Genomic DNA, 57,671 nt, shown 5'->3' with positions numbered 1-57,671 from the left:
TTCGTAATTGATAATTTTAGGTATTGTATTGTTTTTATTTTGAATTATACTTTTAACAATTTATAAACTTTAAGAAAAAGAGCCATATAATTAAATAAACAGCGTTAATTTTGTTATAAAATATTAAAAAAAATGAAGTTAGACATACTTGCTATAGGAGCACATCCAGATGATGTCGAATTAGGTTGTGGCGCTACCATAGCAAAAGAAATAGCAAACGGTAAAAAAGTAGGTATCATAGATTTGACACAAGGCGAATTAGGAACGCGTGGCACTGCTGAAACAAGATTTGAAGAAGCCGAAAATGCCTCTAAAATATTAGGTGTATCGATGCGTCTTAATTTGAAGTTTGCCGACGGTTTTTTTGTGAATGATAAAACACATCAATTAGTTCTTATTAATAAAATACGTGAGTACCAACCAGAAATAGTTATTTGTAATGCTATTGATGATAGGCATATTGACCATAGTAAAGGTAGTAAATTGGTAAGTGATGCCTGTTTTTTAAGCGGACTTGTGAAAATTGAAACAAAAACAGAAGCTGGCGAATTGCAAAACGCATGGAGACCCAAGTATGTGTACCATTATATACAATGGAAAAATTTAGAACCCGATTTTGTTGTTGATGTTTCTGAATTTATGGAAACTAAGATGAAAGCTGTATTGGCATATAAAACACAATTTTATGATGCCAATAGTAAAGAACCAGAAACGCCTATTTCCAGTAAAAATTTTACCGATAGTATTTTGTACCGTGCAAGGGATTTAGGGCGTTTGGTAGGTGTAGAATATGCCGAAGGTTTTAATGTTGAACGTTTTGTTGCTGTAGATAGTTTATTCAATTTGAAATAGTTATTAATAAACTGTGTTTTATTTATAAAATTACTTTAAAATTTTTAAAAAAGTCTTTGTAGAAAAGCTTGAAATCAGTTACATTTGCACTCGCATTAATAATGCGTGCTACATGGTGGTTGTAGCTCAGTTGGTTAGAGCATTGGTTTGTGGTACCAAGGGTCGCCGGTTCGAGCCCGGTCTTCCACCCAAAAAGCAAAAGCCTTTCAAGAAATTGAAAGGCTTTTTTTGTACTCAAAAATTTAGTTTTTAGTCTACCTTAATTCGTTTATCCCTATTAGCCAATTCCCAAGCGGTATGGAAAATCAAGCGTGCGCGAGTTTCTAATAAATCGTACTGAATTTTATCTGGGGTATCGGTTGGTTTATGGTAATCGGCGTGGGTGCCATTAAAATAAAAAATAATGGGAATGTTCTTTTTTGCAAAGTTGTAATGGTCTGAGCGGTAATAAAAACGGTTTGGATCGTTATCATCATTATATGTATAATCAAATTCGATATTAAAGTATGCTTTATTAACAGCTTCAGAAACATCGTGTAACTCTTTGCTTAATTTATCAGAACCTATTAAATATAAATAGTTTCTTTGGTTTTCGTGTTTAGGGTCTACACGTCCAATCATATCTATGTTTAGGTTGGCTACCGTATTTTTTAAAGGAAAAATAGGGTCTATATCGGTATAATAACGTGAGCCATAAAGTCCTATTTCTTCACCTGTTACGTGCAAGAAGAGTACGCTACGTTTAGGGCCATGGCCTTTATCTGCAGCAGCTTTAAATGCTTTGGCTATTTCTAAAATGGCAACAGTACCGGAGCCATCATCATCGGCACCATTATTTATGCTTCCGTTTTTAGAAATACCAATATGGTCTAAATGTGCCGATATTATAACAACTTCATCTGGTTTTTCAGAGCCTTTTATATAAGCTAATACATTTTCAGAAGCTTTTGCATTATTAGAAAAGAATGTTTCTGGAATATCTTGAAAATAATCACCATCTGCAATAGGTGAAGGTATTCCTAAATCAACATAATGGTTTTTAATAAATTCAATAGCTTTTTTTTGACCTGGTTCACCTGTTTTTCTACCTTCAAATTTATCGGAAGCATATATGTAAAGCGCCTCTTTTAAATTGTTTGCAGTAATGGTTTTTGCATACTCGGTAGCTTTGGCAGCATTGTTTGCCGTGTTTTTATTTTGACAGGTACTGCATCCTGCTATTAATATAGCGATGCAAAAAAGCAAGATTGTTTTTTTCATTTGTTGAGGCGTTAATTTTGTACTATAATACAAAAATGAATTAAAGAAAGCAATTTTCAAGATTAATTTAGGAATTGATTATTGGCGTCTATTTGAAGGCGTTTTTTTTGATTGGCTATTTGCCATGCCGTTGCAAAAATGAGCTTGGTTCGTTTTTCCAACAAATCGTATGCTATTTTATCGGGTGTATCGGAGGGTTGATGATAATCGCTGTGTTCGCCATTAAAATAGAATATCACAGGGATGTCTTTGCATGCAAAATTGTAGTGGTCTGATCTGGTGTAATATTGATTTTTGTCTCTTTCGGCATTGTACCTATAATCTAAATCTATATTAAAAAAGGCGTTGTTAACTTTTTCTGAAATGTAATGCAACTCTTTGCTCAACCTATCTGAGCCTATGAGGTAGATGTAATTTTTATTATTTTTATGAATATCATCAACTCTACCAATCATATCAATATTAAGATCGGTAACAGTATTTTCTAAAGGAAACACGGGGTTAAGCACATAGTACTCTGAACCTCGTTTTCCAATTTCTTCGGCAGTTAGATGTAGAAAAAGAATGCTCCGCTTAGGTCCATGGCCTTCTTCTTTTGCAATGTTAAAAGCCTGTGCTATCTCCATAATAGCTACGGTACCCGATCCGTCATCATCTGCACCATAGTTTACCTGTCCGTCATTGTTAACCCCAAGATGGTCTAAGTGTGCAGAAATTATAATTACTTCGTCTGGTTTTTCAGAGCCTTTTATATAAGCAAGAACATTTTCGGTAACTTTAATACCATTTGAAAAAAAGTCTTCTGATATAGATTGGTAGTAATTGTTAACTCCTAATGGTGATTTAATGCCTTCTTTTTGATAATAAGTTTTAATGAATTCTGCCGCTTTTTTTTGTCCAATTTCACCTACACGCCTTCCTTCAAAATCTTTCGAAGAAAACGCATATAAATGAGTGCTTAATTCCTTGGATGTTATTGTATTAGCATAGTTAATAACTAAAGTGCTATCTTCTAGTTTTATACTGTCTTTAATGCTTTGTATTCTTGCAGTATATTTTGGTGTAGCACAAGTACCAACCAATGTAAATGCCGAGAGTATGAAAAAGGTTTTCATATATAAATTATGCTGTTTAGTTATCTTATAACTTACAGTAAAACCATTCTCTGGGGCAGGAAAACGTTTAGAATGTTAGTTTCATTTATTAAATAATTTACAAAGATACACAAAAAGAGGAAATTACTTACTGTTATATATCTAAATTTGTAGTTTAATTTTCAACATCTTCAAATTCAGATATTTCAATGTCTAAATTTTCTAATTCTTCAATGGCTTCTTCTTCAAATTGTGCTTCTTTTTCGTTTAGAATTTCGGTGTTTACCACTTCTGTTTTAATAAAAAATGCTTTATAGGTTGTTATTGCTAAAGCACATGTGGTTAGTAAAAAAGTGAATTGAATAATCTTTTTAACCTCACCTGTTTTTTTTGATAAATAAAAAGCAATACCACCAAAAACCAACGCTGAAGCAGCAGGAAAAACTGCTAAATTTGAAATTGGCAATACAGAAAAAATAATAGCAAAAATAGAAGCTATGATGGCTAGAATTGTAAATACTTTTTTCATTTTATAAGTTTAGTTTTTTAGACCTGAAGCCGATTTAATTTTTAATTCACCATTGCCTACAGGGATTTTAAATTTACCATAAACAATGATCTTGTTTTCATCGGCAGTTAGCCATAAAAAATTATTGTTTTTTCCTTGCAAAACATGGGTTTCGCTAGAACCAATAGCCAATTTGTAACATTCTTTTTTACCAATAGCTGTAGAGATGGTTTCTTTGCCTAAATAGGTTACGATACCTTTAATTTCTTCATTATCAAATAATATGGTGAAAGATTTTTTTGTACCTACAGACATGCTTTTATAATCAAAAGTTCTTATGTAATACAAAGTAGACACAATATCTTTTGTTCCAGAATTAATTTTGATGCTGTTGTTATTAATAGAATTATTTTTTCTTTTCATTACAGATTTCACTGTATGGGTACTATTCTTAAAAGTGTACTTCATGTTTTTGAAATAGTTACCTTCATTCACATCTCTATTATATAAGTAAGGTGTTAAGTTGTTGGGATTTACGTAGCTTTCATATAAGTCTCTAATTTTAAAAAAGTTATCCCATTTACTATAGGTTGCCGCTGTACATTTTAGTCTTAAGAGTGTAGATTTTGATATTTTAACATGACTAGTTTCCATTATTACTTGGGCAATATCTGTTAAAACGCCAGACATATTGTACGAAGCCGTATAGGTGAGTTTTTCGCCAGCTGCTATAGCTTTGTTTTGACCAAAAAGAGGAGCGGTTAAGCTTAAAAATAAAGCAAAGTGAATTAGTATTCGAGTCATATAATTAAATTAATTTATAATGTAGCAATTAGCATTTATTGTGCCGAAAATACAATGCTTTAAGATATTATACTAATTTTTTTTTGTATTAAATACTTGAGTCCTGCTAACTGACATTTGTCATAGTTTTTTTTGTGAACACCCTTTATATTTATTGTTTATCAATTTCATTATTAAGGTATTGTATAATGTTAACTTTATAAAGTTGGATAAACGAAACACTTTGACAAATTAGAAAATAATTGAAGTATGTCATCTTAAATACTAATAAAAATATACATGAAACACCCATGAGAATGGCATTCACATGCATGAGGATGATAATTCAGGGTGTTCCATCTGACTAATTAAAACAATAAATATCGACAGATGAAAGCTATATTGTTACCAACAGACTTTTCTAAAAATTCAATAAACGCTATAAATTACGCTATGGAATTGTATAAGGATGTACCATGTATTTTTTATATTCTTAATGTGCAAAAGACATCTTTTTTTATTTCAGATGATATTATGGTTGCCAATGCTTCGGCAACAATTTATAATACCATTGTAGATGCTGCAAAAAAATCAATCACCAATATTATAACAAAAATAAAAGCACGATATAATAATGAAAAGCATGAGTTTAAAACTATTGTAGATTATGATAATTTTGTAGATTCCATCAATCAGGTTTCAGAAAAATATAAAATAGATTTAGTAATTATGGGAACCAAAGGGGCATCGGGTATAAAAAAAGTGTTTTTTGGAAGCAATACGGTTCATGCAATTAAACGAAGTAATGTCCCTATTTTGGCAATACCAGATAATTGTAAATTTTCGGGTTTAGAAAAAATAGCGTTTACAACTAGTTTTGAAAAGCTATATAGAAAGGACGATTTTAATTTGTTATCAGATATTATATCTTTAAACTATAGTAAATTGTATGTTTTACATGTGATTTGTGATAACGCTTATTCTGATGAACTTAATAGCGGTATTGATTTTTTTAAATCGAATTTTAGATACCCCATTTTTAAATATTTAGAAGTAAACGATAATGATATATATAAGGCAGTACATGAATTTGCAATAACAAATGCTATTAAAATGATTGCCATGACCGTAAATAAATACACTTTTTTTGAGCGTTTATTTAACAAGCATGCTTTTGAAAATATGGCGTATGATATTGATATTCCTTTTTTGGTAATGAAAAATAGTCAAAATTAATTATTAGAAACAGATGAACCCTCATGAGAATGGTAGTCACATACACAAGGAGGATTATTTAGGGTGTTTCATCTGAGCAAATTAAAACAATAAATACTTACATATGAAATCGCCATGATTTGGAAACCCAAGCACCTATGAAAATAAAGCGATACCATATTCAGAATTCAGAATAAACAAATAAACAAATAATATTTACATATGAAATATTTATTAATTGGATTGCTTCTTTTCAGTATGATTGGTTGTAAGGATAATAGATATACAAACAACATGAATACTGCGAATTCTTATGGAAAAAAAGCAGACCCGCATCCAGGAAAAAAACTTATGGAAATGTATTGTTACGCTTGTCATGATGCAAAAACGCCGGAAGAAAAGCGACTTGGCCCACCTATGATAGCTATTAAAACACGCTATATTTTTAAAGACACTTCTAAGGATGAGTTTATAAACGATATTCAAAAATGGATTAAAAACCCTAGCGAAAAAGAAGCCAAAATGTTTGGAGCTGTAAAACGTTTTGGTGTGATGCAAAAATTGCCATACTCGGAAAATGATATTGAACAAATAGCTGATTATATTTTTGATAATGACATTGAAGAACCAGAATGGTTTCAAGAACATATGAATCAAAATATGGGTAAGGGAATGAAAGGGATGCAATAAATCATTTTCATTAATGAACTCGTTTAAACTTTTTATAATTGGTTAAAAAATTGTCCTTTAGCACTCGCTTTTTTGCCTTTTTTCCTTCCGTAGCTCAGCTATGCAACTCAAAAAAGCCTTCAACCGAGCACAAAATGACTAATTTTCACTTCAATCAAAAAAGTTTAAACGAGTTCAATAAATCCTACTCTAAATTATGTAACATTTTTTTTGTTTTTTCGTCATATAAACATCAATCAAAAAAATAACCATCATGAGAGAAGACAATCAACTTTTAGTAGTTACCCATTTAAGCCAGTTGGTTACGTTAGTAACAGGCTTTGGTAGTTTGTTAATACCGTTAATAATTTGGCTTACCCAAAAAGACAAAGTGTATCAAATGGATGCACACGGTAAAAACATTGTAAATTTTCAGTTAAGTTTAATAGTGTATTTTATAATATGCATCCCATTGATTTTACTACTTGGTTTAGGTATTTTAGGTTTTATTGTATTGGGTATTATTTCTATTGTATTCCCTATAATAAATGCCATAAAGACAAGTAATGGCGAAATACCAAAATACCCTTTATCTTTTACTTTTATTAGTTAGTAATTCCTGTAAGGGTAGGTTTAAAGCTAAATTTAAAAGGCCATCAAATAATTATTTGATAGCCTCTTTTTTGCTTTGAATATATAAGATTCCTCATTCGAGGGAATGACAAAATTAACTATTCAGCATTACAGGCATAACGAGCATAGTTACTTGCTCACCATCATCCAAACCATCAATAGGTGTTAAAATACCAGCTCTATTGGGCATACTCATCTCTAATTGTACATCGGTAGAACTCAGATTGTTCAACATCTCTGTTAAAAAACGAGAGTTAAAACCAATTTGCATGTCATCCCCTTGGTAATCGCAAGTTAAACGTTCTTCGGCTTTGTTGCTATAGTCGATGTCTTCTGCAGAAATGTTAAGTTCAGCTCCAGCAATTTTTAAGCGTATTTGGTGGGTTGTTTTGTTCGAGAAAATACTAACACGACGCACCGAATTTAAAAACTGTGTTCTGTCAATTACTAATTTATTAGGGTTTTCTTTAGGAATTACCGCTTCGTAATTAGGGTATTTACCATCAATTAAACGGCAAATCAGTTCTGAATTCTCAAAAGTGAATTTTGCATTCGAATCGTTATATTCAATAGTAACTTCATTTTCACTACCAGCTAAAATGCCTTTCAATAAATTCAAAGGTTTTTTAGGCATTATAAATTCCGCTACTTGATTTGCTTTTACATCTTCACGTGTGTATTTTACTAATTTGTGTGCATCGGTTGCAACAAAAGTTAAGCCTTGTGTTGAGAATTGAAAAAATACACCACTCATTACTGGGCGTAAATCGTCGTTTCCTGCAGCAAAAATAGTTTTACTAATAGCCGTTGCCAATATATCGCCAATAACTACTGTTTTACTTGGGTCTTCAAGTGAAACGGCTTTAGGGAATTCTTTTCCATCAGCATAGGCTAAGGCGTATTTACCATGATTAGAGCTAATTTCGACCGTATTGTTATCTTCAACAACAAAAGTTAATGGTTGCTCTGGAAATGTTTTTAAAGTATCTAATAGTAAACGCGCAGGAATAGCAACACTACCTTTACTATCGCTTTCTACTTCTAGTGAAGATGCCATAGTGGTTTCTAAGTCGCTTCCTGAAACCGTTAACGTTGAATTATCTAATTCAAATAAGAAATTATCTAAAATAGGTAAGGTGTTCGAACTATTAATAACACCTCCTAAAACCTGTAATTGTTTTAATAAATAGGTACTTGATACTATAAATTTCATGTGTTAATATTTATTTTTTTAAAGGACACATGCAGTTCGCTATTAATCATTTCCTTAGAAAATGAAATTTTGAACATGCTCGTTTCATGCGTTAGTTTTAATTTTTTTTAAGTTAGATGCTTTATGGTTTCTATTTGTCTACTTTAAAAAAGTGTTGTAAAACAGAGGTGTTTCATCTAAAAAAGAACTTAGATTAAGTTTTAGTTATACTACTTACAAATATATTCTTTACCTATTAATATTGGAAACAAACTTATTAACATTTATTGCTGGGTATGTGGGAAACTTTAGTGCAAAATCCATGAGCTAGTTGGCATATTTTTTTCTTCTGAAATAATTGAAAAGCATTCCAAAAGTCCCTAATAGCAGTAGCGGAAGTAAAATGTTTATAATTTGCCATTTGGTTTTTTCGTCAGCAATTTTTTCCTGATTTAAAAATTCAACGGTTATTTCTTTCGAACGAATGTTTATAAGTCCGTTGTCATCCAGTAAATAATTAACTGCATTCAGTAAAAATTCTTTGTTGCCATAGGTTTGTCCCGTCCATCTATCAAATCCTAATTCTTGAGGGACATTCTTAAAAACATCGTTTTTTATAACATCGCCATCGGCAATAACAATCATTTTTGTAGGAACGCTTTTGTTTATTTCTTTTTGAAGTTCAAAAGGCTTTATTCGATTGGCGTAAACCGACGTGAATTCACCTTCCAACAAAACGGCTAAGGTTTGGTTTCCTTTATTGAACGTTGCTGGATCTGGGTTTTGCGTCACAATTTCCAAACTAATTTCTCTAGGGGTGCCTTCAAGTTTTGTTAAAGGGGCACTTTCCAATAAAATGGTTTTTTTAATGTTATTTTTAAGCGTGTCTATTTGATTTGCAAAATCAAACTTCACTAAGTTTAGATTGTTAACTATGGGATGGTTATCATTAGTTGAAGCTAAAGGCGCATATGGCCAACGCAGGTGCTGAAACTGCGACTCACTGCCTTCTCCCATAGCCAATGTAATAGGAGCAGAGTAAAGCGTGCTTACGATAACAGGATTGATTCTCACGCCGTATTTAAAAAAGAAATCGGTGACATTTAAATCCCTGCTGGTAGCAAAGTTTTTGCCTCTATCATTGTAAAGACTGTCTTTTTCCATAGCAACTGCATCAATAAGCCATAAGCTTTTACCGCCATTCATGGTATATTGGTCTAATACTAGTTTTTCTTCTTCGGTAAAGGCTTCGGTAGGTTTTGCAGATATTATTAAATCGAAAGCGTCTAGTTGTTTTAGAGTTCTTTCTGGATTTTCTGCGACACTATCAAGAGTGAATGGAGCAATTTTGTAGTATTCAGATAAAATTCTCCTGAAACTTTCTGTATATCTTCCTTTTAATTCACCATTTCCTATTAGGAAAGCTATGCTTTTATGTTTTGGGTTTGTTAATTTGCTAAACCCATCGGCAAAGGCATATTCTAAATGTTGTACCGAGTTGGTTACCAGATCCTGTTGCGAAGCACCTATTTTGTTTTTTACAAGTGAAATAATAACCGTTTTACCATTATAACTAGCCAAAGCCCAGGGAAAAATAATGGCTTGTGATGCTTTTCCGTTTTCTTGAACACTTAATTGCATCGGTGTTAACCCCCTGTCTGTTAATTGCTGAATATGGCGTTCGCGGGTAGTGTCATCTTCCAATGGATTAATAAAATTGAAAATGATGTTATTATTTTCTGACGAAAACTCTTCAAGCAATTGCTTCGTTTCATTTTGAAGGCGTCTAAATTCCGAAGGAAAATCTTCACCACTTAAAAATACATCTATTTCGATAGGTGAACCTACGTTTTTAATAATGTTAATTGTTGCCTCGCTTAAGGTATAGCGTTTGTCTTCGGTTAAATCAAAACGCTTAAAAGCCAAACTACTTATGTAGTTAATGGCTATTAGAGCAATTAATAATATGGCTATATGTTTAAGGCGCTTCTTCAAACTTTGTTTCTAATTGGTATTGTTTAATACTTTCAACTTTATTGTTTTTGAATTCCAACTCCAAACACTCTTGAGTTAGGTTAAAAGCTCCAGGTTTATAGCCTAAATTGTAGTTCCATTTGTTAGGTGAATTGGCTTTAATACTATCATCCCAACCATACCATTCGCTGCTTCCCAGAATAGCTTTTACTTCGCTTTTGGTCTTTCCTTTAAACATTTGCAGCTTGGTCATTTCATTACTCATTTCGTAACGTAAAGCAGGTTTGTCTGTCCAAGCTTCGGCATCAAAATGCTTTTCATGATGGTAGCTACTAAAAATGTTTATAAGCGGATAAAACACATAAAAATAAACAATGGGAGTTAATACAATGCTTATTAAAAAACTTAACCATTTACGTTTGTCTATAGTATTGGTAAATGCCCAAACTAACAAGAAAACGACTATTAAAAAAATAATGAACAGCGGTGTTAAAATCATTTTTCTTCTTTATTAATATTCAGTTTCGTTAGCATTATAAAAAATACTGTAATGCTCGAAAAATAGATGATGTCTCGGGTGTCTATGACGCCTCGGCTGATGCTTTTGTAGTGGGCATTCATGCCTAATTGTTCTATAAAATTACTGGAAGTGAAGTCGGCAACACTTTCAAAACCAATATAAAACATAAAGCAAATAGCGACAGATGTTATAAAAGCCACTATTTGATTGTCTGATAAGGTAGAAGCGAATACACCAATAGCGGTATAAGCAGCAATTAAAAATAACAAGCCAAAATAAGAACCTAAAGTACTCCCAAAATCTAAATTGCCAATAGGGTTTCCTAATTGGTAAATTGTGTAAACATATAATAAAGTTGGTAAAAGGGCAATTAAAATTAAAACGAACGCGCCAAAATATTTACCTAGAACAATGTTTAAATGCGTAATGGGTTTGGTGAGTAAAAGTTCTAAAGTACCTTGTTTTTTTTCATCTGAAAAACTACGCATGGTTACCGCGGGAATGAGGAAAATTAATATCCAGGGTGCTAGTAGGAAGAACGATGATAAATCGGCAAACCCATAATCTAATATATTGTTTTCACCTTTAAAGAACCATAAGAATAAACCATTAAGCAATAAAAAGAAACCAATAACCAAATAGCCAATGGGTGATGTGAAAAATGTGTTTATTTCTTTTTTAAGTATGGCAAACATTTAATTTAGTTAAAAGTTAAAAGTTAAAAGTGTGAGTTTTGTCTATTGTCTATTGTCTATTGTCTATTGTCTATTGTCTATTGTCTAAAGCTATTCAACAAATTCGTTTCAAAATTACTAAGAAATCTCAGTTTAACAATTCTTATAAACATTTATTATTCAGTAATTATTCTAAACTTTTTGGAAGCATTGATTCGGTACTAAAACTAACGCTAATAGCATCCATCAAGCCCAGTCCCATTAAAGTGGAAGCACTGCCCACTGTGGCACTATTACTTTTATAAACGGCAATTTCTAAAAAGCCACCCGAATTAAAAACCACCAAACCTCTGCCTTCATCATGTCTTTTTTCTTCAGGAATTTCAAAATTCACAATATCACTATAGCGATTATGTATTTTTTTAAACTTATTATTTCTTGCAGAAACTTCAAAAGACCTTCCTTTTTGTATACTTTCAAAAAATGGACGCTTAATATTTGTTACCACGTTACCATAATTATCAACATAAATAACGCTGCCAATAATTTGGGTTTTATCATCATTCACAAATGGGGTAATATGTTTTGTAGGTTTAATTCCCGGTATGGTTTTGCCAATAACTTCTAGGGTACCACCACGTGCAATGTGGCAAGCCACTTTTACAAAAACGTCCAGTACCGGAAAACTGGTTTGTATTTTATCGTGGATATTGATTTCAACAATTTTTTCGGGTGCAATTTCAGAACAAATCATGCTCATGATCCCATTATTGGCACAAATAAAGTAGTGGTCGTCTAGTTTTAAGGCAATATGTTTGTTTTCTTCATTAATTTCAGAATCTATACCTATAATATGTATCGTGCCTTTCGGGAAACTGTTGTAAGCATTTTGAATGATATAACCAGCCTCTAAAATATTAAAAGGAGACACAGAATGTGAGATATCAACAATTTTAACATCGGGTAATTCACTGTAAATAGCACCTTTTGTTGCGCCTGCAAAGTGATCTTTTTCTCCGAAATCAGTAGTTAATGTTATTATCGCCATTGGCAAATTGTTGATATGTTTTTAATGTTAGTACACTCAAATTTGTGTATTTTTGAGCTTTAACAGATATGTAACAAACCTACATAAATTTTTTGTTTTCATTTTTATGTTTAACATTAAAAATATAGGTTCATGACACTTATTTATCAAAAAATAAAACTGAATAAAACTAATAAATCATTTCGTCTGAGTAAACAATATTATCAGTAATCTTAGAGGAAATTTTAAACAAATTCTACGCCTTTGAACGAAATTATCATCGAACTTGAAGAAATCACTCCAAAAGAATTTTTTGGAGCACAAAACATCAATATTGAACTTCTTAAAAAGTATTTTCCTAAGCTTAAAATTGTAGCAAGAGGTAATAAGATCAAAGCCTTTGGTGATGACGAATTATTAGAAGAATTCGACCGCCGTATGAAAATGCTTTTGAATCATTTTACTAAATACAATAAGCTTGATGAAAATGTTATAGAGCGTGTGCTAACAAGCCAAAGCAGTGACGATTATTCTACGTCCGATTCAAGCGGTGAAGTTTTGGTACACGGTGTTGGAGGTAAGCTTATTAAAGCACAAACGGCTAACCAACGTAAACTGGTAGAAAGCATGCGTGCCAATGATATGGTATTTGCCATAGGACCTGCAGGAACCGGCAAAACCTATACAGGCGTTGCTTTAGCGGTACAAGCGCTTAAGAATAAAGAGGTGAAACGTATTATTTTAACCCGTCCAGCAGTTGAAGCAGGGGAGAACCTTGGGTTTTTACCGGGCGATTTAAAAGAAAAATTAGACCCTTACATGCAGCCTTTATATGATGCGTTACGTGATATGATACCTGCCGAAAAACTGGCAATGTATATTGAGAACGGTACCATACAAATTGCGCCATTAGCGTTTATGCGCGGGCGTACACTCGATAATGCTTTTGTGATTTTAGATGAAGGACAAAATACCACACACAACCAAATGAAAATGTTTCTAACCCGTATGGGTAAAAATGCCAAATTTTTATTAACTGGTGACCCGGGGCAAATAGATTTGCCACGACGTACCATTTCTGGTCTTAAAGAAGCCCTGTTGATATTGAAAAATGTAGAAGGGGTGGGGATGATATTTTTAGACGATAAAGATGTGATTCGTCACCGTTTGGTTAAAAAGGTTATTGAAGCCTATAAAAGCATCGAGCACGTAGATTAATTAAATGTACTATTGTTTATTTGTTTATTCGTGGATTTGTTGATTTGCCTAATGCCTAATGCCTAATACCTAGTGCCTAATGACCAGTGGGTATTATTTGTTGAAAGCCTATAGTAAACCTTATCGGTTTCAATAACCAACCTGACAAATTAAATTTAAAGGATTTTTTAGCCTCTTTCTATTAGGACATCTTCATAGCCTATAATCAATTAGTTAGGTGTTATGGTTGCTGGCTTATCTTTTAATTCTATAATATTCTATAGAAATCTTGTAACTAGTTTTTTGCTTATGTTGTCGAGATTTGCGGTACAAACATTTAAAAAGAACATTATGAAAAAATTATTTTTAATTATCGGAATCGGATTAATAGGATCAACTTCAATTTTTGCACAAGAAACTGAAATAGATATCACACCAAATAATTCTTGGTTTAAAGCAGGCTTAACTGCTGGCGTTCCAGTAGGCGATGCAGGCGATGTATCGTCATTTAATTTAGGTTTAGATATTAGAGGACAATATTTATTCAATCCTAATTTTGCCATTGGTGTCGCATCTGGCTATAGCCATTATTTTGGAAAAGAAGGTGTTGAAGATTTTGGAGTCGTTCCTGTAGCTGGGTTTGCCCGTTATTATTTTACACCTAATGGCCTGTTTTTGGGAATGGATGTAGGATATGGTTTTTTAACCAATATTGATAATAATGAGGGGGGCTTATATGTAAACCCTCAAATTGGTTATCATAATCATGATTGGAATATATATGCTTTTTATCAAAACACATTTGCGGAAAATGATGTCGATTTACAAAACGTTGGTGTAGGTGTTACTTATAATATCCGATTTAAATAATTTTATATAATAAAGAATACAGAAAAAGGAGCATGTATATGTCTCCTTTTTTTATTTACTTATTGTTTGGCATCATTAAACAAATTACATTTGCAAAACAAACAACACACGACTGTTAATGAATACAATCACAAGTACCAATTTCAATTTTCCAGGACAAAAATCTGTTTACCACGGAAAAGTTAGAGAAGTTTATAACATCAACAACGAGCAATTGGTAATGATTGCAACCGACAGATTATCGGCATTCGATGTGGTGATGCCAAAAGGGATTCCGTATAAAGGACAAATATTAAACCAAATAGCCACCAAAATGATGGCGGCGACAGAGGATTTAGTTCCAAATTGGTTAACAGCAACACCAGACCCCAATGTTGCAGTAGGACATTTGTGTGAGCCTTTTAAAGTTGAAATGGTAATTCGTGGGTATATGAGTGGGCATGCAGCACGTGAGTATAAAGCAGGAAAACGCATGCTTTGTGGTGTAGCCATGCCAGAAGGGATGAAAGAAAACGATAAGTTTCCAGAACCTATTATAACACCTGCAACCAAAGCAGAAATGGGCGATCATGATGAAGATATTTCAAGAGAAGATATTTTAAAGCGTGGTATTGTAAGTGAGGCAGATTATGCGGTTTTAGAAGATTATACCCGTAAATTATTTCAAAGAGGGACAGAAATAGCGGCAAGCCGAGGCTTGATTTTGGTAGATACCAAATACGAATTCGGTAAAACCAAAGATGGTAAAATAGTATTGATTGATGAAATACATACCCCAGACTCCTCACGTTATTTTTATGCTGATGGCTATGAAGAAAGACAAGCCAATAACGAACCCCAAAAACAATTAAGTAAAGAGTTTGTACGCCAATGGCTTATAGCCAATAACTTTCAAGGTTTAAAAGGGCAAACCGTACCTGTTATGAGCGATGCGTATATTGAAACCGTTAGCGAACGCTATATCGAACTTTACGAAAACATTACAGGTGAAACCTTTGTAAAAGGTGATGTAAGCAATATACAAAAACGTATTGAGAATAATGTTTTGGCGTATTTGAAATAACATTTAAGAAGCTAAACTATTGAAAAGACCTTACGAAGTGGGGTCTTTTTTTTGTGCTTCTTTAGCCATTACTTGATGTTTTATCAAATAATATTCTGGATTATAAGTTAAGGTGAGTTCGACCTAAGCATATAATCTTTGATCTATAATCTCCAGGTATAATGAAGGTTTTTAGGGAAGAAGCCAATTTATTTTCAGGTACATCCAAAGACTTGGCTAATATTTTGAGTGTTTGTCCTTTTGGATCTGTTCCAGATTCATGTATTGGCTACTGCCTTTCTTTTTTTCTATTTGTTGTATTCCTATCATATGAGTCCTGCACCTAAAGCAAGTGAAATCATTATCAGCATGATTGCAACCGTCACTTGTAAAAAGTGTAATGTGACTTTTTTCAAAAGTTTATTACCTAAAAATGATCCAGCAATTCCCGCTAGTGTTGCACAAATTACCAAAGTCAAGTTGTCGGTCAGTCCTGTTTTTGTAAACCTTGTTGCATAAACGCTCAATCGGGTAAAGTCCACAAAAGTTGAAACCACAACCGCCGTTCCTATAAATGCTTCTTTTGAAAGGCCTGCTTTTATTAAAAACGCACTTCGTAAAGCGCCTTGATTACCTGAAAGTCCACCAAAAAAACCACTTAACGCGCCACCAATGGGTAATTTGTCCTTACCGAATTGTAAATTATTGAAGTATGGAATAAGATCTATGCTTGCGAATATAATAAGCAAAATGGAAATGATAAATTTTACAGGGTAAACTTCAAAGTGCTTTCCATATGCATCATAGGCGAACAATGGTTGCAGGTCGGTTATATTTAATAAAACCCAAGAACCAGCAATAGCGGCAACTACGGCAGGAATGCCAAAACGCAACAACACGTCTTTGTTTGCATTACGCCCCACCAAAAATAGTTTGAAAATATTATTGAAGAAATGAACGACTCCTGTTAGGGCGATTGCTAATTCAACAGGAAAGAAAATCATAAAAACAGGTGTCAGGATTGTTCCAAGTCCGAAACCCGAAAAGAATGTAAGAATGGCAACGAAAAATGCTACTAATGGTATAACTACTATTTCCATTTAATTTTTTTGGATTATTCAGTTCATTATCAACCGACCAGTAACCACCGCTTTTAATTAATAAAAAAATACAATCAAGTAACATGGTCCAATCCGTTCTACTTCCATGCATCATTTCACAAAAACCTTGATTGGCGAAAATATCTGCCTTTTTGGTTACAATGGCACAAGCAATGAAGTCATTCTAATGATCTATATCAAACGATAAGCGAAGTTAATTTTTTAATACTACAAAACCAATATGTTATATTTACATATAGAAGTTTTCAACAAAAAAACATTCTAAATATATTTCAGAACCACACTTTATTATTTATAAATAATAATCTGAATTTTTGTAAAAAGCAAAATTATAGAATCAAAATTGAGTCCTTTTAAATTATAACAAAAGTTTCATCATAATATCGGTTTGTATATCACTTCCCAATACAAAAACGTGCTTATCAAAAATAATGAACCCATTTTTAGTATAAAACTGAATAGCTTTAAAGTTCTTTTCCCAAACGCCCAACCACACATATTTTAAGTTTTTTTCTTTGGCTATTTTTAAAGTTTCTTCAAAAAAAGCTTGTCCAATTTTCTTTCCTTGAAAAGCATGTAGTACATATATGCGTTCTATTTCAAGGCTTTGGTTATCTTGTAGTTCTGTTTGAGCTTCACCAAAATTTAATTTTAAATACCCTACAATGTCGTTGTTTATTTTGGCAAAGTAGAATTGAGAATTTGGCGTATTAAACTCTTTGGTTAATTGTGCATCGCTAAAACTGTCGTTAAGAAATTTTTTAATATCCGACGCAGTGTTTTGTGCATTAAATGTATCATAGAATGTTTGTCTACTAATATTAAATAGATGGTTTAATTCCGAAACGTGGACTTTTTCTATTTTAACAGCACTAAAAGTCATTTTTGTAACCAGGTATTTTGAGAATCACTAAACCTTTAGCGTCGTTTCTTTTTAACACCAACTTGCTTCGATTTAATACGCACAAAAATGAGTTTATGGCGACTTTTAGGGTTTTCACGTTGCTCCAACTCAAAAATATCAATCGATTTTATTAAAGGTGTCAGCTTTTCAAAACCAAAATTTCTGGAATCGAAATTGGGCTGCTTTTTTTGTAGTAGACTACCAACATCGCCAAGAAAAGCCCAACCATCATCATCCGACACATCCAAAATAGTGGTTTTAATCAATTCAATATCTTTTTGGGTTATTTTATCAACGCTGTCTTTAACGGCATCAATATCTTTATCTTGTCTGTCGGCTTTATTCTTTAATATTTCAACATAAATAAATTTATCGCAAGCCACAATAAACGGATTTGGGGTTTTCTTTTCGCCAATACCAATGACTTGCATACCGGCTTCCCGTAATCTGACAGCCAATCGTGTAAAATCACTATCACTCGACACCAGACAAAAACCATTTACTTTCCCCGAATACAGTACATCCATGGCATCAATAATCATGGCAGAATCGGTGGCATTTTTTCCGGTGGTGTAACCGTATTGCTGTATAGGTGTTATGGCGTTTTCAAGTAAAAGGTTTTTCCATTTTGATAGGTTGGGCTTGGTCCAGTCTCCATAAATACGTTTAATGGTTGGATTGCCATATTTGGCGATTTCTTCCATCATTTCTTTTACGTGTGCCGATGGGATATTATCGCCATCAATAAGTACTGCTAAATTTATATTTGTGTCCATGGTATTTTTGTAGTATTCAATAGTGAGTATGCAAAAGTGTGTTACGAACTCGTTTAAACTTTTCTCAATTGGCTAAAAATTGTCCTTTTGCACTCGCTTTTAGTCTTTTCTTCCTTCCGTAGCCTTGCTATGCAACTCAAAAAAGCCTTCAACCGAGCTAAAATGACTAATTTTCGCTTCAATGAAAAAGCTTAAATGAGTTCTATGCAAGTAACCCACAGAATAGCGAAGTTAAGTTTTATAAACCAAAAAAGGAGTTTATTTTGTTTTCTTTTTAGGTTTGCTCGCCTTAGCCAATGGGTTAAAAGCTAAGCATACATCGAGCCAATACGATAAATCATCATCAGCATCAAAACCTTCGGGAGTTACAAAAATATAACCTTTCATGGGCCGCCCTGTAAAATCCATTGGTAGGCAGTTTGGTTTTTCAAGTTCGGCTTCATAAACAGCTTCTCCAATGCGTGCCATGAGTAAATTATCGCCAAATTTTTTATCGAAATGAATACCGCAAAGCATTTTATTATCCACTTTAAAACACAAACCACCCATCATGTTTAGTTCTTCAAAAAGAATGTGTTTTTCTTTAAGTTGCTGGCGAATTCTATCGGCTAAAAATGCATCGTAAGCCATCGTATTATCTTTTAAATAAACTCATAAACCTTCTGGCTAAATCATAAACAAAGTGATTGGTGCGTGCGTAGTAAAACGAGATAAGACAAACTACAATAACAAATAGGGCAGCACCAAAAATAGCTTCCCAAGGATTTAAAGATTGGTTGAAGAAACGTTTTAAACCATAGCCGGTAAAACTCCCGTAAAGAATAATGAAATGTATCACATACATAGATAAGGTTTTTTCACCTATTCTAGAAATTATAGATTGTTTTAAATAACGTTCCAACGTATAAAACAAGCCAAAAAGCACCAAAACATTACCCATTCTAATAAATAAATAGTTAAAACTGGCACTTCTATATAACAATTCATATTCTGTGACTTTATGCAGATAGAATAGAAAATCTGTAGAATAAAAAATCAATAAAAAACCAACTATAAAAAATGTTATAATGGTAAATTGTTTAAACCGATTACGATGCGCATGCCTAAAGAATACGGTAGATAAAAACGCCCCAAATGCCGAATAACCGAACCATGGCAAAATAGTAAATACCGAGCCATTAACTTTAGTCATGTAATTTGCAAAAAAAAGAGGAACGTCATCGATAACCAAATCTCTATACAGCGGCTCCGATAAAAAGCAAGCACAGCCAATGCCAAAAAGGACTATGGAAAATATATAGCTATGGTTTTTAAATATGGAATACAGGAAAACCAATAGTATAAGTGACAAACCAATACATTGCAGGACATCTATAACCAAAAAATACGGACTAAAATACCCCGTAAACCAGCTTATCAAATTAACACGTAAACTATAGCCAATAAGTAACAGTAAAAATCCTCTAAATATTCCTTTTTTTATTCGTTTTCTATCGTCACCTTTTGCGTTTGCCCGCAGCAATAAATAAGTAAAAACCAATCCCGAAATGGTAAAAAACACAGGAGCTGTAATACCCCTAAAGTAGGACCAAACATTATAGGCTGTATAAATAGGATTTCTGTAAAGAGGATCTAATAGCGTATCTATAAAATGCCCTTGGAGCATCATTAAAATAGCAAATGCTCGAACGGCATCAATAAAATATAAGCGGTTAGTATGCAATCCTAAATTTAGTTTTTAAGGGTAAATATACTTCTAAAAATTATAATTCAGTAAAGCTTAGATAATATATTTATGTAATTATATTAAGATATTCTTAATAAATAAAGTAATCTTTTGAAAATCTGATATAATACATAATGCAACTGTTGCTATTTATTAATCTTAATAAGCAACTAAGGATAAAAAAGGTAAAATTAATTAGATTTAAAAGGTAAATATTATATTAGCTGTTTTGTTTCCCATTTTGCCTATAGGTAAAAAGGTAGCTAAATGGTGTTTACTAACAGTGATGATTATTTGTTGAATCGTTTAATTGCTTAATCGTTTAATCATTCATCGTTAATCATTCATCATTATTGATTAATAAGTACAACATATTTATAGATGCTTTCATCGACATAAAAAATAGGCAGTAAAGCACAGGATGGAATAAAACATAAAAAGTTATTTATTTGACAAATACTTTTTAATATTGAAGCTTGGTAAAATAAATTAACTATATAAATTAACCTTAAAACTCAATAATATTAACTAACTAAATAAAAACAAAACATGACAAAAAACAATGCAAAAGCCTATTGGAAAGAAAACATTAAATACCTGTTCATACTTTTAACCATTTGGTTTTTGGTATCATATGGTGCAGGCATCTTATTTAAAGATACCTTAAATCAAATAAAAATGGGAGGCTTCAAATTAGGATTTTGGTTTGCACAACAAGGCTCTATATATGTGTTTGTTGTTCTCATATTTGTGTACGTTCGCCTAATGAATAAACTTGATAAAAAATATGGTTACGATGAATAGTTTATTTATAGAAGCGTCTATAGGGGTGCAAAATTGGACGTATATTATAGTAGGTATTACTTTTACACTTTATATTGGAATAGCCATTTGGACAAGAGCAGGCTCTACCAAAGAATTTTATGTAGCTGGTGGTGGTGTTTCTCCATTAGCGAATGGAATGGCAACTGCAGCCGATTGGATGAGTGCAGCATCATTTATATCCATGGCAGGGATTATTTCTTTTGCAGGATATGATGGCGCAGTATATTTAATGGGATGGACAGGCGGTTACGTACTTCTAGCTTTATTATTAGCACCTTATTTACGAAAATTCGGAAAGTTTACTGTACCCGATTTTATAGGGGATAGGTATTACTCCAATACAGCACGTACTGTAGGTGTCATTTGTGCGCTTTTAGTATCCTTTACTTATGTGGCAGGACAAATGCGAGGCGTAGGCTTGGTATTTTCCCGTTTTTTGGAAGTCGATATTAATACAGGCGTTATTATAGGGATGCTTATCGTATTATTTTATGCCGTACTTGGCGGTATGAAAGGTATTACCTACACACAAGTAGCACAATACTGTGTGCTTATTTTTGCTTTCATGATTCCCGCTATTTTTATATCTATTCAAATGACAGGAAACCCCATTCCACAGTTAGGATTTGGCGGTAAATTGACTGATGGTTCAGGAATGTATTTATTGGATAAATTAGATGGTTTAAGCACGGAGCTTGGTTTTGCCGAATATACGGAGGGTTCAAAATCTATGATAGACGTGTTTGCCATAACTTTAGCATTAATGGTAGGTACAGCAGGTTTGCCACATGTTATTGTACGCTTTTTTACAGTTAAACGCGTAAAAGATGCCCGTAAATCGGCAGGCTTGGCGTTATTATTAATTGCTATTTTATATACAACAGCACCGGCTGTTTCTGTTTTTGCAAGAGCAAATATGATCGAAACGGTGTCTAACAAACCCTATGCAAATGTACCCGAATGGTTTAAAAAATGGGAAACCACTGGTTTAATTGTATTTGATGACAAGAACAACGACGGACACATTCAGTATTTAGCTGATGTTTCAAAAAACGAATTGGTTGTAGATAATGATATTATGGTGCTTGCAAACCCCGAAATTGCCAATCTACCCGATTGGGTGATTGCTTTAGTAGCAGCAGGTGCTTTGGCAGCAGCCTTATCAACAGCAGCAGGCTTGTTATTGGTTATTTCATCTTCGGTTTCACACGATTTAATCAAGAAAATGATCAATCCAAACATTTCAGAAAAAGGCGAATTAATTGCTGCACGTTTTTCGGCAGTAGTTGCTGTTTGTGTAGCAGGATATTTTGGAATTAATCCACCAGGATTTGTAGCAGCTACGGTTGCCTTAGCGTTTGGTTTGGCAGCAGCGTCCTTTTTTCCAGCCATTATTTTAGGAATTTTTTATAAAAAAATGAATAAAGAAGGCGCCATTGCTGGTATGGTAGTCGGTATTTTATCTATGCTGTTTTACATGGTTAAATTTAAGTTCGATTGGTTTGGCGGTGGCGGAAAAGCCGATTGGTGGTTCGGAATTTCACCTGAAGGTTTTGGAACTGTAGCCATGATTCTTAATTTTATTGTATCCATAGTTATTATGAGATTTACACCAGAACCTCCACAGGATGTACAGGATATTGTTGAAAATATTCGTATACCTAATGGTGCTGGTGAAGCAATAAGTCATTAATTAACAATTGACAATTAACAATTAACAATTGACAATTAACAATTAATGATTAATGATTAATAGTTAACGATTAAACAATTAAACAATTACACAATTAAACCAACTCATAAACAAATCAACAGAAAACAAAGATGAGTAATTACCATATAAAACATTTAGAAGAATACTATCAAGTTTATAGAAAATCGATAAGAGAACCCGAAAATTTTTGGGAAGAAGTAGCCGAAGAACATTTTGTTTGGCGAAAAAAATGGGATCATGTATTAAGTTGGGATTTTACCAAACCTGAAGTAAAATGGTTTGAAGGCGCAAAACTTAATATCACCGAAAACTGTATTGATAGACATTTGGCAACCCGCGGAGATAAAACTGCTATTTTGTTCGAACCAAATAACCCCGATGAACCTTCAGAACATATTACGTATAGTCAGTTGCACAAACGCGTCAATCAGTTTGCCAATGTACTTAAAGCACAAGGCGTTCAAAAAGGTGACCGCGTGTGTATTTATGTGCCTATGATTCCAGAACTTGCTATTTCAGTTTTGGCTTGCGCACGCATAGGTGCTATTCATTCAGTGGTGTTTGCAGGGTTTTCAGCAACTGCATTATCGACAAGAATTAACGATAGCGATTGCAAAATGATTATAACTTCCGATGGGTCGTACCGTGGTGCAAAATCTATCGACTTAAAAGGCATTGTAGATGAAGCTTTAGAAAAATGCCCTGGTGTGAAAACAGTTTTAGTAGCAAAACGTACAAATACCGAAGTTACCATGAAAGAAGGGCGTGATTTATGGTTGCAGCCCCTTTTAGACGCTGCTTCAACAGATTGCAAAGCCGAAATAATGGATGCCGAAGATCCGTTGTTTATTTTATACACATCGGGTTCAACAGGGCAGCCAAAAGGTATGGTACATACCACGGCAGGCTATATGGTTTACACCGCTTATACGTTTAAAAATGCATTTCAATACCGAGAAAACGATGTGTATTGGTGTACTGCCGATATTGGTTGGATTACTGGACATAGTTATATCGTGTACGGTCCCTTAGCAAATGGTGCGACTACCGTTTTGTTTGAAGGAGTGCCTAGTTATCCGGATTTCGGACGCTTTTGGCAAATTGTGCAAAAACATAAAGTGACCCAGTTTTATACCGCACCAACCGCTATTCGAGCTTTAGCAAAACAAGGGGTTGAATTGGTAGAACAATACGATTTATCATCCTTAAAAGTATTAGGAAGTGTTGGCGAACCGATTAATGAAGAAGCATGGCATTGGTACAACGATGTTATCGGAAAAAATAAAAGCCCTATTATAGATTCTTGGTGGCAAACCGAAACAGGAGGGATTATGATAACGCCTATACCGTATGTAACCCCAACAAAACCAACCTATGCGACGTTGCCATTTATTGGAATACAACCAGCATTAATGGACGAACATGGTAACGAGCTTAAAGGCAATCAAGTAGAAGGGCGTTTGTGTATTAAATTCCCATGGCCATCGATAGCACGTACTATTTGGGGAAACCATGAGCGGTACAGGGAAACCTATTTTACGGCTTTTGAAGGCAAATATTTTACTGGTGATGGTGCCTTGCGTGATGAAGTTGGCTATTACCGTATTACGGGTAGGGTCGATGATGTTATTATCGTTTCGGGACATAATTTAGGAACAGCACCTATTGAAGATGCCATTAACGAACACCCAGCAGTAGCAGAATCTGCTATTGTAGGCTTTCCGCACGATATTAAAGGAAGTGCTTTATATGGCTATGTTACATTAAAAGATACAGGTGAGAGTAGGGTTCATGATAATTTACGCAAAGAAATAAACCAACTTATTTCCGATAAAATTGGACCCATAGCAAAACTAGATAAAATACAGTTTACACAAGGCTTACCAAAAACACGTTCGGGTAAAATTATGCGACGTATTTTACGCAAAATAGCTTGTAAAGACACCAATAATTTAGGTGATACCAGTACGTTGTTAAATCCAGAAGTGGTACAGGATATTATGGATAATGCGTTGTAATGCGTAATGTGTTATCGATTTAATAATTAGGGCCTTGCTGATAAAGTTAGGCCCTAATTATTTCTATACGTTTGATGAATTGAATAATGAATAATTAATGATGAAAGATAATTCGGAAGTTTTTCATTGTTAGTACCTTGCTTTTTTTAACAATAATCAATAAAATTACCTATCCAATATATGATTCCAATTTAAATGTCTGTGCTTATTTAATCGGGCAATGGTTTTTAAGAAAACCAGGGCAGTTATTAGAGCATCACCAGTGGCAGTATGGCGGTCCACAGTAGGAACGTTTAGTTCTTTTGCCAAATCGTCTAACGAATACGATTTGTCTTTTTGCCTATAAATAATATGAATGGACTTTTTGTATAAAACACCAGTGTCTATAAACTTGTTTTTTAGCTTACCTAAGCCGTGCCTTAAAAGCATTTCATTAACCATGTTTCTATCAAAATTAGCATGGTGCGCTACTAAAATATCGCTTTTAATGTATAGTAAAAAGGCTTTTATGGCTTCCAGTTCCGATATTTTTTCTTGAGAACCTGTTTTCATTAACCCATGAATTTTTACGGTTTCGGGCTTAAAAACATCTTGGTCCAAATAGAGTTCCAAACTGTTGTTTACCTGAATGGTTTTCCCAACAAAAGACACTGCACCAATAGATAATATGCGGTCTTCTTTTTTATCGAATCCAGTGGTTTCGGTATCAAAAGCTACAAATCGGGTGTTTGTAATAGGAACATTTTTATTTTTTTTAAAAGAGTCGATGTAATCGTTCCAAAAATCGGGATAATCTTTTTTCTTCTTAAATAACCAATCAAAATTCATCTGTTGCCATATTACATAAAGTTTTTTAAATCAAATCTCATTTTTAAGGTTTCCTGAATTTCCTGAATAGGTTTAAAACAACGTCTTAACTTTAGTTTTTCTTCTTTTGTAAGCGTTTCCAATTCAATAAATTTTCCGGAGTTATTATGTAATAAACCTTGTTTTGTTTTAAATTTCAATAAGGCCTTAAAGGCATACGCACCCGATTCGTAAAGTTCTTTATTGTTGGGTTCTATTTCGGCGAGCTTTTGAAAACGTTCAGATGTATTGTTAATGCCTTTTATATTGTTGCTTAAAATAAGTAATCTGGCAGCATCTATTAAAGGCATTAAGGCCCTACTTTTTATATTAAAGAGGTCTTTTTGTTCACCACTTTCTTCAACTAAAAATTGTTTAAAAAAGCCAAGAGGCGGTGGGTTTTTAAGGGCATCTCTACCTAAAAACTTGAAGAAGAGCGAGGTTTTACTTAATGTTTTGTAAATAGTGTTTGAAAGCTCGTCAACCAGCGTTTCATCGCCATAAACACAGTTATAATCAAAAAAGATGGAGGCTAATAAAATGGCTTTTTCATCAGGATTTAAAATCCAGTTTTCAAATTGTAATTTCCATTCTGTTATGGATTTACACCACTCTATATTACTCGCCATCATATCTGCTTCGCAGTATTCAAATCCGATTTTGTTTAACGATTTGGTGACTAATTTGGCTAATTCTAAAAAATAAGCTTGGGTTTCTGGATAGTTCTCTTTCTGAACATCCTGAAAAACAATGGCATTATCTTGATCTGTAAAGAGCAATTGCTCTTTCCTGCCTTGGCTACCTATAGACATCCAAGAGAAAGCTACTGGTGGCGGTGTAGGCATTTTTTTTATAGCCAGTTCGATCGCACGAATGGTAACGGCATCATTAATTTGGGAAATGATTTTGATAATGTGCGAAATAGGAATATTCTGTTCTAAATAGTTTTTTAAAAGTGTATTGGCTTTAAGCCTGGCAGTTCTTAATTTTTTGCTGCGTTTGGCGCGTTTTATTTCTTTTAGAATAACCGAAGGATTGTTACCTAAAGTTACCAAAACATCATGATGCGTTAATACGCCAATAAGCTTAGAGTTTACCGTACCGTCTTTGGTTATGCACAAATGCCCAATATTATGTTTAATCATTTGTAACTGACCATCGGCTACCGTTAAATCTTTTTTATTGGTGATAACCGGTGAACTCATAATATTGGAAACGGGCGTCTCTATAGGAAATAATCCCGTTGCAATTTTGTTTTTTATGTCGCTATTTGTAATGATACCCACAGGTTTTATGTCTTCGTCTACAACAATAATACAGCCAATTTTATAGGTACTCATTTTTATGGCTGCATCTTTTAATGACGACTTAAAATCGCATGTAATGGGGTTTTTAGTATAGTTAGCTGTTTGAAAACTAACAACATCCTGTGACGTGCTGGGTATGTAATCGGCAAAAATCTTACCAGTTTCTTCGGCTGTATAGGGGTCGTATGCATTGGTTGCAAATGCCGTAATTAAGAATTTATAAACACTGGCATTATTGCTTGTAACAGACTGAAAGGCGTCTATAGGAATGGCATATACAATGGATTCTTCGTTGGCCGTTGCAGTAAGTTTGTAATTTTCTTTTGCAATAAGTGGGCGTACACCAAAAATATCACCGGCATCACTTATGTTTACTATTTCCTGTACGTTGTTATTGTTGGTGTGAAATGAGGTAATGGCACCATTCCGTACCATGTAGAAATATTCGTTAAAAGCATCGCCTTTTTTAAAGAGTGTGTCACCTTTTTCTAAATAAACAATAGACACTTGTTGAGAGATTTCCAACAAATCATCCTCTTTTAAAATATTAAAGGGGGGATAGTTTTTTAAAAAATCATAAACACGTTCTGCAATAGAGTTCTTCATGTGTCTTTTTTAAAGTTATAAGGTTGAGTAAGTTAGAAAGGTATATGGTTAGATTCTTAGATAATTAGAAAGTTGAAAAGTTTTAAAAGACTCATAGCTTCTTTTTTATCTCCTGCTTCCTGTCCTCCGTCTTCTGTCTCCCATCTTCCGTCTTCTACAAAAAAAACATTAAATCATTTTAAAATCCAAAAACAATTCACCTTCAACAAAACACTGTAGGTGGTCGCCTTTAAAAATTTCGCCAGCACCCACTGCAGGTGTTCCTGTAAATATTAAATCGCCAGGTTCTAAAGTCATGTATTTTGAAGTAAACGTAATAATATCGCTAAAGGTGTAAATCATTAACGAAGTGTTTCCAACTTGTTTTTCTTCACCATTAATAACTAAATTAAAATTAATATCATCCAATTTAGGAAAGTTAGAAACCGGTTTAAAGTTGGAAATAGGAGCAGCACCATCGAAACCTTTACCCAAATCCCAAGGACCTTTAGCTTCCCTGCAAGCATTAAAAACATCTTTAGCGGTATAATCGATACCAACACCAATTTCTGAAATATAGGAAGCGGCATCTTCTAAACTGATGTCTTTTCCTTTTTTACCAATTTTGATAACCAACTCAATTTCATAATTCAATTGATTGGTAAAGCTAGGATAAACCACATCTTTATTGTCTCTTACAAGACTCGATTCCGGCTTGGAAAATATAATTTGATTTCCTGTTTTATTGCCACTAATTTCTTCTTTGCTATTTACGTAGTTTTTTCCGATAGCCAGAATTTTCATAATGTTTAATTTAGTTAAAATTTAGATTGTAAATTTAATAAAATATGAAGTTTAATGTTAAACTAATTTTAACTTCTTTGTTAGATTTATTAATGTGATTTTTTGTATCTTCATAAGCAATAATTTAAACCCGTCAGGTGAAAATAAGCAAAATTAACAGAGAAGGAGTTTTTGATTAAAATGTAAAGCCAATCAGGAACCAAATGTCTGTCTGAGGTATCATTTTTATTCTAAAAAAAAACAATAGAAAATGGTGTTTAGTTTGTCAGACTGAGACCTTTGTTGAAGTCCTAAATTTTTAAAAATGTCATAGTTTATCGAAGGCATCGAAAAGCGACATTTCGACAAGTTTCATGTAACAATGGATGCAAAACTAGTAATACAAAAATTATGAAATCGCCGTGATTTGGAAATCCAAACACCAATGGAAACCAAGCGATTGCTTCGCTAGTTCGCTATCGCCCGTGTCCATATACCATTAAAAAACAACTGCGAAGCACATCAGTGAACACAGCTAACAAATATCAACTTGGTGAACTAAATAATTATCTACATATGAAAAAGATTAATGCGTATGCTGCAAAAGAAGCAGGTGCTACACTCGAAAAATTTCAATATGAATTGCCCAAAATAGGCAAGGAAGAAGTCGATATTAAAGTGCATTACTGTGGTATTTGTCATTCTGATTTAAGTATGATAAAAAACGAATGGGGCATGAGCCAATTCCCGTTAGTTCCCGGTCATGAAATTGTTGGAGAGGTTATGGCGTTAGGAAGTGATGTTAAAGGTTTAAAAATTGGCGATAAGGTTGGTATGGGCTGGAGTTCCGGTGCTTGCATGCATTGCAACCAATGTTTAGATGGCAACCAGCATTTGTGTGGGAGCTCAGAAGCCACTATTGTAGGGCGCCACGGTGGATTTTCCGATGTGGTACGAGGCCATTGGTCGTGGGTTATTCCATTGCCGAAAGGATTGGATATGGCAAAAGCAGGTCCTTTATTTTGCGGTGGTATTACCGTTTTTAACCCCATCGTGTTGTCTGGTGTAAAACCAACCGATAAAGTAGGTGTGATAGGTGTTGGTGGACTAGGGCATATGGCTATTAAGTTTTTAAAAGCTTGGGGTTGCGAAGTCACAGCTTTTAGTTCCAACCCAAACAAAAAAGAAGCGATTTTAAAAATGGGTGCACATCATGTGGTCGATTCAACAAAACCAGAAGCTTTGGAACGCATTGCAGGCACATTAAATTTTATTTTAAACACAACCAATGTAACGCTTGATTGGAATTCTTTTTTAACTACTTTAGCACCTCAAGGTAAATTGCATACTGTGGGTGCCGTTTTAGAACCTATGGCTATTCCAGCGTTTAGCCTAATTATGGGTGAAAAATCGGTAGGAGGAAGCCCCATAGGAAGTATTGCCTTGACCAAAAAAATGTTAGAGTTTTGTGTACGCCATACTATCTATCCTACAGTGGAAGAATTTAAAATGGAAGACGTTAATAAAGCCATAAAACATTTGGAAGATGGCAAAGCCCGATTTAGAATTGTACTAAAAGCATAAAAATTGTTTAATTAAAATGACTCACTATGGCAAAATCACACGACGCTAAGAAAACTGTTAAAAAGGAACCTCTTTTAACACCAAAAGAAAAGAAAGCAGCAAAACTTACAAAAAAAGCAAAACGCACTTAACGTTTAAATCACTTTAACATTTTAACATCAAGACCACTTTATTTAAGTGGTTTTTTATTTAGAATGGCTATTTTTACCACTCATTCATTACAAGTTATTTATAATGCAGCACCTAAAAGCGTCTCCAAAGAGCCCAGACAAAACAAAACCCAAAGTAACCATGGCGCAAGCCTTTAAAACCATTATTTGGCCTCGGCGTAATCTGGTTTTTATCGGGTTGTTTTTAATAGTGATTAAAAGTATATCGGGGTTAATTTTACCATGGCAAAGTAAAGTGCTGTTGGATGAGGTGATACCAAATAAAGATTACTCCCAACTTTACACTTTAATTGCCATTGTGTTAACGGCTATTTTGGTCCAAGCAGTCACCTCGTTTTTATTAACACGTATTTTAAGTGTACAAGCGCAGTATTTAATAAGCGAATTACGAGCACAGGTTCAAAAAAAGGTCTTATCGCTGCCCATTAGCTTTTTTGATAACGCAAAATCAGGGGCATTGGTGTCGCGCATTATGAGTGATGTTGAAGGCGTTAGGAATCTTATAGGTACGGGCTTGGTGCAATTGGTTGGTGGTAGTTTTACAGCCATAATTTCGCTAATTATTTTAATAAAGTTAAACCCGTGGATGACACTTTTTGTGTTTGTACCACTTTCGGTTTTTGGATACATTGCCCTTAAAGCCTTTAAATACATTCGTCCTATTTTTAGAACACGAGGGAAAATAAATGCAGAAGTAACGGGGCGTTTAACTGAAACCTTAGCAGGCGTTCGGGTTATAAAAGCATTTAATGCCGAAGTGCAAGAACAAATAGTGTTTGAAAAAGGAGTTGATAAACTCTATCAAAATGTGAAAAAGAGTTTAACGGCAACGGCTTTTATGACGAGTTCTTCAACATTTCTAATAGGAGTTGCCACTACAGGTATTATGGGTATTGGTGGTTATTATATGATTCAAGGAGAAATGACGACAGGTGATTTTCTGTTCTTCACATTAATTCTTGGTTTTATGATTGCGCCCATTGTACAAATGAGCAACATTGGTAGTCAACTTACCGAAGCGTTGGCAGGACTGGATAGAACTGAAGAACTTATGAATATGACTGCCGAGGAAGATAACCAACAACGCCATATTCACCTAAAAGATATAAAAGGTGAAATTGCATTTAAAGACGTGTCATTTTCTTATGAAGCAGGCAAAGAAGTACTGCACAACATCAATTTTACAGCTCCAGCAGGTTCGGTAACGGCATTAGTGGGAAGCTCGGGATCTGGAAAATCGACTATTGCTGGCTTGTCGGCTACATTTTTAACACCCAAATCAGGAATGGTTACTATTGATAATCAAGATCTATCCAAAGTAAAGCTAAGTACCTATCGTCAATATTTAGGTGTGGTTTTACAAGATGAATTTTTGTTTGAAGGAACCATTAGGGAAAACATCATGTTCCCTAGACCCAACGCCACAGAAAGCGAATTACAAAGTGCTGTCAAAGCAGCTTATGTAAATGAGTTTACCGACAGGTTTGATGATGGATTGGATACTTTGATAGGCGAACGCGGTGTTAAATTATCGGGCGGACAACGTCAACGGTTGGCTATTGCGCGTGCTATTCTTGCTAATCCAAAAATTATTATCTTAGATGAAGCAACTTCAAGTTTAGATACAGAAAGTGAAGCGTTAATTCAAAAAAGTTTATCAGAATTAGTAAAAGACCGAACTACTATAGTCATTGCACATCGTTTGAGTACCATAAAAAAAGCAGACCAAATATTAGTTGTAGAAGCGGGACATATAGTAGAACGAGGTACACACCAGGAATTGATTGCATTAGAAGGTCGATATTATGACTTATATACATATCAAGCGAAAATTTAAAAATAGTTTATTATGAAAATTTCAGAAGTAAAACCAAACGAATTTAGTGAGTTCTATGCTAATTATTTGGCATTAGTGCCTAAAGAAACAACGTTGATTGATGGTTTTAATAAAGATTTAAAAGAGGTTGTTGATTTTTTTCAACACATTCCTGCTGTTAAATTAAATTATGCCTATGCTAAAGAAAAATGGAGTGTTAAAGAAGTTTTTCAGCATTTGATAGATACCGAACGTGTTTTTCAGTACCGTTGTTTTTGTATTGCAAGACGTGATAAAACACCATTGCCGGGTTTTGAGCAAAATGATTATATCGCACCTTCTCTAGCAAAAAATAAAAGTATAGAATCGTTGGTAGAAGAGTTTAAGGCCGTGCGCCTAAGTTTTATAGCCTTGCTAAATTCCTTAAGTAATGAAGATTTACAATTTTTAGGCAATGCGAATGACAATATTATGTCTGCAAGAGCTGCTGCGTTTATTGTTTTAGGACACAATCAATGGCATATTAATATTATAAAAGAGCGGTATTTATAAACCTTGCAGGTACATGTCTTAAGCTTAAATAGCAACCCAACCTAGGCTAAAATCACCTCGTCTTCGGTTTCTTTTGGCGACCCGAATCCACTCCTCCTTTTAAAGGTTACGGTGTGTCCACAAATATTTTCTAGAAATTTAGTTACAAATATTTGCCACGAATACACAAATTTCTGCTTTTACCAAAGCCTCCAAGCCTGCAAAGGCTTGGAATTCGTGTAATCTTTAGTGCTTTTTGACTCTTAACAAGTAAGGCATGTTCATTTTGATGTGTGTGTGTTTAAAATATTTATGAAATCGCCATGATTCGGAAACACAATTGATAATCATCGAACACTAATGAGAATAAAATTTGTGAGATAAACACCAATCAAGATTAAAGCGATTGCTTCGCCAGTTCGCTATCGCTCGTGTCCATATGACCTTTTAAAAACAATAAATATTCACATATGAAAATTTCACGAATTTATCACGCCGACCGCATAATTCATCAAAAAACAATTCGTGAATCAGTGGCGTTTTAAAGATGTGGGTACCCCCGCAAGCGGAAGCATCTTGCTTGTGCCGTTAAACAAGCTAACATTAAATTTTATTCATACTTCTAAACTTAAATTCACACTGATAGCTTATTCTCTTTACTTTTTTACTCATGCCGTCACGAGCGGGACGCTCGCGATAGCGGAGAATTTAAAAAGCAGTAAAATATTATAATCATATCTGCTTTTAAATTGAAGCAATAAACGGCTCCTTTCCTTAAAAAGGGGAAAGAGCCGTTTGTAAGGCTCATTTTCAACCCTTGATTCGCATTCATATTAAAAACGAATTTATTGATCACAGAAATAGTTAAAACTATGCACTTTAGTGCACTTCCCTTTTAGGTTCTAAAAATTTTTACCGCAAATTCGCAGATTACCTAAAATGTTAAAAATTTGCGAATCTGCGGTAAAATTTCACCGATTAATTTCGCAAACTAACCTTGCAGATTAGTCTGCAAACAAAACTATGGACTTCAAGGAGTGGTTTATTTTAGAAGCTATATATAACTACACTAAGCTAAACTCACGGCACGTTTTTGGTTTTTTATAAACAGGAACACAAGTAGTGACAAGATTCCGAAAACAGAAAACCCCATAAACAGAGGTAAAACCGATATTTTAACAAAACTGCCTATGTAATTGGCTATGGGAACTGCCATAACTGTAGAAATAAACCCATTCAACGCAGCTCCAATACCGGCTATATGTCCTAAAGGTTGCATGGCTAAAGCTCTTAAGTTTCCAAATAGAAATCCCACTGCGAAAAATTGCAATGCAAAAAATCCCACTAAAACATAGACACTTGGGTTGTTTCCAGACCAGAATAACATAACATATAAAATTGAAACAAAACAGTAGGCAATAGTTGCCATATAGCCAATACGCATCATACCAAATTTAACAACTAAAGTGCTGTTTAAATAAGTAGCCAGCCCAATAGAGATTGCCAAACTCGCAAAGATATACGGAAACATGTCTGCCAAATTATATTGGCTCTCAAATATTTGTTGTGAGGTACTTAAATACACCATAAAAGACCCTGTTATAAAGCCTGAAACTAATGTATAAGCAATGGCTTCAGGATATTTAAAAAACTCTTTGATACCATTTGTAAATAAATGGGATGTAAATTTTATGCGTTTTTCCTTAGGAAGGGTTTCAGGTTGACGTTTCCAAAACCAAAACATAATTAATATTCCGATGACCAGATTAAAATAAAAAATGGCTTCCCAATTAAAAAAGTAAAGGAAAAAAGTACCTAAAGTTGGTGCAATTACAGGAACTAATATAAAAAACATCACCACGATGGATACTATTTTAGCCATATAATCGCCACTATAAGAGTCTCTTACCATAGAAATACTTAAACTTCTGGGAGACGATAATCCGATGCCCTGTAAAATTCTACCAATAATCATCACTTCAAAACTTTTGGTAGTAACACAAATAATGCTAGCAATTATAAAAACGATAAAACCAATAAAGACAATAGGTTTTCTACCAAAGCTATCTGATAAGGGACCAAAAATGAGTTGTCCGAACCCCAAACCTAAAAAAATCATGGTAATAAGCAATTGGTTATCGTTTGGGTTGGTTATATGCAATGTTGTGCCAATATCTGGCAAGGCAGGCAATAGCGCATCAATAGAAAGCGCCACAATAGACATTAAAGAAGCCATTAAGGCAACAAATTCAAATTTAAAGGTTTGTGTTTTTTGCATGGGACAAAAATACTTTATTATCACAGATTAAATGGAATATATGAGTTAAGATATTATTAAAATGAGGCATGCTTATACTAAATAAAATATATTTGCTGATTCATAACTCAATTAAAATCTCATGACGAAACACATCATTTTTTCTTTAACCTTGTTTTTCTTTTTTTTCTTGTAGGAGTAATGATAAAGAAGTAGATTATGTTGCATTGAATGAACAACAAATTAGTGATTATATTGCAGAAAATAATTTAGTTGGGCAAAGAAGCGATAGGGGGCTTTATTATATCATTGAAGAACCGGGAACAGGAGATCGGCCTACTTCAACGTCTAATGTAACTGTTGCTTGTAAAGGTTATTTTTTAGATGGTTCAGTATTTGATCAAAGTAACGTCCAAGCATTTCATTTAATCTGCAACAAGTTATTAGAGGTTGGACAGAAGGGATTACCTATTTTAAGGAAGAAGGAAGTGGTAAATTGTTAGTGCCTGCACACTTAGCCTATGGGAATGTTAGTAGAAATGGTGTACCAGCGTGATTTGTGCTTATTTTTGATATTGAACTTATTGCTGTAAATTAAATAAATAGAACTTATTTTAGTAGTATGACTATACAACCCTTATTAAAATACATAAGTAATTATATAGATTTAACCCCTAATGAGATAGCGATTTTAGAATCTAAAATCACCGTTAGAAAGTATTTAAAAGGACAATATATTGTGCAACAAGGTGATATCTGCAAGTATGAATGCTTTGTGTTATCGGGATGTACCAAAACATTTTATATAGATAAAGAAGGGCAGGAGCATATCCTTATGTTTTCTATTGAAGATTGGTGGACCTCGGATATGGGCAGTTTTATAACCCAAACACCAGCCGATTTTAATGTCCAATGTTTGGAAAATTCAGAATTGGTTATGTTTTCTTATGATATTATTGAAGATTTATATAGAGAGATACCAAAACTAGAACGTTTTTTTAGACAAATTATAGAAAAGGCCTTTGTAGCTTCACAAAAAAGAATTGTTAGAAATTTTAGTCTTTCGGCAAAAGAACAATACCTTTATTTTAGAGACCAATATCCTCTAATCGAACAACGCATCCCTCAGTATATGATAGCATCTTATCTTGGTATTACTAAAGAATTCCTTAGTAAAATTAAAAGTCAACTTATTTTGGAGCAATAAATGTTAATCTAGTTTAACATCATTTAATAATCTATATCATTTTCTGCAACGTATCTATTTTAGACATTTGTACCAGTAAATTAGTATGAATATCTTAATCGAAAAAATAAGTGCAGTAAATGATTTAATCCTTCAAGGTAAAGGATTGGAGGCTTTTGAAAATTATTATCATGATAATGTGGTTACGCAAGATAATGATGATGAAGTGTTTGCAGGTAAAGAGATAAACAGAAAGCGCAAAGAAGCATTTTTTGATGCCATTACCGAATTTAGATGTGCAAAACCATTAAAAGTAGCTGTAGGTGAAAAAACAACGATGGTAGAATGGCAATTTGACTTTACACATCAAGACTTAGGTTGTAAAAAATTCACACAAGTGGCTGTTCAAGAATGGCTAGATGGAAAAATTATTAAAGAAAAATTTTATTACGGATTATAAACAAAAACAAACAATGACAAAAATGAAAAAAACAATTAAAAACTTAGTAATCGTAGCTTTAGTAGCATTTACAGCATTCGCTTTCACAAATAAAGCAGTTGAGAAAAAAGAAATTAAAACCGACAAAAGCAAAGTCGTTTGGAAAGGTTATAAAGTAACAGGTTCCCACGAAGGTACTATTGCTATCAAATCGGGTTCTTTATCTTTTGATGGTGATAAATTAATTGGTGGTGAATTTGTAATTGATATGACAACGATCAGTTCAACAGATTTAGAAGGAGAATATAAAGGAAAATTGGATGGACATTTAAAAGCTGACGATTTCTTTGGTGTTGAAAATCACCCAGCATCAACCTTGGTATTTACCAAAGTAACCGCTTCGGGAAAGAATGCGTATAATGTTACTGGCGATTTAACCATTAAAGGAAAAACAAACCCAATAACTTTTACCATTTCAATTTACGGAAACAAAGCAACAACATCTTTAAAAGTAGATAGAACAAAGTATGATATAAAATATGGTTCTGCAAACTTTTTTGATGGGTTGAAAGATAAAGCTATTTACGATGAATTTGATTTAGTGGCAGATTTAGAGTTTTAATTAAAAGGTGATTAATAATTATATATAGTAAGTAAAAAAAGAGCGTTCAGAAATGAACGCTCTTTTTGGTTTTAATAGGTTTTTAAAAAGCTTATCTTTGTTTGCTTATAAAAATACACTATGTCTTTTAAAAAAATAATAGAACCACTTAAAGATAACTTACAACAAAGCGGAATCACAGAACCTAATCTACTTCAAACAAAAATCCTTTCAAAAATAAAAGGAGGCAAAAACTTGTTTGTAATAGCACCAAAAAACTCAGGGAAAACCACAAGTATTGTAATAAGTGTTATTAATAAATTAAAGGAAGCATTTGAAGATGCTCCACGTGCTTTAATATTTGTAAAAGACAAAGAAGAAGCTTTAAACCTTGCCGAAATATTCAATACCTATAAAAGAGGCACCGACTTGCGTGTGTACTGTGCTTATGAAGAACATAATCTTGAGCTGCAACGCGAAGAACTTTATTTAGGAACCGATATTGTTATTGCCACCCCAAAGCGCCTAAATAGAATATTCTATCTGAATGGCATTAATTTGAACAAGCTGCAAATGTGTATTGTTGAAGACGCTGAGTTTTTATTTAGAAACAACAATTTTGCTGAGGTAACCAGAACGCCCGAAAGTATAGGCAGGTGTCAATACTTAGTATTTTCGGATAAATTTGATGATCGTTTTGAACGTTGGCAAGATAGCTTTATGCATCTTTCCGAAACCATAAAAATGGACAAATAGCTAAAGCCTTTTATTTAATGGGTTCGATTTAAAATTTTATTAAATTACACCAAACTTTCAAAAAGTAAAATTTTGTTTAAGTATCTCAACAAGGTTAACATACAAGGAATCTTTTTTATATGCTTTATAGTAAGTAGTATTACAAGCCATTCCCAAAATAATGAAAACGATTATTATATTCGCTTTGTTGATTCTGCCGATTATTATATAGACGATTATCCTAAAAAGGCCCAAGCTTTTTTAGATTCCATTCCCCAACCTATAGAAGAAAAGATTACAGGTCGTGTTGCCGACTACTATGACATAAAAGCTTTAATACATGATGAAAGAGGTGAATATGCCCAATTTTGTCAAAGTTATATTTTGGCGATAAAGTATGCCGAGAAAGAAAAGAATTATGAAGTAGCAGGCAATGCAAGTTTAGAGTTGTTTGCGAACTTATATTTTGCAAAAAAAAACGCAGTAGCATATACGTATTTAAATAAAGCAAAAGCCTATTACGAGTTAGATAACAACACCAACGGGCTTCTTGAGGTTAAACAAATGTATGCTTATGCAGAGTTTTCAAACAGAAACTATAAGAAGTGTAATGAGTTAATATTTAAGCATTTAGAAACATACAAAGCTGTCAAGGACGATGCTTATTTTTATATGTTTGCAACTTACATGTTAACTTTAAATTATATAGAGTTAGACAATTTAAACAAGGCTTATACATACCTAAAAGAATTTGAGAGATTAAAAGATAATCCAACCATCGTAAAATATAATTATGCCTCTTTCAATGTGAGTATGGACATAAACTTTGCAGAACATTATTTAAAAAATAAAAAGCTAGACTCTGTTTCACATTATTTATCGAAGGCTTCAGAACTTCGAAGTTATATGAGTAATGATCTGGTAAGAAAATATTTTAACCTTAAGGCAGATGTTTATAAATCTTATGGTAAAATTGAAGAAGCTAAAGCATATCTTGATTCTATAGCCATTTTTGAAAGGAAAATGTTTGATAACAATTTAGAAGCTAGTTTTCAATTAAATAATACGTTAATAAAAACAGAATCGGAACGGGAAAGTGAAAGTGTTAAAAAGTTTTGGAATGGTTTATTGGCGGTATTTTTATTTTGCCTATTATCTTTTTTAAGTATTTTTTATTTAATTTATTATAGAAAGTATAAATGGAAATTGAAAGATTCTATTGATAAGATGAATAATTTATCCTATTTAAAATCGAATAACGAAAAGTTAACAGGAAAAGTACTTGGTTTAGAAGAATACATCCTTAATTTAAAAAAAGAAGTTAAAGGGGTGTCTATGATACATGATGTACCGGTTCAGCGTGAAAAAATAAAAGACCTCTATAAAAACCTGCTACATAATTCCTCAACGCTTATAGATAAAAGCGAAAACCATTTAGAATTGGTCAACGAACTTAATGTTGAATTTTTTAACAGGATACAATCTAAGTATCCTCAATTAAACGATTCGGAAGTAATTACCTGCTATTACTTGTTTATGGACTTTAAAAACAAAGAGATAGCCTTGTTTTTAAATATATCGGTAAGAGCCTTAGAAAGTAAGCGGTATAGGATTTCTAAAAAAATCGATCTTAACACAAAAAAAACCTCGTTGCTAGAACATCTTAAAGAAACGTTTAAGGATACTAAAATAGGTTCTACCATTTAATCTTTGAAATGACCGCAATAAAACACCTTTTTTTCCTTTCTACTTCAAAATAAAGTGCAACCCTAGGCATTATATAAAGATGCCATTCCAATTTATTTTTTATTGGTCACAGAAATAGTTAGCTATGCACTTTAGTGCATTTCCCTTTTAGGTTCTAAAAATTTTTACCGCAAATTCGCAGATTACCTAAAATGATAAAAATTTGCGAATCTGCGGTAAAATTTCACCGATTAATTTCGCAAACTAACCTTGCAGATTCAGATTCTGCAAACAAAACTATGGACTTCAAGTCCATAGTGGTTTATTGTAATTTAACCGAATTCGTCATACAAAACCTTTATTTTGTTATAGTGCGTAGTAAATGCGTAGTGAATACTTAACATCATTAACAACAATTGTTAATATTTGCACTGCTATTAATCAATAACTGATTTTTCAGTGACTTATATGCTTTTGTTTTCTAGTGGTTGGAATTTGATTAAATTTTAAAACGTAATCATGTTGGAAATTTAATCTAAAACAAAAGTAGTTATTGACAAAAAAGTTGTTTTTTGGGATTAAAAAAAAGGAGCCTGATCAGGCTCCTTTTCCATTGTAAACTTTTTAAAATATATAACACACATATAGCTTATGTGTCTTCAATAGAATAATAAATAAACAAATTTCGGGTTCTGGGTTTTGGGTGAATTGTGAAAAGGGGAATGCAAATCTTGAAAAGTATTTTGTCGCCATTTAAAAGTAACTACCTTTCTAACCATCTAACTGTTCACGCTGCATGGCGTTTCAAATGTATGTACGATTGTTTTAGGACGGTGTTATTTTTTTGCATTTTTTGGAGGTTTTTGCATTTTAACATTGGGTTACTTTATCTACGGGGAACTGCGGGGTTGGGAGTTGGATGTTGGATTTTTTGCGTTGTGCTTTTTTTGTTTTTATTTATTTAAATTATCATAAAAAAAGTAAATTAGCTATTCAATTATTCAAAAATCAACTAAACTCATGAAAAATTTATTTGTTATTCTTCTTTCCACGCTTTTGTTTACTGCTTGTTTTAAACAAAATTCTGAAACTAAAGAAGAAATACTTCCAGAAGTTTCTGCCAGCACCACTGGAATCTCCCAAGAAAGGCTTAACCGTATCGACACCTTGCTAACAAACGCTATTAAAGACCATAAAATACCCGGTGCCGTAGCGTTAATCGCCAGACACGGAAAAATTGTTTACCATAAAGCTTTTGGTATGGCAAATAATGCCTCGCAAGAAGCCTTGCAATTAGATCATATTTTTAGAATCGCATCGCAATCTAAAGCCATTACGTCTACAGCGGTTATGATGCTTTGGGAAGAAGGTAAGTTTGGTCTAGACGACCCTATTTCCAAATACATTCCGGAATTTGCCAACCCCCAGTTGTTGGAATCTTTTAATGAAGCAGATTCGTCGTACACCACCAAACCAGCCGATAAACAAATTACTATTAGAAATCTGCTTACACACACCTCGGGTATTGGTTACGGACAAATAGATGGTGACCCTACTTTCAAAAAAATATATGCCAAAGCAGGTATTGTAGATTTATTTACTACCGAAGATGTGAAAATTGCCGATAATATTAAAAAGTTAGCAAGCCTACCATTACACCATAACCCTGGTGAAAAATTCACGTATAGCGAAGGATTGGATGTGTTGGGGTATTTTGTTGAAGTGGTTTCAGGAATGCCTTTTGATGTGTTTTTGAAAACCCGCATTTTTGACCCTTTGGGAATGAACGATACCCAATTTTATCTTCCAGAGTCTAAATACAACCGATTGGTAACCGTTCAAACCAAAGAAAATGATAAATGGGTAAAATATCCAGTGACGTTTTACGATACCGATTACCCAAAAACAGGTGCCAAACAATTTTTCTCAGGTGGCGCCGGCCTTACAAGTACCGCAAAAGATTATGCTACTTTTTTAGAAATGTATTTAAACCAAGGCGAACTTAATGGTGTTAGACTTTTAAGCAGAACCACCGTAGAAACTATTTTAACCAACCAAATACCGTACATTTCTGAAGAGATACCTGCGGTTCATGGGTTAGCATTTGGACTTGTAGATGCCAAAAAACATGATTTAGGAGGTAACGGTAGTGAAGGTACATTTGAATGGGGCGGTTATTTTAACACCCAATATTTTGCTGACCCTAAAGAAGACCTTATTGGCATCCTTTTAAAGCAAACCCAAAAAGTAAATGATGATACTGGTGGAAAGTTTAGGTTATTGGTAAATGCGGCTATTGCGGATTAAATATATTCCTGCGAAGGCAGGAATCTCTTTAAAAGAGCCGTAAGATACGAATATGAATTTTCCAAATAAAAAAGTCCCACCGAAGCAGGACTAAAGATTTTCATCTACGGCATATAGCCTTATTGTGACAAGATTAAAGATTAGAAAGTTTAATCTGTAGCAAATATAGATAAACTTTTTTTGATGGGTTTACGGATTTCCATAAAAACGTTGATTTTCTTTTTCTTACTTTTAAAAATTGATTAAAATACATATAGTAATGGCAAGAATTTTAGGATTGGATTTAGGAACGAACAGTATTGGGTGGGCTGTTGTAGATAAGGAAGGAAATAATTTTTCACTTGTTGATAAAGGTGTTAGAATATTTTCAGAAGGTGTGAAGTCTGAAAAAGGAATTGAAAGTTCTCGTGCAGCTGAAAGAACTGGATATAGAAGTGCAAGAAAAATTAAATACCGTAGAAAGTTACGAAAATACGAAACTCTGAAAGTTCTTTCTCTTAATGGTATGTGTCCATTATCAATAGATGAAGTAGAAGAGTGGAAAAAATCAGGATTTAAAAAATATCCGCTGAATCCTGAATTTTTGAAATGGTTACGAACTAGTGACGATGAGAATATAAATCCTTATTTTTTTAGAGACATAACAAGCAAACAAAAAACAACTTTATTTGAGCTTGGACGGGCTTTGTATCACATTGCTCAAAGACGAGGTTTTTTAAGTAATAGACTAGATCAATCAGCCGAAGGTGTTTTTGACGAACATAACCCTCAAATGCAATCTTTAATTGAAGATTTAGATGATGCAAGTTTAATTTTAAATGAGTTGAAGGATTATTTTCTAAATCTTGGAATTATTGATGAAGCTGAAAAAGGAGGTTTTAAAAAAGATTTGGATGAAGGAGAAAAGAAATTAAAAACACTTTACAATTCTTTGGTTGCTATAACCAAAAAGAATGAAAATGATATTGTAAAATGTAAAGAAGAACTTATTGTTCGATTAAATAAGAAAGAAGATTTAGGGAAGGTAAAAGGGAAAATTAAAGAAATTTCACAAGCTATGCTTGATGGAAATTTTAAAACACTTGGTCAATACTTTTATAGCATATATAACAAAGGAAAAATTAGAAATCAATATACTTCAAGAGAAGAACACTATTTGGAGGAGTTTATTATAATTTGCAAAACACAAGGAATAGAAGGAATTAGTGAAAATGAAAAATTACCTGAAAAGAGATTTACAGGTTTAGCCAAAGATTTATATAAAGCCATTTTCTTTCAAAGACCATTAAAATCCCAAAAGGGATTGATTGGAAAATGTTCTTTTGAAAAAAATAAATCTCGTTGCGCAGTTTCTCATCCCGATTTTGAGGAATACAGGATGTGGGCATATTTGAATACCATAAAAATAGGAACTCAAAGTGAGAAAATTTTACGTTTTTTAACTCATGAAGAAAAATTAAAATTGATTCCAAAATTCTACAGAAAAAATGATTTTAATTTTGAAGTCTTAGCCAAAGAGCTAGTTGAGAAAGGAGCAAGTGTTGGTTTTTACAAATCTTCTAAAAAAAAAGACTGCTTTTATTGGTTCAATTACAAACCAACTGATACAGTTTCTGCTTGTCAAGTTTCCGCTTCGTTGAAAAATTCTATTGGAGAAGACTGGAAAGCAAAAACGTTCACATACAAAACTTTAAATTCTAAACAAGAAAAAGTAACTAAAGTAGTTGATTACAAAGATTTATGGCATTTACTCTCAGTTGCTACCTCAGATGTTTATTTGTATGAATATGCCAAAGACAAGTTAGGTTTGAATGATAAAAATGCAAAATCATTTAGTAAAATCAAATTGAAAAAGGATTTCGCCAATTTAAGTTTATCAGCAATTACCAAAATTCTGCCTTACATTAAAGAAGGATTGCTTTATTCTCATGCTGTTTTTATGGCAAACATTGAAAATATTGTTGATGAGACTATTTGGAAAGATATCGAACAACGAAATTACATTCAAACTAAAATTGCAGAAATTATAGGGAATTATACTTTTGAAAAAGAATTATTAGAATTAATTAATGAACTAATTAAAGAGTATAAAACTGAAAATGAAGATGGAAATAAAGTATATTATTCAAAAGAAGCAGAACAACATTTTGAAACTGATTTAAAGGATAAGCTAGTTGATTTCTATAATTCTAATAAAATAGAAAACAAGCAAGAGCAACAAAAAATCCTTAATGATTTATTTCTGATTTTTATTGATCAATTGAAGAAGTATGAATTCATTAAAATAAAAAGATTAGATGAAAAAGTTTTGGAATTTCTTAAAGGAGAAAATCAGGACGGAGAGGTTTTTTGTAGTAACCCAAAACAATTAAAAAAACTATATCATCCATCGGATATAGAGATTTTCAAGAAGAAAATCATTAAAGATGATTTTGGAAATGAAAAAGTGGTTTTAGGAAGTCCTTTGACATCTTCAATTAAAAATCCAATGGCAATGCGTGCCTTACATCAATTAAGAAAAGTTTTAAATACACTTATTCTTGAAGGTCATGTTGATGAAACTACCCGAATTCATATAGAAATGGCGCGTGAGTTGAACGATGCCAACAGAAGAAAAGGAATTCAAGATTATCAAAATGAGAATAAAAAATTCAGAGAAGATGCTATTAAAAAAATTAAGAAACTCTATTTCGAAGAATGTAAAAAAGAAGTAGAACCAACAGAAGATGATATTTTAAGATACCAACTTTGGGTTGAACAAAACAAATGTGAAATATATGAACAAGGTAAAAACATTAGCATTTGTGATTTTATAGGTAGTAATCCTGCTTATGATATTGAACACACTATTCCAAGAAGTATTTCTCAGGATAATTCTCAAATGAATAAAACTTTATGTAGTCAACGTTTTAATAGAGATATAAAAAAGCAAAAAATGCCATTTGAATTAAGTAATCATTTTGAGATTTTACCAAGAATTGCCCACTGGAATGAAGAAGCAGATAATTTATCGAGAGAAATTGAAATTATAAGCCGTTCCATAAAAGCAGCTACAACAAAAGAACTAAAAGATAGAAAAATAAGAAGAAGACATTATTTAACATTAAAACGAAATTATCTTCAAGGAAAATATGACCGTTTTATTTGGGAGGAACCAAAAGTAGGTTTTAAAAACAGTCAAATCCCAGACACTGGAATTATTACCAAATATGCACAAGCTTATTTAAAATCTTATTTTAAGAGAGTGGAAAGCGTAAAAGGAGGTATGGTGGCAGAATTTAGGAAACAATGGGGAATTCAAGAATCCTATATAGACGAAAACGGATTTAAACAGTATAAAGAGAAAGATAGAAGTAAACATACCCATCATACGATAGATGCCATAACCATTGCTTGTATGACCAAAGACAAATATGATGTTTTGGCTCATGCGTGGAGATTGGAAGACGAACAAAACAAAAAAGAAGCAAAGGCTATTATTGAACAGGCTAAACCATGGAAAACTTTCAAAGAAGATTTGCTGAAAATTGAAGAGGAAATATTGGTTTCTCATTACACACCAGATAATGTCAAAAAACAGTCCAAAAAAATTATAAGAGTTCGTGGTAAAAAGCAATACGTTGCCGAAATAGAACGAGACGCAAAAGGAAAAGCAATTCCAAAAAAAGATGCTAACGGAAAAGTAATCTATAAACTAAACGCAAAAGGAGAAAAAAAACCAAGGGTTCTGCAAGGAGATACAATAAGAGGTTCATTGCACCAAGACAGTATTTATGGGGCGATTAAAAATCCTTTAAATACAGAAGAGATTCGATATGTAATTCGTAAAGATTTAGAAAGTCTAAAAGCTAATGATATTGAAAATATTGTTGATGAAACAGTAAAAGAAAAAGTAAAAGAAGCTGTAGCAAATAAAGTGTTATTACTTTCATCAAATGCACAGCAAAAAAATAAAATAGACGGAACAGTTTGGATGAATGAAGAAAAGCAAGTACCTATCAATAAAGTTAGAATTTATGCCAACTCAGTTAAAAATCCATTAGAAATTAAAGAACATAGTTTATTATCAAAATCAAGACACGAACACAAGCAAAAAGTGTATGGGCAAAATGATGAAAATTATGGAATAGCCATTTATGAAGGTAAAGATAAAAAAGGTAAAATGAAAAGAGCTTTTGAATCGATAAATAATAAAGAAGCAGGACAATACTTTAAATTAAGTAATAGGGAATTTAACCAAGAATATGATATTGTTGAGAACCCACATAATAAGACTGGATTACCTTTAAAATATATTCTAAAAAAAGGTTTGATGGTTTTATTCTATAAAGATTCTGTTGAAGAAATTTATGATTTAAGTGTGAGAGATTTAAATAGGCGATTATATAAACTGTCAAAATTTGATGCACAGGGCAGGTTAACTTTCAGGTCTCATTATGAAGCCAAACAAGCGAGTGAACTTAAAGAATATTATAATGTAGATTTTGAAAATCCTTTAGAACAAGTTAGATTACAAGTTAGTAAATTAGATGTTTTAGTTGAGGGTTATGAATTTATTATGACCTCAACAGGAAAAATTATTTTTAAGTAAATTTAATTTACGTTCATTGACATACATTTTTTAATCTTAAACAGCTCAAACCTCAACGGGAAATCATCCGATTTTTTGGTTTCGTATTTTAATGGTGGTTTACAAACACCACATTTTCATTTTAGGCGGTGTGTTTGTGAATCTCCCTTTGGTCAATTTGATTAAAGATTAGAAAACACGATATTATGCAGTTTATCGATGGTGACCAAATGAGGTTGTGGTTTGATTAAAGATTAGAAAACACGATATTCATGGTATTGTTTTTAGGAGCAGTTGATGAGTTGTGGTTTGATTAAAGATTAGAAAACACGATATTCCAACACCGCAAACCGTAATTGCAAATGAGTTGTGGTTTGATTAAAGATTAGAAAACACGATATTAACACCAAACTCGCTAAGCATCATAGAAAGTTGTGGTTTGATTAAAGATTAGAAAACACGATATTAACTGATTTATTGTAAGTTTTTGTATATAAGTTGTGGTTTGATTAAAGATTAGAAAACACGATATTCAAGTTGAAAAAGACCAACGTGCCGAAGAGTTGTGGTTTGATTAAAGATTAGAAAACACGATATTGATGTTTCCAACCGATACAGCCTGTCCCCGGTTGTGGTTTGATTAAAGATTAGAAAACACGATATTCATCGGGCATTACAGGTGGAACATCACCAAGTTGTGGTTTGATTAAAGATTAGAAAACACGATATTCTCTTATAGCAACGGGCAAAGCACTTCTAGTTGTGGTTTGATTAAAGATTAGAAAACACGATATTATTTGTAGTATCATTGTTCGTTGTCTACTAGTTGTGGTTTGATTAAAGATTAGAAAACACGATATTCGCTACATAATCATTGTATATTTTTGTGTAGTTGTGGTTTGATTAAAGATTAGAAAACACGATATTGAGCACCCTGTAAATCGGTCTGATTTGATAGTTGTGGTTTGATTAAAGATTAGAAAACACGATATTGTCCTCAGATGATTTTTGCTGTATATTGTAGTTGTGGTTTGATTAAAGATTAGAAAACACGATATTGAACAGGCTTGCAAAAATAAAAGGCGGTAAGTTGTGGTTTGATTAAAGATTAGAAAACACGATATTCCGTAAAGGTATAGAAGATAGCCAAATGTAGTTGTGGTTTGATTAAAGATTAGAAAACACGATATTAGTTGGCTTGTTATCTTCTAATATTCAAAGGATTAAAGTGAAGTATCGTTATAAAAAATGCTTCTTTTTTGCAGTGATAAGGCAAGATTGAGGCATTTTTTTTATTGAGGTGGTTTACAAACACATCATTTTTATTTTATTGGAGTGTTTGTGAATCGAAAAATAACCAGTTTTTGTTTCCATAGTGACCTCCCGATTTTTTCGATTTGATTAAAGGTTAGAAATCGAGGAACGAGATTCGGCGTCGCCAAAACACGGTATTAATTGGCGTTCGTGCGGGTATATAATTCGTAATTATGAATAAAAAAGGAATATGTTTGGGTATGATTATTCAAAAGATAATTTATAATTTGTGTTGTTTGGGGCGTGTGATTCCCGCAGGGACAGATCGCGACCTGTCCCTGCATCATCCCGAAAATCATTATCCCGGAAATCATTATCCTGAAAATCATCATCCCAAAATCCAATATGAGGTTGAATTAAATCAATATGGGAAAATTGTTGATGAAAGAATCCAATGGTTAATTAGCCAATATCAATATGTTGATATTCATAATTATGTCGTAATGCCCAATCATTTGCATTTAATTTTAGAAATTGATAGTCAAAAAGTGAAAGCGCAAAATGTGAGAATAAAATCCCTTTCCAGTCAAATGGGTGCCATGAAAACAACGTCATCTAATAAAATCCATGAAGCTGGCTTTATAGATTTTGCATGGCATCGTTCATTTCATGACCATATCATTAGAGACGAAAAAGCATACATCAATATTTTTAATTATGAACTTATTTAAAGTTTTTGAAATTAAGTGAAAATTAGGGGGTTTTAGTTCTGTTGAAGGCTTTTTTGAGTTAGGGCCGAGCGTAAAGAAAAGGTTTAGTAAACCTTTTTAGAGAAGGAGCCAGCTTGTCGCATTGGAAAAGCTACGGAAGGAAGAAAAGGCAAAAGCAGAGCTGAAATCAGCAATTTTTTAGCAAATTGAAAAACTTTAAATGAGTTCTATGTTTCGAATAATCCTAATAATTGGCATAAAGATAAGTTTCATAAAAGAGATTAGAATAGTTCCAATTGTGTGGGTTGTGGCTCTTTTGGTACTTCGGCACGTCCCCAAAAGTTCATAATATTGCCAAATTGTTTATCGGTTATTCTTAAGACACTTACTTTACCTAAAGGGGGGAGCAGTTTTTTTATGCGTTTTTCGTGTACATCGGCACTTTCACTACTGGCACAATGCCGCATATACACAGAATATTGCATCATACTAAACCCATCTTTCATGATGTTTTTTCTAAAGCCCGCTGCGTTTTTGCGGTCTTTTGCCGTATCGGTTGGTAAATCAAAAAAAACAAATAACCACATAATTCTATAACCATTTAGTTCCATAGTTTGGGGTATTTTATCTTTTTCCGTGTACCACTATAGCATTGTTGTAGGGAGCTAGCCGTTTTTTGAAGTGCCACCATTAAAGGGCTTTTTTCATCCTTAAAATATACCGTTCGGGTAAGTATTTCCAGTAAAACAGACTTTATTTCGGTATTAAGTTCTTGGTCATCATAATGTTGCATGATATTATAAACAGCTTCGTCTACAATAGGTCTAAAGGGTTCCATAATATCATCTGCCAAAGCAAAGGCATTATACTTACTTTTGTGGTGAATACCTAGTGTATTTAATAAACCACTACCCGATAAAGCCCTAGCTGTAGCGGCTCTTAAAATAGCATATCCGTAATTTAAAAAGTTATTTGGGTAATTGCCAAAGCGTTCTCTTTTAAAGTCATTTTCAAAAAACGATTTCCAATAAAAATTGGCTGCGACGCCTTCCATATTAGAGGTGTCTCCGCTTAATACTTTACTGGCTATAAATTCTAAGTTATTATTGCTTTGTGTTACCTTTTTTAATAATATACCTTGATTTGTAATTTTTTCAACAATGGTTTGTTGCCATAATTGTTTTTTTAAAGGAACACTTGCATTTATTTGGTTTTTGAATAATTCTTGCTGTATGTGATGGCTATTAAGATTTAAAAACATGCCATTAGGCAAATGCGAATTATTGCAGATGATTAATGCTGTATTATTTTCAACTAGTAAGTTTAAGGTGGTTATGCTTATATAGACTTCAGGATTGTCAATAACTACAAATCCAATGTCTTCTATAGGAATGCTAGCCTCCCGTTCATTTGTCGAAATCTGAAGTTGTAAGTTTTTGGAAGTAACTTTACATTTATTTTCTATAAGAATAGACTTTTTTAGCATATGTTAACTTTACATATACAAAGTATTCAAAAACAATGATTTATGTGAGTTTAATCTTTAAAAAGCTAAAAATAAACGATAAAGAAACTTTTTACAAGCGTAATTAATGGGTTTTGAAGTCAGCATATGACGCCGTTACAAATACATATAAAGGTTTGTTGTACCCTGGATATATTGGATATATAGGACAAGCTCAAGCTATTTACTTCTTCTTATGCCGCTTATTATAATTCTTATCACCCCGGGTTTTAGGCTTTTTGTATTTAGCAGCAATTTTAAATTTGTACGAACCACCTAAATTTTCTTTTGAGTTTTTTTCAGATTTCTCATGAAACGCAGGACCCGGTGCATCTGCATCATTGCGTTTTATGGGGTTGTAATGTTCCTTTATTTGTGGGCGTTCTTCTTCAATGAGTTCGGTAGATACTTCAACAGCTTCAGGGAAATCCACTAACAAAATGCTCATGTTCATTAAGTCTTCAATCTTTGTAACTGCCTCTTGTTCGCTTTCCGTAGAAAGTAAAATAGCCGTGCCTTCGCGTTCGGCTCTACCCGTTCTACCTATGCGGTGCATGTAGTTTTCGGGGTAATCTGGGGTGTCAAAATTGATGACATGGGATACGTTATCAATATCCAAACCACGTGCCATCACGTCGGTAGCTACCAATATGCGGTTATCACCATTTCTGAATTGCTCAATACTACGCAAACGGTAATTTTGTGTTTTGTTGGAGTGTATTACGCACAATTCATCATGGAATAGCTCGTCTAATTTTTCAAATAAACGGTCTGCCATTCTTTTATTAGAAACAAATATTAAAACCTTAGTAAAGATTTCAGAATCTATTAATAAGTGTTTAAGTAAATTGACTTTCGTATAAAAATTAGGTACATTATAGCGAGATTGTATAATATTATCAAGGGGCGTACCCGAAACGGCTATAGAAACACGCTCCGGACTTTTAAAGAAATCGTTAATTATCACATCAACATCTTCTGTCATGGTTGCCGAAAACATGATGTTTTGACGTTTCTCAGGCAATAAATCGAAAATATTAATCAATTGGTGCCTAAATCCTAAATCGAGCATCACATCTACTTCATCAATCACCAATTTTTGTATCGATTTTAATTGTAACACACGGCTTAAAGCCAAATCATACAACCTACCAGGAGTTGCTACCAAAATATCTACACCTTGAGCGATGGCTTGTTTTTGGGTATTGATGTTGGTGCCACCATAAACGCCTAACACACGGGTGTTCATGTATTTTGCAAGATTCTCAATATCGTTAACCACTTGCACGACTAATTCTCGGGTGGGTACTAAAACCAAAATGCGTGGGTTTTCTTGGGTTGAAAATTTTAAATGTTTTAAAATAGGCAACATGTAAGCAAAGGTTTTACCAGTACCTGTTTGTGCAATACCAACAATGTCGGTTCCAGAACAAACCACGTTAAAAGCCTCGGCTTGTATGGGTGTTGGGGTTGTAAAGCCTAAATCGGTTAAGGCGTTATATATAGGGGTATTTAAATTTAAATCTTCAAAAGTCACGGTGCGCTGTTTAACTGGCAAAGTTACGTTTATTATTCATTGAAGCAAACTGTTGTGTATTTCAATGGTGTAACTAGCTTTAAAACTGTTGCCAACACTTAGTTTTAAAATCCCTTCCTTGGTTTTTAAGTCTTGATCGGTAGTATCATTATCGGCAATTCCTAACCACGGTTCTATACAAACATAATCGCCTGTTGGTTTTGCCCAAATACCCAAATAGGGAAAATCATTATAACTAACCGATAGTACTTCACCATGTGTTTTACTTTTTAAAGCAACTTTTTTAGATTTCAAATCTTTAAAAATAAGGGCGTCTTCATTAAACAAATCGTGGGTTAATGGTAGTTTGTTTGAATGATTAAAAACAGGTTTTGTTTCAGCTGAAATGAGTCCGTTTGCCATATTAATAAGATGGGTTTTTGAAGTTTCGGCATGTTCAAATTCTAAGAAATAATCTTCATACTGTTCATTTTCAAACACAGGACATTTAAAAGCAGGATGCCCACCAACTGAAAAGTATAGGGGTTTATCATCTAAGTTTTTTACGGTATGAATGACGTCAATACGGTTGTCAACCAGCTTATAAGTGATGTAAAACTCAAACTTAAATGGATAATTTTTTAAAGAGTCATCACTGTAACTTAATTTAAAGCTGAGACTATCGGAAGTTTGTTGGTGTAAAATAACGGCGTTGTTATTTCTAACGATGCCATGTTTTGGTAGTTTGTATGCTTGATTTTCAAAAATATAAGTGTCATTTTTTAATGCACCGATGATGGGGAATAGGTTAGGGGCAAAACTTCCCCAAACGGCTGGGTCGGCGTCCCACATAAACTCCGTGTTGTTTTTTACGGAAGTGATTTTGCACAATTCGGCACCTATTTTTTTTACTGCTATTTTAAGTTGCTTGTTTTCTAATGTTACCATGTGAATGAAATTTAAACTAATGTACAAAACTTGTACTTTTTTAAGGAACTGTTTAAGTTTTATTTATTGATGCTTTTTTGAATTATTTTTGGGTCAGATGAGGCGGATTTTTTTTTTAACAGCAGAGCTATTAGAAAAAAATTCAACGACGAAATATAGGTCAAAAAGAAACAAAAAATGGCTTTTAGATAAAATTTAAACAGTTTCTAAGGAATCTAACTAACTTTACAGCTTAAATTTTAGAATTGAGAACAAAATACGCCCATACGGTTGAAAACATCCCATTATTTAAGCAGCAATTATTGCATTGGGCACAACAGTTTGATGATGTTGTTTGGTTGGATTCCAATAATTACGAACAGAACTATTCCAACTACGATGCGGTTTTGACAGTTGATGCCTTTACAAGCATTCAAACCGATTACCATGAAGCTTTTGAGAAGTTAAAAGAATACCAAACCCATGCAAACGATTGGATTTTTGGTTATTTGACGTATGATTTAAAAAATGCAGTTGAAGACTTAAAATCAAATAATTTTGATGGCTTGCAATTCCCGGATTTATACTTCTTTCAACCTAAAAAGCTATTCTTTTTTAAAGGAAATCAAGTTGAAATGCAGTATTTAAATATGGTGGACGACGAATTTGAAAGTGATTTGAAGGCGATTCAACAAATGAACGCATCCACAAATCAACAAATCAACAATCCTATTAAAATAAAGCTTCGCATTCACAAAGACGATTACTTCGAAAAGATATACGCCATGTTGGCCCACATCCATCGGGGTGATATTTATGAAGCCAATTTTTGTCAGGAATTTTATGCCGAAAATACGGAAATAAACCCTTTGGAAACCTATAATAAGCTTAATACGATTTCGAATCCGCCGTTTGCCAGTTTTTTAAAGATTAATGACAAATATTTGCTATCGGCATCACCGGAGCGCTATTTAAAAAAGCAAGACAACACCATCGTTTCCCAGCCCATAAAAGGAACAGCCAAACGTTCCGAGAATATTGAAGAGGACAAACAGCTAAAACAGGAGTTGTTGGACAACGAAAAGGAACGCAGTGAAAACATCATGATTGTCGATTTGGTACGTAACGATTTATCTAAAACCGCCATTAAAGGCAGTGTGGAGGTAGAAGAACTATGCAAAATTTATACCTTCGATCAAGTACACCAAATGATATCGACTGTAAAGTCTAAAATAGAACCTACAACCCACGCCATAGATGTTATAAAAAGTACATTCCCTATGGGAAGTATGACGGGTGCTCCAAAAATTTCGGCAATGAAAATTATTGAAGCATTGGAGGAAACCAAACGGGGGCTTTACTCAGGCTCAGTGGGATATTTTTCACCAACGGGCGACTTCGATTTCAATGTGGTTATAAGGAGTATTTTATATAATGAAACCAAAAAATACGTGTCTTATTCTGTTGGAGGTGCCATCACATCAAAAAGCGACCCGCTAAAAGAATACGAAGAATGTTTAGTCAAGGCCAAGGCCATGCGTGAGGTCTTGGAAAACTAATCGATGTGGTTGTTGAAATTCTTTTTAATTTCATCAAAAATAAGCACAATTCTCTTGGTTTCTATTGATTTAATTTTTGAAATTTCTTCAAAGCTGAGTTTCCCAAAAACAAATAAATCTACAATATTCGACACGTTTAGTGGTAGCCAACTGTATAAATTGCCTAAGGTTTTTTTATGATTGTTTAAAGAAATGGCGTTGGTATCAAGTGCATTTAAAACAGAGTTACTGTCATCATCATATAAAAACAAATGCTTGGAATGCCCGTTTTGCTGATACGAAATATCATCTAAATCTTCATTCATTACATAATCGAAACCATCGTCAATGGTATAATTTTCTTCTAAGGCATCCAGTTCTTCTACTAAAATTGAGTTCGTGCTTATCGTGTTTTTATGAAACGCTTCCCTTTTAAAAATAGCATCCAAGTCGGCATCCACTATTTTAAAAAGTTTCAGTTTTAAAGTATTTGTGTCAATATCAATATCATAACCTTTTTCGTAAAACTTAGCGACACATTCGTCTATAATACCGTTTGAGGCATACATTTTTTTAGGAATAATACCTGTAGACTCTGCAATATAAAGTCTATGTTTAACGTAAGGGTGTAATTGTTGTGAAGCAGAAACCACTTTTTTGTTAAAAGCAGTCTGAGTTGCTTTTTCGTTTAATTTTTCTATTGAACTCATAACGCCTGAATTAAATATGTGTTTCTAAATTTACAAAATTCTGTAGAATATATGATGATGAAAATCAGTTTTAACTTAGGGCCTCAAAATTTGTAAGCAGTTAAACTTTGTGCTTTTGCTTCTTTGCAAGATTAAAATAAACCTTAACTTTGAAATATGATAAAGACCTTTCAAGACCATATAGATTCCAAACTTCCATTTTTAAAAAATAGTGCGTTGCTTCTTGCTATTTCTGGAGGAATTGATAGCGTGGTTTTAACGCATTTATGTTATAAAACAGGCTTAAATATTGCTCTAGCCCATTGCAATTTTAATTTACGGGGAAAAGAAAGTGATGCTGATGAAGACTTTGTATTGCAACTGGCAGACGATTTGGAATTAGAAGCTTTTGTTGAAAGTTTTGATACAGAGGCTTTTGCCGAAGACGAAAAACTGAGTATTCAAATGGCTGCGAGAACGTTAAGATACCATTGGTTTTCAGAACTTACAGCGCAACTTAAATTTGATTATATTTTGACTGCTCACCACGCAGACGATAATCTTGAAACATTCTTTATAAATTTATCAAGAGGAACTGGTTTGGATGGTTTATTGGGGATTCCTGAGGTAAATAATAACATTGTAAGGCCATTGTTGCCTTATTCGAGGGAAGATATTGAAAATTATGCTAAGGAATATAAACTAAAGTGGCGGGAAGATAGTAGTAATAGTTCAACCAAATATTTAAGAAACAAATTGCGTCATGATGTGATACCGATACTTAAAGAAATAAACCCTCATCTTTTACAGAATTTTGCGAAAACCCAAACGTTTTTAAATGATTCTAAATTTATAATTGAGGATAGAATTTCAGATATTACTAATAAAGTGATCAAATTAATTGAAGGGCACACTGTTACATTAAATATTGAGGAAATCAAAAACCTGAGCCATCCTAAAGCCTATTTATATGAGCTATTAAAGAACTACGGATTTACGGAATGGCACGACGTCTTTAATTTATTGGAAGCACAATCCGGAAAGCAAATCAAGACCAACACACACCGATTAATAAAGGATAGGGATTGTTTGTTATTGAGTGAAATCCATAAGGAGGAGGATGGTCAAACCATACCTGTTTCAGAAACAGATAAAATAGTTGAAACCCCTTTTGGAATGTTGGTTTTTGATGAAGTGGATGCAGTTTTAGAAACTTCGAAAACAGCTGTTTATGTCGATAAGGATTTATTGAAATTTCCTTTAACAGTTAGAAAATGGGAAAAAGGAGATGTGTTTTATCCGTTAGGAATGACAGGAAAAAAGAAACTAAGTAAATATTTTAAAGATGAAAAATTTTCTTTGTTGGATAAGGAAAATACCTGGTTGTTATGTTCGAATGACGTCATTGTTTGGGTTATAAATAAAAGAGCAGATAACCGATTTCGAATTACAGATACTACAAAGCACATTTTAAAAGTTGAATTGAAATAATTTGTCACATTGAGTACAGTCGAAGTGTCTTATTAACTAAAAAACTTTATACATGACAAAAATCCAAATATATTCAGATGTCAGTCTGAGCGCAGTCGAAGACATTGGAAATATTGTTTTTAATCGTATTTCGACTGCGCTATGTGACACTTTCTATTTTTGTCATGTACTAAACTAAAAATCATAATTTGAAACTACAAGGCAACATCGTCGACATCCAAAATAAGCGCATTTTTAAAGGAGAAATCACTATTAAAAATGAAAAGATTTTTTCTATTGAAGAAAAGCAGCATGATGTTGAAGTTTATATACTTCCTGGCTTAGTTGATGCACATATCCATATAGAAAGTTCTATGTTGGTTCCCAGTGAATTTGCACGTTTAGCCGTAATCCATGGCACCATAGCAACAGTTTCAGACCCGCACGAAATAGCCAATGTGTTAGGTGTTGAAGGCGTTGAATTTATGATAGGGAATGGTAAAAAAGTACCATTTAAGTTCCATTTTGGAGCACCTTCTTGTGTGCCTGCAACAACTTTTGAATCGGCAGGGGCAGTTATAGATTCCGATGCTATAAAAACACTTTTGGAAAACCCCGATATCAAGTATTTGGCAGAAATGATGAATTACCCCGGTGTGTTGTTTGATGATGCCGAAGTGATGAAAAAAATAGCTTGGGCTAAACATTATAATAAACCAGTGGATGGCCATGCACCGGGATTAAAAGGCGATACTATCACCAAATACATTCATGCGGGTATGACTACCGACCATGAATGTTTTACCTATGATGAAGCTTTGGAAAAGTTGCAAAAAGGCATGAAAATCCTCATTCGTGAAGGTAGTGCTGCCAAAAATTTTGAAGCTTTAATCGGTTTAGCATTCGATCATTTTGGAAACATGATGTTTTGTAGTGACGATAAACACCCAGATGATTTAATACTCGATTACATTAACAGGCTTTGTGCCAGAGCTGTAGCCAAAGGTATAGACGTATTTAAAGTGCTGCAAATGGCATGTGTTAACCCAGTGAAACACTATAATTTGGATGTTGGCTTACTACAGGTAGGCGATGCTGCGGATTTTATAGTTGTTGAAGATTTAATAAACTTCAAAACCATTCAAACCTATATAAATGGGGAATTGGTATTTGATAAAGGAAACTCTTTAATCAATCCCGTTTCTTTTGAAAACCTGAATAATTTCAACTGTAATAAAAAGGACGTTTTAGATTTTAGATATGAGTCTTCCATATCAAAAATCAGGGCTATTGAAGCTTTAGATGGTCAATTAGTAACCAATGAAATCATTGAAGAAGCTTTAATTAAAGATGGAAATATCATTTCAAATATCGAAAAAGACGTTTTAAAAATGACAGTTGTTAACCGATATCAAAACCAAAAACCCGCCATGGCATTCATAAAAAACTTTGGCTTAAAAGAAGGAGCTATTGCGTCTTCAGTTGGACATGATTCGCATAATATTATAGCGGTTGGTGTTTCGGACGAAGCTATTTGTAAAGCAGTTAATTTACTCATTGAACATCAAGGTGGTATTTGTGCGGTTTCCAATTCCGAAGAAAATATACTTGCGCTTCCGGTTGCAGGTATTATGAGTGACAAAGACGGAGAAACCGTTGGAAAACAATACGCAGCACTTGATAACATGGCAAAACGATTAGGGAGCACACTGCATGCACCATACATGACCTTATCGTTTATGGCGTTGTTGGTTATTCCATCATTAAAACTCAGTGATAAAGGACTTTTTAATGGAACAGATTTTAAATTTACCTCTTTGACGATTAATTGAATTATGAATTATGAATTATGAATGTGGAATTAAGAATTTAGAAGCCAGAAGCCAGAAGCCAGAAGGTTAGATGGTTGGATTATTAGAAGGTTAGACAGTTAGATTGCTAGACGATTATATAGCTGTTTTTTAAACGACGACAAAGAAATTCCTTTCACAATTAACGATTAACGATTAACGATTGATGACTAACGATTTCAGAACCCAGAACCCAGAACCCAGAACCCAGAACCC

At 33.3% G+C, this 57,671-nt stretch carries 49 protein-coding genes, 1 tRNA gene and 1 CRISPR repeat array; of the genes, 27 read left to right on the top strand and 23 right to left on the bottom strand.

Translation table 11 applies throughout. The features are described from left to right. Positions 1–132: 132 nt before the first annotated feature. A complete protein-coding gene (bshB1, locus tag ACGLWY_RS17095; RefSeq protein ID WP_396620889.1) occupies positions 133–852 on the top strand; it encodes a bacillithiol biosynthesis deacetylase BshB1 in 720 nt (239 codons plus the stop codon). A 114-nt stretch (positions 853–966) separates the two neighbouring features. Then, positions 967–1,042, top strand: a tRNA-His gene (locus ACGLWY_RS17090). A 59-nt stretch (positions 1,043–1,101) separates the two neighbouring features. On the opposite strand, the gene ACGLWY_RS17085 is transcribed toward ACGLWY_RS17090, so the two are convergent. The 4 genes from ACGLWY_RS17085 to ACGLWY_RS17070 form a co-directional block, all read right to left on the bottom strand. Next, positions 1,102–2,112 carry a M28 family metallopeptidase gene (locus tag ACGLWY_RS17085; RefSeq protein ID WP_396620888.1) on the bottom strand — a complete coding sequence of 337 codons (1,011 nt, stop codon included), beginning with the start codon at positions 2,110–2,112 and terminating at the stop codon, positions 1,102–1,104. A gap of 62 nt (positions 2,113–2,174) precedes the next feature. After that, the gene (locus ACGLWY_RS17080) at positions 2,175–3,227 is read right to left on the bottom strand and encodes a M28 family peptidase (protein WP_396620887.1); all 1,053 of its coding nucleotides are present in this window, start codon (positions 3,225–3,227) and stop codon (positions 2,175–2,177) included. 154 nt (positions 3,228–3,381) lie between these two features. Beyond that, positions 3,382–3,735, bottom strand: coding sequence for an FUSC family protein (locus tag ACGLWY_RS17075; protein ID WP_396620886.1), 354 nt, complete (start codon positions 3,733–3,735; stop codon positions 3,382–3,384). 9 nt (positions 3,736–3,744) lie between these two features. After that, complete coding sequence (locus ACGLWY_RS17070) at positions 3,745–4,518, bottom strand: DUF3108 domain-containing protein (protein WP_396620885.1); 774 nt, start codon at positions 4,516–4,518, stop codon at positions 3,745–3,747. Between the two features lie 369 nt (positions 4,519–4,887). Here ACGLWY_RS17070 and ACGLWY_RS17065 point away from each other — a divergent pair, with 369 nt between their 5' ends. The 3 genes from ACGLWY_RS17065 (at position 4,888) to ACGLWY_RS17055 (ending at position 6,994) form a co-directional block, all read left to right on the top strand. Then, a complete protein-coding gene (locus ACGLWY_RS17065; RefSeq protein WP_396620884.1) occupies positions 4,888–5,733 on the top strand; it encodes a universal stress protein in 846 nt (281 codons plus the stop codon). Positions 5,734–5,934: 201 nt separating this feature from the next. Next, positions 5,935–6,402, top strand: a complete 468-nt coding sequence (locus ACGLWY_RS17060) for a c-type cytochrome (RefSeq protein ID WP_396620883.1) — start codon at positions 5,935–5,937, stop codon at positions 6,400–6,402. 253 nt (positions 6,403–6,655) lie between these two features. Next, positions 6,656–6,994 carry a DUF4870 domain-containing protein gene (locus ACGLWY_RS17055; RefSeq protein ID WP_396620882.1) on the top strand — a complete coding sequence of 113 codons (339 nt, stop codon included), beginning with the start codon at positions 6,656–6,658 and terminating at the stop codon, positions 6,992–6,994. A 114-nt stretch (positions 6,995–7,108) separates the two neighbouring features. Here ACGLWY_RS17055 and dnaN read toward each other — a convergent pair whose 3' ends face one another. The 5 genes from dnaN to ACGLWY_RS17030 all read right to left on the bottom strand — a co-directional run bounded on the left by dnaN (position 7,109) and on the right by ACGLWY_RS17030 (position 12,422). Next, positions 7,109–8,227: a DNA polymerase III subunit beta gene (gene dnaN / locus ACGLWY_RS17050; RefSeq protein ID WP_396620881.1), complete on the bottom strand. Its 1,119-nt coding sequence runs from the start codon at positions 8,225–8,227 to the stop codon at positions 7,109–7,111. A gap of 306 nt (positions 8,228–8,533) precedes the next feature. Next, a complete protein-coding gene (gene gldG, locus ACGLWY_RS17045; RefSeq protein ID WP_396620880.1) occupies positions 8,534–10,201 on the bottom strand; it encodes a gliding motility-associated ABC transporter substrate-binding protein GldG in 1,668 nt (555 codons plus the stop codon). After that, complete coding sequence (locus tag ACGLWY_RS17040; protein WP_396620879.1) at positions 10,185–10,679, bottom strand: hypothetical protein; 495 nt, start codon at positions 10,677–10,679, stop codon at positions 10,185–10,187. Before ACGLWY_RS17040 ends, gldG begins: the two co-directional genes overlap by 17 nt. Then, a complete protein-coding gene (gene gldF, locus ACGLWY_RS17035) occupies positions 10,676–11,395 on the bottom strand; it encodes a gliding motility-associated ABC transporter permease subunit GldF (protein WP_396620878.1) in 720 nt (239 codons plus the stop codon). Before gldF ends, ACGLWY_RS17040 begins: the two co-directional genes overlap by 4 nt. Before the next feature lie 166 nt (positions 11,396–11,561). Further along, on the bottom strand, positions 11,562–12,422 hold the full coding sequence (locus ACGLWY_RS17030) for an S-adenosyl-l-methionine hydroxide adenosyltransferase family protein (RefSeq protein WP_396620877.1): 861 nt from the start codon (positions 12,420–12,422) through the stop codon (positions 11,562–11,564). A 243-nt stretch (positions 12,423–12,665) separates the two neighbouring features. On the opposite strand from ACGLWY_RS17030, the gene ACGLWY_RS17025 reads away from it, so the two are divergent. From ACGLWY_RS17025 to ACGLWY_RS17015, 3 genes are all read left to right on the top strand, one after another. Then, positions 12,666–13,619, top strand: a complete 954-nt coding sequence (locus ACGLWY_RS17025; RefSeq protein ID WP_396620876.1) for a PhoH family protein — start codon at positions 12,666–12,668, stop codon at positions 13,617–13,619. Between the two features lie 330 nt (positions 13,620–13,949). Then, the gene (locus tag ACGLWY_RS17020; protein ID WP_396620875.1) at positions 13,950–14,468 is read left to right on the top strand and encodes a hypothetical protein; all 519 of its coding nucleotides are present in this window, start codon (positions 13,950–13,952) and stop codon (positions 14,466–14,468) included. A gap of 118 nt (positions 14,469–14,586) precedes the next feature. Then, positions 14,587–15,531, top strand: coding sequence for a phosphoribosylaminoimidazolesuccinocarboxamide synthase (locus ACGLWY_RS17015; RefSeq protein WP_396620874.1), 945 nt, complete (start codon positions 14,587–14,589; stop codon positions 15,529–15,531). A 305-nt stretch (positions 15,532–15,836) separates the two neighbouring features. Here ACGLWY_RS17015 and ACGLWY_RS17010 read toward each other — a convergent pair whose 3' ends face one another. The 5 genes from ACGLWY_RS17010 to ACGLWY_RS16990 form a co-directional block, all read right to left on the bottom strand. Continuing rightward, positions 15,837–16,610 (bottom strand): TSUP family transporter, encoded by a 774-nt coding sequence (locus tag ACGLWY_RS17010; RefSeq protein ID WP_396620873.1) that lies wholly within the window; start codon positions 16,608–16,610, stop codon positions 15,837–15,839. A gap of 379 nt (positions 16,611–16,989) precedes the next feature. Continuing rightward, positions 16,990–17,514, bottom strand: a complete 525-nt coding sequence (locus tag ACGLWY_RS17005) for a GNAT family N-acetyltransferase (protein WP_396620872.1) — start codon at positions 17,512–17,514, stop codon at positions 16,990–16,992. Positions 17,515–17,549: 35 nt separating this feature from the next. Next, complete coding sequence (locus tag ACGLWY_RS17000; protein ID WP_396620871.1) at positions 17,550–18,311, bottom strand: NYN domain-containing protein; 762 nt, start codon at positions 18,309–18,311, stop codon at positions 17,550–17,552. A 258-nt stretch (positions 18,312–18,569) separates the two neighbouring features. Further along, complete coding sequence (locus ACGLWY_RS16995; RefSeq protein WP_396620870.1) at positions 18,570–18,941, bottom strand: RNA methyltransferase; 372 nt, start codon at positions 18,939–18,941, stop codon at positions 18,570–18,572. A gap of 4 nt (positions 18,942–18,945) precedes the next feature. Next, a complete protein-coding gene (locus ACGLWY_RS16990) occupies positions 18,946–20,034 on the bottom strand; it encodes a heparan-alpha-glucosaminide N-acetyltransferase domain-containing protein (protein ID WP_396620869.1) in 1,089 nt (362 codons plus the stop codon). Positions 20,035–20,586: 552 nt separating this feature from the next. Here ACGLWY_RS16990 and ACGLWY_RS16985 point away from each other — a divergent pair. From ACGLWY_RS16985 to acs, 3 genes are all read left to right on the top strand, one after another. Next, positions 20,587–20,841, top strand: coding sequence for a DUF4212 domain-containing protein (locus tag ACGLWY_RS16985; protein WP_117178186.1), 255 nt, complete (start codon positions 20,587–20,589; stop codon positions 20,839–20,841). 19 nt (positions 20,842–20,860) lie between these two features. Then, positions 20,861–22,555: a sodium:solute symporter family protein gene (locus ACGLWY_RS16980; RefSeq protein WP_396620933.1), complete on the top strand. Its 1,695-nt coding sequence runs from the start codon at positions 20,861–20,863 to the stop codon at positions 22,553–22,555. Positions 22,556–22,686: 131 nt separating this feature from the next. Next, positions 22,687–24,594, top strand: a complete 1,908-nt coding sequence (gene acs / locus ACGLWY_RS16975; protein ID WP_396620868.1) for an acetate--CoA ligase — start codon at positions 22,687–22,689, stop codon at positions 24,592–24,594. A gap of 165 nt (positions 24,595–24,759) precedes the next feature. On the opposite strand, the gene ACGLWY_RS16970 is transcribed toward acs, so the two are convergent. The 3 genes from ACGLWY_RS16970 to ACGLWY_RS16960 form a co-directional block, all read right to left on the bottom strand. Further along, entirely contained in the window at positions 24,760–25,422 is a 663-nt protein-coding gene (locus ACGLWY_RS16970; RefSeq protein WP_396620867.1) for an exonuclease domain-containing protein, read from the bottom strand. Positions 25,423–25,433: 11 nt separating this feature from the next. Next, positions 25,434–27,353: a DUF294 nucleotidyltransferase-like domain-containing protein gene (locus ACGLWY_RS16965; RefSeq protein WP_396620866.1), complete on the bottom strand. Its 1,920-nt coding sequence runs from the start codon at positions 27,351–27,353 to the stop codon at positions 25,434–25,436. A 168-nt stretch (positions 27,354–27,521) separates the two neighbouring features. Beyond that, complete coding sequence (locus ACGLWY_RS16960) at positions 27,522–28,136, bottom strand: fumarylacetoacetate hydrolase family protein (protein WP_396620865.1); 615 nt, start codon at positions 28,134–28,136, stop codon at positions 27,522–27,524. Positions 28,137–28,691: 555 nt separating this feature from the next. On the opposite strand from ACGLWY_RS16960, the gene ACGLWY_RS16955 reads away from it, so the two are divergent. The 3 genes from ACGLWY_RS16955 to ACGLWY_RS16945 all read left to right on the top strand — a co-directional run bounded on the left by ACGLWY_RS16955 (position 28,692) and on the right by ACGLWY_RS16945 (position 32,237). Further along, a complete protein-coding gene (locus tag ACGLWY_RS16955; protein WP_396620864.1) occupies positions 28,692–29,699 on the top strand; it encodes an NAD(P)-dependent alcohol dehydrogenase in 1,008 nt (335 codons plus the stop codon). A gap of 234 nt (positions 29,700–29,933) precedes the next feature. After that, positions 29,934–31,706, top strand: a complete 1,773-nt coding sequence (locus tag ACGLWY_RS16950; protein ID WP_396620863.1) for an ABC transporter ATP-binding protein — start codon at positions 29,934–29,936, stop codon at positions 31,704–31,706. 12 nt (positions 31,707–31,718) lie between these two features. Beyond that, on the top strand, positions 31,719–32,237 hold the full coding sequence (locus ACGLWY_RS16945; protein WP_396620862.1) for a DinB family protein: 519 nt from the start codon (positions 31,719–31,721) through the stop codon (positions 32,235–32,237). A gap of 1,048 nt (positions 32,238–33,285) precedes the next feature. Here ACGLWY_RS16945 and ACGLWY_RS16940 read toward each other — a convergent pair. Beyond that, positions 33,286–34,494 (bottom strand): multidrug effflux MFS transporter, encoded by a 1,209-nt coding sequence (locus tag ACGLWY_RS16940; RefSeq protein ID WP_396620861.1) that lies wholly within the window; start codon positions 34,492–34,494, stop codon positions 33,286–33,288. Between the two features lie 206 nt (positions 34,495–34,700). On the opposite strand from ACGLWY_RS16940, the gene ACGLWY_RS16935 reads away from it, so the two are divergent. The 10 genes from ACGLWY_RS16935 to ACGLWY_RS16890 all read left to right on the top strand — a co-directional run bounded on the left by ACGLWY_RS16935 (position 34,701) and on the right by ACGLWY_RS16890 (position 47,982). Then, on the top strand, positions 34,701–34,976 hold the full coding sequence (locus ACGLWY_RS16935) for an FKBP-type peptidyl-prolyl cis-trans isomerase (protein ID WP_396620860.1): 276 nt from the start codon (positions 34,701–34,703) through the stop codon (positions 34,974–34,976). Continuing rightward, entirely contained in the window at positions 34,937–35,029 is a 93-nt protein-coding gene (locus ACGLWY_RS16930; RefSeq protein ID WP_396620932.1) for a hypothetical protein, read from the top strand. The genes ACGLWY_RS16935 and ACGLWY_RS16930 overlap by 40 nt, the downstream gene beginning before the upstream one ends. A gap of 66 nt (positions 35,030–35,095) precedes the next feature. Next, positions 35,096–35,680 carry a Crp/Fnr family transcriptional regulator gene (locus ACGLWY_RS16925; protein ID WP_396620859.1) on the top strand — a complete coding sequence of 195 codons (585 nt, stop codon included), beginning with the start codon at positions 35,096–35,098 and terminating at the stop codon, positions 35,678–35,680. Positions 35,681–35,765: 85 nt separating this feature from the next. Beyond that, positions 35,766–36,119 carry a SnoaL-like domain-containing protein gene (locus ACGLWY_RS16920; protein ID WP_396620858.1) on the top strand — a complete coding sequence of 118 codons (354 nt, stop codon included), beginning with the start codon at positions 35,766–35,768 and terminating at the stop codon, positions 36,117–36,119. 22 nt (positions 36,120–36,141) lie between these two features. Then, positions 36,142–36,720, top strand: a complete 579-nt coding sequence (locus ACGLWY_RS16915) for a YceI family protein (RefSeq protein WP_396620857.1) — start codon at positions 36,142–36,144, stop codon at positions 36,718–36,720. 120 nt (positions 36,721–36,840) lie between these two features. Continuing rightward, positions 36,841–37,455, top strand: a complete 615-nt coding sequence (locus ACGLWY_RS16910) for a DEAD/DEAH box helicase (RefSeq protein WP_396620856.1) — start codon at positions 36,841–36,843, stop codon at positions 37,453–37,455. Positions 37,456–37,527: 72 nt separating this feature from the next. Continuing rightward, complete coding sequence (locus ACGLWY_RS16905; protein ID WP_396620855.1) at positions 37,528–39,141, top strand: helix-turn-helix transcriptional regulator; 1,614 nt, start codon at positions 37,528–37,530, stop codon at positions 39,139–39,141. Between the two features lie 999 nt (positions 39,142–40,140). Continuing rightward, the gene (locus ACGLWY_RS16900; protein WP_396620854.1) at positions 40,141–41,427 is read left to right on the top strand and encodes a serine hydrolase domain-containing protein; all 1,287 of its coding nucleotides are present in this window, start codon (positions 40,141–40,143) and stop codon (positions 41,425–41,427) included. Positions 41,428–41,686: 259 nt separating this feature from the next. After that, positions 41,687–46,018: a type II CRISPR RNA-guided endonuclease Cas9 gene (cas9, locus tag ACGLWY_RS16895; protein WP_396620853.1), complete on the top strand. Its 4,332-nt coding sequence runs from the start codon at positions 41,687–41,689 to the stop codon at positions 46,016–46,018. A gap of 148 nt (positions 46,019–46,166) precedes the next feature. Beyond that, positions 46,167–47,188: direct repeats of the CRISPR family, unit length 37 nt; unit sequence AGTTGTGGTTTGATTAAAGATTAGAAAACACGATATT. Between the two features lie 296 nt (positions 47,189–47,484). After that, positions 47,485–47,982, top strand: a complete 498-nt coding sequence (locus ACGLWY_RS16890; RefSeq protein WP_396620852.1) for a transposase — start codon at positions 47,485–47,487, stop codon at positions 47,980–47,982. Positions 47,983–48,242: 260 nt separating this feature from the next. Here ACGLWY_RS16890 and cas2 read toward each other — a convergent pair whose 3' ends face one another. The 4 genes from cas2 to ACGLWY_RS16870 form a co-directional block, all read right to left on the bottom strand. Next, positions 48,243–48,572: a CRISPR-associated endonuclease Cas2 gene (gene cas2, locus ACGLWY_RS16885; protein ID WP_396620851.1), complete on the bottom strand. Its 330-nt coding sequence runs from the start codon at positions 48,570–48,572 to the stop codon at positions 48,243–48,245. Next, entirely contained in the window at positions 48,563–49,447 is an 885-nt protein-coding gene (cas1, locus tag ACGLWY_RS16880; RefSeq protein ID WP_396620850.1) for a type II CRISPR-associated endonuclease Cas1, read from the bottom strand. Before cas1 ends, cas2 begins: the two co-directional genes overlap by 10 nt. 202 nt (positions 49,448–49,649) lie before the next feature. Further along, on the bottom strand, positions 49,650–51,002 hold the full coding sequence (locus ACGLWY_RS16875; protein WP_396620931.1) for a DEAD/DEAH box helicase: 1,353 nt from the start codon (positions 51,000–51,002) through the stop codon (positions 49,650–49,652). Between the two features lie 36 nt (positions 51,003–51,038). Then, entirely contained in the window at positions 51,039–51,929 is an 891-nt protein-coding gene (locus ACGLWY_RS16870; RefSeq protein ID WP_396620849.1) for an aldose 1-epimerase family protein, read from the bottom strand. Positions 51,930–52,174: 245 nt separating this feature from the next. On the opposite strand from ACGLWY_RS16870, the gene pabB reads away from it, so the two are divergent. After that, positions 52,175–53,467, top strand: a complete 1,293-nt coding sequence (gene pabB / locus ACGLWY_RS16865) for an aminodeoxychorismate synthase component I (protein WP_396620848.1) — start codon at positions 52,175–52,177, stop codon at positions 53,465–53,467. Here pabB and ACGLWY_RS16860 read toward each other — a convergent pair. Continuing rightward, entirely contained in the window at positions 53,464–54,156 is a 693-nt protein-coding gene (locus tag ACGLWY_RS16860) for a hypothetical protein (protein ID WP_396620847.1), read from the bottom strand. The genes pabB and ACGLWY_RS16860 overlap by 4 nt on opposite strands. Positions 54,157–54,312: 156 nt before the next feature. Here ACGLWY_RS16860 and tilS point away from each other — a divergent pair, with 156 nt between their 5' ends. Both tilS and ade read left to right on the top strand, forming a co-directional pair. Next, entirely contained in the window at positions 54,313–55,626 is a 1,314-nt protein-coding gene (gene tilS, locus ACGLWY_RS16855) for a tRNA lysidine(34) synthetase TilS (RefSeq protein WP_396620846.1), read from the top strand. A gap of 188 nt (positions 55,627–55,814) precedes the next feature. Next, positions 55,815–57,437 carry an adenine deaminase gene (gene ade, locus ACGLWY_RS16850; RefSeq protein ID WP_396620845.1) on the top strand — a complete coding sequence of 541 codons (1,623 nt, stop codon included), beginning with the start codon at positions 55,815–55,817 and terminating at the stop codon, positions 57,435–57,437. The last annotated feature ends 234 nt before the right edge of the window (positions 57,438–57,671 follow it).

Origin of the sequence: Mariniflexile sp. HMF6888 (assembly GCF_044335535.1) — a bacterium.
In the GTDB taxonomy this organism is placed as follows: domain Bacteria; phylum Bacteroidota; class Bacteroidia; order Flavobacteriales; family Flavobacteriaceae; genus Mariniflexile.
This window is presented reverse-complemented; position numbering and strand designations above follow the sequence as displayed.

Bases quoted from the DNA above. Each gene is read 5' to 3' on its own strand.
- bshB1 (WP_396620889.1), top strand. From the start codon at position 133: ATGAAGTTAGACATACTTGCTATAGGAGCACATCCAGATGATGTCGAA.
- ACGLWY_RS17085 (WP_396620888.1), bottom strand. From the start codon at position 2,112: ATGAAAAAAACAATCTTGCTTTTTTGCATCGCTATATTAATAGCAGGA.
- ACGLWY_RS17080 (WP_396620887.1), bottom strand. From the start codon at position 3,227: ATGAAAACCTTTTTCATACTCTCGGCATTTACATTGGTTGGTACTTGT.
- ACGLWY_RS17075 (WP_396620886.1), bottom strand. From the start codon at position 3,735: ATGAAAAAAGTATTTACAATTCTAGCCATCATAGCTTCTATTTTTGCT.
- ACGLWY_RS17070 (WP_396620885.1), bottom strand. From the start codon at position 4,518: ATGACTCGAATACTAATTCACTTTGCTTTATTTTTAAGCTTAACCGCT.
- ACGLWY_RS17065 (WP_396620884.1), top strand. From the start codon at position 4,888: ATGAAAGCTATATTGTTACCAACAGACTTTTCTAAAAATTCAATAAAC.
- ACGLWY_RS17060 (WP_396620883.1), top strand. From the start codon at position 5,935: ATGAAATATTTATTAATTGGATTGCTTCTTTTCAGTATGATTGGTTGT.
- ACGLWY_RS17055 (WP_396620882.1), top strand. From the start codon at position 6,656: ATGAGAGAAGACAATCAACTTTTAGTAGTTACCCATTTAAGCCAGTTG.
- dnaN (WP_396620881.1), bottom strand. From the start codon at position 8,227: ATGAAATTTATAGTATCAAGTACCTATTTATTAAAACAATTACAGGTT.
- ACGLWY_RS17040 (WP_396620879.1), bottom strand. From the start codon at position 10,679: ATGATTTTAACACCGCTGTTCATTATTTTTTTAATAGTCGTTTTCTTG.
- gldF (WP_396620878.1), bottom strand. From the start codon at position 11,395: ATGTTTGCCATACTTAAAAAAGAAATAAACACATTTTTCACATCACCC.
- ACGLWY_RS17030 (WP_396620877.1), bottom strand. From the start codon at position 12,422: ATGGCGATAATAACATTAACTACTGATTTCGGAGAAAAAGATCACTTT.
- ACGLWY_RS17020 (WP_396620875.1), top strand. From the start codon at position 13,950: ATGAAAAAATTATTTTTAATTATCGGAATCGGATTAATAGGATCAACT.
- ACGLWY_RS17015 (WP_396620874.1), top strand. From the start codon at position 14,587: ATGAATACAATCACAAGTACCAATTTCAATTTTCCAGGACAAAAATCT.
- ACGLWY_RS17010 (WP_396620873.1), bottom strand. From the start codon at position 16,610: ATGGAAATAGTAGTTATACCATTAGTAGCATTTTTCGTTGCCATTCTT.
- ACGLWY_RS17005 (WP_396620872.1), bottom strand. From the start codon at position 17,514: ATGACTTTTAGTGCTGTTAAAATAGAAAAAGTCCACGTTTCGGAATTA.
- ACGLWY_RS17000 (WP_396620871.1), bottom strand. From the start codon at position 18,311: ATGGACACAAATATAAATTTAGCAGTACTTATTGATGGCGATAATATC.
- ACGLWY_RS16995 (WP_396620870.1), bottom strand. From the start codon at position 18,941: ATGGCTTACGATGCATTTTTAGCCGATAGAATTCGCCAGCAACTTAAA.
- ACGLWY_RS16985 (WP_117178186.1), top strand. From the start codon at position 20,587: ATGACAAAAAACAATGCAAAAGCCTATTGGAAAGAAAACATTAAATAC.
- acs (WP_396620868.1), top strand. From the start codon at position 22,687: ATGAGTAATTACCATATAAAACATTTAGAAGAATACTATCAAGTTTAT.
- ACGLWY_RS16970 (WP_396620867.1), bottom strand. From the start codon at position 25,422: ATGAATTTTGATTGGTTATTTAAGAAGAAAAAAGATTATCCCGATTTT.
- ACGLWY_RS16965 (WP_396620866.1), bottom strand. From the start codon at position 27,353: ATGAAGAACTCTATTGCAGAACGTGTTTATGATTTTTTAAAAAACTAT.
- ACGLWY_RS16960 (WP_396620865.1), bottom strand. From the start codon at position 28,136: ATGAAAATTCTGGCTATCGGAAAAAACTACGTAAATAGCAAAGAAGAA.
- ACGLWY_RS16955 (WP_396620864.1), top strand. From the start codon at position 28,692: ATGAAAAAGATTAATGCGTATGCTGCAAAAGAAGCAGGTGCTACACTC.
- ACGLWY_RS16950 (WP_396620863.1), top strand. From the start codon at position 29,934: ATGCAGCACCTAAAAGCGTCTCCAAAGAGCCCAGACAAAACAAAACCC.
- ACGLWY_RS16945 (WP_396620862.1), top strand. From the start codon at position 31,719: ATGAAAATTTCAGAAGTAAAACCAAACGAATTTAGTGAGTTCTATGCT.
- ACGLWY_RS16940 (WP_396620861.1), bottom strand. From the start codon at position 34,494: ATGCAAAAAACACAAACCTTTAAATTTGAATTTGTTGCCTTAATGGCT.
- ACGLWY_RS16925 (WP_396620859.1), top strand. From the start codon at position 35,096: ATGACTATACAACCCTTATTAAAATACATAAGTAATTATATAGATTTA.
- ACGLWY_RS16920 (WP_396620858.1), top strand. From the start codon at position 35,766: ATGAATATCTTAATCGAAAAAATAAGTGCAGTAAATGATTTAATCCTT.
- ACGLWY_RS16915 (WP_396620857.1), top strand. From the start codon at position 36,142: ATGAAAAAAACAATTAAAAACTTAGTAATCGTAGCTTTAGTAGCATTT.
- ACGLWY_RS16910 (WP_396620856.1), top strand. From the start codon at position 36,841: ATGTCTTTTAAAAAAATAATAGAACCACTTAAAGATAACTTACAACAA.
- ACGLWY_RS16900 (WP_396620854.1), top strand. From the start codon at position 40,141: ATGAAAAATTTATTTGTTATTCTTCTTTCCACGCTTTTGTTTACTGCT.
- cas9 (WP_396620853.1), top strand. From the start codon at position 41,687: ATGGCAAGAATTTTAGGATTGGATTTAGGAACGAACAGTATTGGGTGG.
- ACGLWY_RS16890 (WP_396620852.1), top strand. From the start codon at position 47,485: ATGAATAAAAAAGGAATATGTTTGGGTATGATTATTCAAAAGATAATT.
- cas2 (WP_396620851.1), bottom strand. From the start codon at position 48,572: ATGGAACTAAATGGTTATAGAATTATGTGGTTATTTGTTTTTTTTGAT.
- cas1 (WP_396620850.1), bottom strand. From the start codon at position 49,447: ATGCTAAAAAAGTCTATTCTTATAGAAAATAAATGTAAAGTTACTTCC.
- ACGLWY_RS16870 (WP_396620849.1), bottom strand. From the start codon at position 51,929: ATGGTAACATTAGAAAACAAGCAACTTAAAATAGCAGTAAAAAAAATA.
- ACGLWY_RS16860 (WP_396620847.1), bottom strand. From the start codon at position 54,156: ATGAGTTCAATAGAAAAATTAAACGAAAAAGCAACTCAGACTGCTTTT.
- tilS (WP_396620846.1), top strand. From the start codon at position 54,313: ATGATAAAGACCTTTCAAGACCATATAGATTCCAAACTTCCATTTTTA.